The 57671-nt window shown below is 67.8% G+C and carries 33 protein-coding genes (1 of these 33 cut by a window edge); 21 read left to right on the top strand and 12 right to left on the bottom strand.

Annotation, left to right across the window (positions count from 1 at the left end):
• The 4 genes from ACIGII_RS07450 to ACIGII_RS07435 all read right to left on the bottom strand — a co-directional run.
• A protein-coding gene (locus ACIGII_RS07450) for a TonB-dependent siderophore receptor (RefSeq protein WP_399636232.1) crosses the window boundary here: on the bottom strand, positions 1-1112 show its 5' portion. 946 nt of this gene lie to the left of the window's left edge; 1112 of the gene's 2058 nt are visible here — the first part of the coding sequence; the start codon lies at positions 1110-1112; its stop codon lies beyond the left edge, outside the window.
• Positions 1113-1805: 693 nt separating this feature from the next.
• Positions 1806-4928, bottom strand: coding sequence for an efflux RND transporter permease subunit (locus ACIGII_RS07445; RefSeq protein ID WP_399636229.1), 3123 nt, complete (start codon positions 4926-4928; stop codon positions 1806-1808).
• Positions 4925-8155 carry an efflux RND transporter permease subunit gene (locus ACIGII_RS07440; RefSeq protein WP_399636227.1) on the bottom strand — a complete coding sequence of 1077 codons (3231 nt, stop codon included), beginning with the start codon at positions 8153-8155 and terminating at the stop codon, positions 4925-4927. Before ACIGII_RS07440 ends, ACIGII_RS07445 begins: the two co-directional genes overlap by 4 nt.
• 86 nt (positions 8156-8241) lie before the next feature.
• The gene (locus tag ACIGII_RS07435; protein ID WP_399636225.1) at positions 8242-9489 is read right to left on the bottom strand and encodes an efflux RND transporter periplasmic adaptor subunit; all 1248 of its coding nucleotides are present in this window, start codon (positions 9487-9489) and stop codon (positions 8242-8244) included.
• Between the two features lie 267 nt (positions 9490-9756).
• On the opposite strand from ACIGII_RS07435, the gene ACIGII_RS07430 reads away from it, so the two are divergent.
• Positions 9757-11070, top strand: a complete 1314-nt coding sequence (locus tag ACIGII_RS07430; RefSeq protein WP_399636223.1) for a M20 family metallopeptidase — start codon at positions 9757-9759, stop codon at positions 11068-11070.
• Between the two features lie 223 nt (positions 11071-11293).
• Here ACIGII_RS07430 and queF read toward each other — a convergent pair whose 3' ends face one another.
• Positions 11294-12112, bottom strand: coding sequence for an NADPH-dependent 7-cyano-7-deazaguanine reductase QueF (queF, locus tag ACIGII_RS07425; RefSeq protein ID WP_399636221.1), 819 nt, complete (start codon positions 12110-12112; stop codon positions 11294-11296).
• A gap of 144 nt (positions 12113-12256) precedes the next feature.
• Here queF and ACIGII_RS07420 point away from each other — a divergent pair, with 144 nt between their 5' ends.
• The 9 genes from ACIGII_RS07420 to ACIGII_RS07380 all read left to right on the top strand — a co-directional run bounded on the left by ACIGII_RS07420 (position 12257) and on the right by ACIGII_RS07380 (position 20958).
• Positions 12257-12553 (top strand): LysM peptidoglycan-binding domain-containing protein, encoded by a 297-nt coding sequence (locus tag ACIGII_RS07420; RefSeq protein WP_399636219.1) that lies wholly within the window; start codon positions 12257-12259, stop codon positions 12551-12553.
• Positions 12554-12596: 43 nt separating this feature from the next.
• Complete coding sequence (locus ACIGII_RS07415) at positions 12597-13103, top strand: hypothetical protein (RefSeq protein WP_399636216.1); 507 nt, start codon at positions 12597-12599, stop codon at positions 13101-13103.
• Positions 13104-13254: 151 nt separating this feature from the next.
• The gene (locus ACIGII_RS07410) at positions 13255-15480 is read left to right on the top strand and encodes an NADP-dependent isocitrate dehydrogenase (RefSeq protein ID WP_399636214.1); all 2226 of its coding nucleotides are present in this window, start codon (positions 13255-13257) and stop codon (positions 15478-15480) included.
• Positions 15481-15765: 285 nt separating this feature from the next.
• On the top strand, positions 15766-16722 hold the full coding sequence (locus ACIGII_RS07405; RefSeq protein WP_399636212.1) for a hypothetical protein: 957 nt from the start codon (positions 15766-15768) through the stop codon (positions 16720-16722).
• A 2-nt stretch (positions 16723-16724) separates the two neighbouring features.
• Positions 16725-17273, top strand: coding sequence for a GTP-binding protein (locus ACIGII_RS07400; protein WP_399636211.1), 549 nt, complete (start codon positions 16725-16727; stop codon positions 17271-17273).
• Entirely contained in the window at positions 17266-17694 is a 429-nt protein-coding gene (locus ACIGII_RS07395) for a roadblock/LC7 domain-containing protein (protein WP_399636209.1), read from the top strand. The genes ACIGII_RS07400 and ACIGII_RS07395 overlap by 8 nt, the downstream gene beginning before the upstream one ends.
• 36 nt (positions 17695-17730) lie before the next feature.
• Positions 17731-18093 carry a hypothetical protein gene (locus ACIGII_RS07390; RefSeq protein ID WP_399636207.1) on the top strand — a complete coding sequence of 121 codons (363 nt, stop codon included), beginning with the start codon at positions 17731-17733 and terminating at the stop codon, positions 18091-18093.
• A gap of 122 nt (positions 18094-18215) precedes the next feature.
• A complete protein-coding gene (gene aceK / locus ACIGII_RS07385; RefSeq protein WP_399636205.1) occupies positions 18216-19952 on the top strand; it encodes a bifunctional isocitrate dehydrogenase kinase/phosphatase in 1737 nt (578 codons plus the stop codon).
• 136 nt (positions 19953-20088) lie between these two features.
• A complete protein-coding gene (locus ACIGII_RS07380; protein WP_399636204.1) occupies positions 20089-20958 on the top strand; it encodes an energy transducer TonB in 870 nt (289 codons plus the stop codon).
• Positions 20959-20994: 36 nt separating this feature from the next.
• Here the strand turns inward: ACIGII_RS07380 and ACIGII_RS07375 are convergent, their stop codons facing one another.
• The 4 genes from ACIGII_RS07375 to ACIGII_RS07360 form a co-directional block, all read right to left on the bottom strand.
• On the bottom strand, positions 20995-22581 hold the full coding sequence (locus ACIGII_RS07375) for a diguanylate cyclase (protein ID WP_399636202.1): 1587 nt from the start codon (positions 22579-22581) through the stop codon (positions 20995-20997).
• Between the two features lie 231 nt (positions 22582-22812).
• Positions 22813-23829 (bottom strand): cupin-like domain-containing protein, encoded by a 1017-nt coding sequence (locus ACIGII_RS07370; RefSeq protein ID WP_399636199.1) that lies wholly within the window; start codon positions 23827-23829, stop codon positions 22813-22815.
• A 64-nt stretch (positions 23830-23893) separates the two neighbouring features.
• Complete coding sequence (locus ACIGII_RS07365) at positions 23894-26905, bottom strand: TonB-dependent receptor (protein ID WP_399636196.1); 3012 nt, start codon at positions 26903-26905, stop codon at positions 23894-23896.
• 482 nt (positions 26906-27387) lie between these two features.
• Positions 27388-28395, bottom strand: coding sequence for a LacI family DNA-binding transcriptional regulator (locus ACIGII_RS07360; protein WP_399636194.1), 1008 nt, complete (start codon positions 28393-28395; stop codon positions 27388-27390).
• Between the two features lie 329 nt (positions 28396-28724).
• Here ACIGII_RS07360 and ACIGII_RS07355 point away from each other — a divergent pair, with 329 nt between their 5' ends.
• Both ACIGII_RS07355 and ACIGII_RS07350 read left to right on the top strand, forming a co-directional pair.
• Positions 28725-31253 (top strand): glycoside hydrolase family 3 N-terminal domain-containing protein, encoded by a 2529-nt coding sequence (locus ACIGII_RS07355; RefSeq protein ID WP_399636192.1) that lies wholly within the window; start codon positions 28725-28727, stop codon positions 31251-31253.
• Positions 31254-31407: 154 nt separating this feature from the next.
• Positions 31408-31626, top strand: a complete 219-nt coding sequence (locus ACIGII_RS07350) for a hypothetical protein (RefSeq protein ID WP_399636191.1) — start codon at positions 31408-31410, stop codon at positions 31624-31626.
• A 116-nt stretch (positions 31627-31742) separates the two neighbouring features.
• On the opposite strand, the gene rho is transcribed toward ACIGII_RS07350, so the two are convergent.
• Positions 31743-33521, bottom strand: a complete 1779-nt coding sequence (gene rho / locus ACIGII_RS07345) for a transcription termination factor Rho (protein ID WP_399636188.1) — start codon at positions 33519-33521, stop codon at positions 31743-31745.
• Between the two features lie 219 nt (positions 33522-33740).
• Complete coding sequence (gene trxA, locus ACIGII_RS07340; RefSeq protein ID WP_399636187.1) at positions 33741-34070, bottom strand: thioredoxin; 330 nt, start codon at positions 34068-34070, stop codon at positions 33741-33743.
• Positions 34071-34595: 525 nt separating this feature from the next.
• Here trxA and rhlB point away from each other — a divergent pair.
• From rhlB to ung, 5 genes are all read left to right on the top strand, one after another.
• Entirely contained in the window at positions 34596-36290 is a 1695-nt protein-coding gene (gene rhlB, locus ACIGII_RS07335; RefSeq protein WP_399636184.1) for an ATP-dependent RNA helicase RhlB, read from the top strand.
• Positions 36291-36381: 91 nt separating this feature from the next.
• Entirely contained in the window at positions 36382-37068 is a 687-nt protein-coding gene (gene ftsE, locus ACIGII_RS07330; RefSeq protein WP_399636182.1) for a cell division ATP-binding protein FtsE, read from the top strand.
• Entirely contained in the window at positions 37065-38015 is a 951-nt protein-coding gene (gene ftsX / locus ACIGII_RS07325) for a permease-like cell division protein FtsX (protein ID WP_399636179.1), read from the top strand. Before ftsE ends, ftsX begins: the two co-directional genes overlap by 4 nt.
• A 13-nt stretch (positions 38016-38028) precedes the next feature.
• Positions 38029-38871, top strand: a complete 843-nt coding sequence (locus tag ACIGII_RS07320) for a response regulator (protein WP_399636178.1) — start codon at positions 38029-38031, stop codon at positions 38869-38871.
• Positions 38868-39587, top strand: a complete 720-nt coding sequence (ung, locus tag ACIGII_RS07315; RefSeq protein WP_399636176.1) for a uracil-DNA glycosylase — start codon at positions 38868-38870, stop codon at positions 39585-39587. Before ACIGII_RS07320 ends, ung begins: the two co-directional genes overlap by 4 nt.
• A gap of 17 nt (positions 39588-39604) precedes the next feature.
• Here the strand turns inward: ung and ACIGII_RS07310 are convergent, their stop codons facing one another.
• Entirely contained in the window at positions 39605-39967 is a 363-nt protein-coding gene (locus ACIGII_RS07310; protein WP_399636173.1) for a helix-turn-helix domain-containing protein, read from the bottom strand.
• A 499-nt stretch (positions 39968-40466) separates the two neighbouring features.
• Between ACIGII_RS07310 and ACIGII_RS07305 the strand changes: the two genes are divergently transcribed.
• The 4 genes from ACIGII_RS07305 to ACIGII_RS07290 all read left to right on the top strand — a co-directional run bounded on the left by ACIGII_RS07305 (position 40467) and on the right by ACIGII_RS07290 (position 57194).
• Positions 40467-42473 carry a hypothetical protein gene (locus ACIGII_RS07305; protein WP_399636172.1) on the top strand — a complete coding sequence of 669 codons (2007 nt, stop codon included), beginning with the start codon at positions 40467-40469 and terminating at the stop codon, positions 42471-42473.
• Between the two features lie 97 nt (positions 42474-42570).
• Positions 42571-49719, top strand: coding sequence for a beta strand repeat-containing protein (locus ACIGII_RS07300; RefSeq protein ID WP_399636169.1), 7149 nt, complete (start codon positions 42571-42573; stop codon positions 49717-49719).
• Positions 49691-53569 (top strand): Ig-like domain-containing protein, encoded by a 3879-nt coding sequence (locus tag ACIGII_RS07295; protein ID WP_399636167.1) that lies wholly within the window; start codon positions 49691-49693, stop codon positions 53567-53569. The genes ACIGII_RS07300 and ACIGII_RS07295 overlap by 29 nt, the downstream gene beginning before the upstream one ends.
• Before the next feature lie 10 nt (positions 53570-53579).
• Positions 53580-57194: a hypothetical protein gene (locus ACIGII_RS07290; RefSeq protein ID WP_399636164.1), complete on the top strand. Its 3615-nt coding sequence runs from the start codon at positions 53580-53582 to the stop codon at positions 57192-57194.
• Positions 57195-57671 lie beyond the last annotated feature (477 nt).

Below are 57671 nucleotides of genomic sequence, written 5' to 3'. Positions count from 1 at the left end.
GTCTGGTGCGAGACGCCGGCGACGACCTGGTGCGACAGCGGACCGGTCTGGAAGCGGCCCTGCACGATGGCCTGGGCCAGCTTCCACTCGCTCTTGCCGCCGAGCTCGTAGACGTTGACGTCGTAGTCGCCGTTGACGTCGTCGATGTAGGCGAAGATCTTGTTCACGTCGTTCCACGACGAGGTGTAGCCATAGCTCAGGCTGGCCTTCCAGTCGTCGTTGATCTGCCAGTTCAGTGCGGTGGAGAGCAGGCTGGAGCGGGTGTCGTAGAAGGTGCCCGGAATGGCGTTGTTGACATCGCCGGCGATCGGGCGCGGCAGTTCGGTCAGGCCGATGAAGTAGTACTGCGGCGATTCCTCGCTGAGATCGCGCTCCTGGAATACGCCATCGAAGGTCCAGGTGAGCGAATCGCCCAGGCGTGCATCCAGCGACAGTGCGCCGACCTTGCGGTTCACTTCGCCACCATTGAAGGTCTCGCCCTTCTCCTGGTAGGCGTTGAAGCGGTAGCCGAACATGTCTTCGTTGCCGAAGCGGCCGCCGACATCGACCTGGCCACTGACGATGCCCTGTTCGCGCCAGCCGAGCTGCGCGGAGAAGGTGGGGGCATCGGTGGGCTTCTTCGTGACGTAGTTGATGATGCCGCCGGGCTGGCCGAAGCCGTACATGAAGCCGCCCGGGCCCTTGAGCAGTTCCACCTGTTCCATCACTTCCAGCGGCCACTCGGTGCCCCACGAGGACACCTGCAGGCCGTTGACGCGGTAGCTGTCGTAGCTGAGATCGATGCCGCGGTTGCGGATCGGCGAGCTCCAGCCGCTGGCATAGGCGCTGACCTGGGTGACCACCGACGGGTCGGTCAGGAACGCCTCGCCCAGCGAGACCACCTGGCGCTTTTCGATGTCCTCGCGGCCGATCACCGAGATCGCGAACGGGGTATCGCGCACCGGTCGGTCGCCCAGGGCGCCGGTGTCGGTATGGGTGCGTTCGGCGGTGACCTTCACTGCGCCCAGCTCGGTGGCCGAGCGGGACTGGGCGTGAGCCGCGCAGGCCAGCGACAGCGACAGGGCGAGCAGGGCCGGGCGCAGGGCGTGGCGCGGAAGTACGGAAGCAGGCATCAAGTGGGGGTCCTCTGCGGACAGCAGCACACCGTCCGCGATCGGGTGATGGCGGAAGAAGAGGGCGTGGCTGAGTCGGGGCACTGTCCGCGAAAGCGGAGTCAGCGCGGTGCGCGAGGCGCGGCAGGACCGTGGCTGATGCGAATTGTTCTCTTTTGGGCCGCTGCCGTCAATGATCGCCAAGGACACCGCCAAGAGCGTACCGACCAACGGTCGGTACCTACCGGGGATTGCGAGCACCACGGATGCAGGACCACGAAGGCACGGGCCGCGAATGCATGGACCACGAGCGCATGGACCAAGAGCGCATGGACGGCGGATGCATCGGCCACGAACGCATGGGCCACGAACGCATGGACCGCGGATGCATGGACCACGAACGCATGGACCACGAACGCACGGGCCGCGGATGCATGTGCCACGATCGCATGGACCACGCACGCATGGACCACGAACGCATGGACCGCGGATGCATGGACTGCGGATGCATGGGCCACGAACGCATGGACCACGAACGCATGGACCGCGGATGCATGGACCTCGAACGCATGGACCGCGGATGCATGGGCCACGAACGCATGGGCCACGAACGCATGGGCCACGAATGCATGGGCCACGAATGCATGGGCCACGAACGCATGGGCCGAGGTAGCGCACGACCGTTGGTCGTGCGGCGCCGCGCAGCGGCGGGCGTTACGCGCGGGCTGCCCGCCTTGCCAGGGCCTTCTCGCGCCGGCGCGCGCGCCAGCCGCGCCAGTGCTGCTGCAGGCACGAGAAGATCACATACAGCGCCGGGGTGCTCAGCAGGGTCAGGCTCTGCGAGAACAGCAACCCGCCGATCATCGCAATGCCCAGCGGGCGACGCAGCTCGGACCCTTCGCCCAGGCCGATGGCCAGCGGCACCGCCGCCAGGATCGCCACCATGGTGGTCATCATGATCGGGCGGAAGCGCACGATGCTGGCTTCGCGCACCGCTTCCAGCGGGGTCTTGCCGTGCTCACGCTGGGCCACCACGGCGAAGTCGATCATCATGATCGCGTTCTTCTTGACGATGCCGATCAGCAGCACCAGCGCGATCATCGAGATCACCGACAGCTCGGTATTGGTCACGAACAGCGCCAGCAGCGCGCCCACGCCCGCCGCCGGCAGCGTGGACAGGATCGTCACCGGGTGCACCAGGCTTTCGTACAGCATGCCCAGCACCAGGTACACGGTGATGATGGCGGCCAGCACCAGGATCAGCATCGAATTGGGGTTGAGCTGCACGTTGAAGCCGCCGCCGTCGCTGATGCGGATGTCGCCGGGCAGGCGCAGCCCGTCCACGGTGGCCTTGATGATCGCCTCGCCTTCGCCGGTGCTCACGCCCGGGGCCAGGTTGTAGCTCAGGTCCATCGTGGTGTACTGGTTCTGGTGGGTGATCTGCGGCGGCGCCAGCCCGGGGACCTGGCGCGCCACGGCGGTGATCGGGATCATCTCGCCGTTGCCGGCACGCACGTGGATTTCATCCAGCGCGCGCGGGGTGGCCGTCTGCTCCGGCAGCGCGTTGACCACCACGCTGTACTGGTTGATGTCCGAGTAGATCGTCGAGATCTGCCGCTGGCCGAACGCACCATACAGCGCGCCATCGATCGCGCCGACCGACACGCCCAGGCGCGCGGCCTTGGCCCGGTCGATCTCGATGTTCTGGCGCAGCCCGGCCGTATCCACGTCGGTGCCGACGTCGCGCAGCATGGGGTTCTTCTTCAGTGCGGCCTGCACCTTGGGCAGCCATTCCTGCAGCTGGGCCAGGTCGTTGCCCTGCAGCGACACGCGGTACTGCGCGCCCTGGCTGTTGCCGCCGCCGCCATCGCTGGGAAGATCCTGGATCGCGCGCAGGCGCAGCTCCAGGTCGGGGTAGCGGTCGGCCTTGGCGCTCAGTCGGGCCAGGGCCTCGGCGGTGGTTTCGCGGCGACCTTCCTTGCGGGTCTTCAACTCGATGTTGAACTGCGCGCTGGACCCCTGGCGGCCGCTGCCCAGGCGCACGCCCACGGTCTTCACCGCCGGGTCGGCCATCAGCATGTCGGTGATGCGGCGCTGGCGGTTGACCATGTCTTCGAAGGACACCGTCGCGCTGGAGTTGGCGCGGCCCCAGATCAGGCCGGTGTCCTGCGGCGGGAATGAGCCCTTCTTGACCGCGCCGGCCAGCATCACCGTCGCCACGATCAGCAGGATCGGGGTCAGCGACAGCAGCAGCGCATGGCGCAGCGAGAAGTCCAGGCAGACGGTGTACACGCGCAGCATGCGGTCGTGGGTGGCATCCAGGAAGCGGCCGATCCGCGAGGGCGTGTCCGGCTCCGTGTGGGCGCTGAGGAAGCGGCTGCACAGCGCCGGGGTGAGCGTGAGCGAGACGATCATCGAGACCACGATGGCGGCCACCAGGGTCACGGTGAACTCGCGGAAGAACGCGCCGACCATGCCGCTGGCAAACAGCAGCGGAATGAACACCGCCACCAGCGAGGCGGTAATGGAGACGATGGTGAAGCCGATCTCGCGCGCGCCGGTCAGCGCCGCCTGCATGCGCGGCATGCCTTCGTCGAGGTGGCGCATGATGTTCTCGATCACCACGATCGCGTCATCGACCACGAAGCCGATCGCGATCACCAGCGCCAGCAGGCTCAGGTTGTTCAGGGTGAAGCCGAACACGTACATCACCAGTGCCGCACCGGCCAGCGACAGCGGCACGGTAACGGCCGCGATCAGGGTCGGTGCCAGCCGGCGCAGGAACAGCGCCATGGTCAGGATCACCATCGCCAGGCTGATCAGCAGGGTGATCTGCACTTCGTGCAGCGACGAGCGGATGGTCGGGGTGCGATCAAAATACGGGGTGAGCGTGGTGCCCGGCTGCAGGTAGTCGCGCAGCATCGGGATCTGCGCCTTGACCCGGTCCACCGTCTCCACGATGTTGGCCCCGGCGCGGGTGAACACGTACATCACCACCGCCGGCTTGTGGTCGAACCACGCGGCCTGGTAGGCATCCTGCTGGCCGTCGTAGACGTTGGCCACGTCCTTCAGGCGGATCACCCGGCCATCATCCTGGGTCTTGATCACCAGGTTGGCGAAGTCGGCCGCGCGCGCCACCGAGTCGTTGGCGATGATCGCCGTGGTGGTGTTGCCGTCGCTCAGGAAGCCGGTGGGCGAGGTCACATTGGCGGCGCGCACCGCATTGCGCAGGTCATCCGGGGTGAGGTTGAGCGCATTGAGCAGGCGCAGGTTGACGTCCACCCGCACCGCCGGGGTGGAGGCGCCGGCGATGTCCACCGACGACACCCCGCTGATCTGGCGGATGCGCTGGGCCAGCAGCGAATCGGCCACGTTGTACAGCTCATCGGCCGACTGCGTCTGCGAGGTCAACGCGATGGCGATCACCGGATCGTCGTTCGGGTTGGCCTTCTGGAACATCGGCGAACCCAGTCCGGAGGGCAGGTCGGCCTGGGCCGAGTTGATCGCGGTCTGCACGTCCAGCGCTGCCGAATCGATGTCGACCCCGCTCTGGAAGATCATGAACACCAGCGAGCTGCCTTCGGAGCTGGACGAGCGCATCTGGTCCACGCCGGGCAGCTGGCCCAGGTGGCGCTCCAGCGGCGCGGTGACCGTGGAGGCCATGGTGGTGGCGTCCGCGCCGGACTGGCTGGCGTGCACGAAGATCACCGGGATCTGGATGTTCGGCAGCGCCGACACCCCCAGCTTCAGGTAGCACATCAACCCGACCACGAACAGGCCGATGGCCAGCAGCGCGGTGCCGATCGGGCGGCGGATGAACGGGCCGGAGATGTTCACGCGCGGTCCTGTGCGGTGGCGTTGCGCAGCGCGCGCTGTTCACGGCGCTGGCGCAGCCATTCGGAGTAGCGCTCCATGTACAGGTAGATCACTGGCGTGGTGTACAGCGTGACCAGCTGCGAGATCAGCAGGCCGCCGACGATGGCGATGCCCAGCGGGCGGCGCAGCTCCGAACCGATGCCGGTGCCCAGCGCCAGCGGCAACGCGCCCAGCATGGCCGCGGCGGTGGTCATCATGATCGGGCGGAAGCGCAGCAGGCAGGCGCGGCGGATCGCGTCGTGCGCGTTGGCACCGGCGCGGCGCGCCTCGATGGCGAAGTCCACCATCATGATGCCGTTCTTCTTGACGATGCCGATCAGCAGCACGATGCCGACGATGCCATCCACCGACAGGCTCAGCCCGCACACCATCAGCGCCAGCAGCGCGCCTACGCCGGCCGGCGGCAGGGTGGAGATGATCGTGATCGGGTGGATGTAGCTCTCGTACAGCACGCCCAGCACGATGTAGATCACCACCAGCGAGGCCAGCAGCAGCCACACCACGTCGGTCTGGCTGCCGGTGAATTCGGCGGCCTTGCCGATGAACTGCGCGTGCACCTGCGCCGGCATGTCCAGGCTGGCGCGCGTTTCCTCGATTGCCTTGACCGCGTCGGACAGCGAATAGCCCGGGGCGATGTTGAACGAGACCGTCACCGCCGGCAGCTGCTGCTGGTGGCTGACCACCAGCGGGGTGCTGGTGACCTTGCCCTCGGCCAGCGCGGCCAGCGGAATGATGTTGCCCGCACCGACCGGAATACCGGTGTTCTGCGCGCCGATGCCGGTGGCGGTGGAGGAGTTGGACGAGGTGACCTGGCCGAAGTTGGTGGCATTGCTGCCGGTCAGCGCGCCGGCGCCGTTGGAGGCCACCGCCAGCTGGTTCATCAGGGCGGTGCTGGTGCGGAACTCCGGCGCCACTTCCAGCACCACGCGGTACTGGTTGAGCTCGGTGAAGATGGTCGAGATCTGGCGCTGGCCGAAGGCGTCGTACAGCGTGTCATCGATGGTCTGCATCGGCACGCCCAGCACGCTGGCCTTGTCGCGGTCGATGTTCAGCTCCAGCGCGCGGCCCTGGTTGGACAGGTTGTTGTCCACATCCGCCAGTTCCGGGCGCTGGCGCAGCGCCTCGGTCAGGCGGGTGGCCTGCAGCGCGACCTGCGCGCTGTCCACGTCCGACAGCGAGTACTGGTACTCGGTGGCGGCCACGCGGGTGTCCAGGGTCACGTCCTGGACCGGCTTGAGGTACAGCGCCACCCCGGGGATGCCGGCCACCGCTTTCTGCAGGCGCGGCAGGAGGTCTTCCAGCCCGTCGCGGTCGCCGCGCTCCTTCAGCACGATCGACAGCTGGCCCTGGTTGAGCGTGGGGTTCATGCTGCCGGCGCCGATGAAGGCGGCCACGCCGGTCACTGCCGGGTCCCTGCGCAGCGCTTCGGCCACGGCCTGGGTGCGCTGCTCCATCTGCGGGAACGCGATGTTCTGGTCGGCCTGGACCACGCCGGTGATCAGCCCGGTGTCCTGCTCGGGCAGCAGGCCCTTGGGAATGACGATGTACAGCACCACGGTCAGCACCAGCGCGCCGGCGGCCACCGCCAGGGTCATGCGCTGGTGGTCCAGCACCCAGTCCAGGCTGCGTTCGTACAGGCCGACGGTGCGGCTCCACACGGTCTGCTTGCCGGCCGCATGCGCACGCTCATGGGCGTCCTCGCCTTCGGGCAGCGCGTCGGGCTTGAGCAGGTAGGCGCACATCATCGGGGTGAGCGTCAGCGAGATCAGCATCGACAGCACCACCGCGATGCTCAGCACCCACGCGAACTCGTGGAACAGGCGCCCGGTGACGCCGGGCATCAGCAGCAGCGGCAGGAACACCGCCACCAGCGACACGGTGAGCGAGAGCACGGTGAAGCCGATCTGGCGCGCACCGATCTCGGCGGCCTCCGGGCCGCTCTTGCCCTGTTCGATGTAGCGCACGATGTTTTCGATCATCACGATCGCATCGTCGACCACGAAGCCGGTCGCCACCACCAGCGCCATCAGCGACAGGTTGTCCAGCGACATGCCGGCAAAGGCCATCACCCCGAAGGTGCCCGCCAGCGACAGCGGCACCGCCACGGAGGGAATGATCGTGGCCCACAGCCGGCGCAGGAACACGAAGATCACCGCCACCACCAGGCCGATGGTGAGGATCAGGGTGAACTGCACTTCATGCACCGAAGCACGGATGGTTTCGGTACGGTCGGAGAACACGTCCAGGTGCACGTCGGCCGGCAGCACGTTCTGCAGCTGCGGCATCAACGCGCGGATGCGCTCCACCGTCTGCACGATGTTGGCACCGGGCTGGCGGCGGATCTCCAGCAGTACGGCCGGCTTGCCGTCGGCCCAGGCCGCCAGCTGGTCGTTCTCCACGCCGTCGATCACCTCGGCCACGTCCGACAGCCGTACCGGCGCGCCGTTCTTGTAGCTGATGATGGTCTGGCGGTACTCCGCGGCACTGGTCAGCTGGTCATTGGTGCCGATGCTGTAGGACTGGGTCTTGCCGTTGAGCGAGCCTTTGGGGGCGTTGACGTTGGCCTGGGTCAGCGCACTGCGCAGGTCTTCCAGGGTCAGGCCCATGTTGGACAGCTGCGCCGGGTTGACCTGGATGCGCACGGCCGGGCGCACGTTGCCGGCGATGGAGACCAGGCCCACGCCCTGCACCTGCGACAGGCGCTGGGCCAGGATCGAGTCGGCGTAGTTGTTCACATCGCGCAGCGGGCGCGTGTCGGAGGTGAGCTTGAGGGTGATGATCGCCGCGTCGGCCGGGTTCACCCGGTTGTAGACCGGCTGGTAGGGCAGCGATGAGGGCAGGGTGGCCTGGCGGATCGCCGCCTGCACGTCCTGTGCGGCGATGTCGATATCCCGGTCCATCGAGAACTGCAGGATGATCGTGGACAGGCCGGCCGACGAATCGGAGGTCATCAGCTCCAGCCCGGAGATCTGCCCGAACTGGCGCTCCAGCGGCGTGGTGACCAGCGAGGCCATGGTGGTGGCGTTCGCACCCGGGTACTGGGTGGTGACCACCAGGCTGGGCGCGTCGATTTCCGGCAGCGCCGACACCGGCAGCTGGCGGTAGCCGAGGATGCCGAGCAGCAGCAGGCCCGCCATCAGCAGCGAGGTGGCGATGGGGCGGCGGATGAAGATCGTCGAAAAGCCCACGGGCGGATCCTTGCTGTTACGTCAGACGGCAATGCAGGAAGCGAACGCCGGCCAATGGGCCGGCGTCGCGCAGGTGGGGCGCGCGCTCAGCGCGGGCCGCCGCCACGGCGGCCACCGCCACCACCCTGTTTCTGTGCAGCGGCCTTGAGCTCGGCCTCGGTCGGGGCGGCCGGGGTTTCCCCCGGTTTCAGCGCGGTGACCTTGCTGCCCGGCTTCAGCCGGAACTGGCCTTCGCTGACCACGCGCTCACCGCCCTTCAGGCCCTCGGTGATCTGCACCGCGCTGTCGCCCACTTCCACGCCGCTTTTCACGGTCTGCATGGCCACGGTGTTGTCCGGCTTGACGATATACACGTACTCGCCGTCGGGGCCGCGCATCACCGCCTGGGTGGGAATGACCACGCCGCCGGCGATGGTCCGCAACTGCATGCGCACGTTGACGAACTGGCCCGGCCACAGGGTGTTGTCGTTGTTGTCGAACAGGGCGCGGGCGCGGAAGGTGCCGCTGTCGCTGCTGATCTGGTTGTCCACCACGTCCAGCCTGCCGCCGTCGGTGAGCACGTGGGCGTCGTTGCGGTCCAGCGCGGCAATCGTCACCGGGCCGGCCTGCTGGGCCTGGCGCACGTCCGGCAGCTGGCGTTCGGGCAGGTTGAAGACCACGTGGATCGGATGGATCTGTGTCAGCGTGACCAGCGCGGTCCCGGCGCTGACCACGTTGCCGGCGTCCACCGCGCGGATGCCGGCAATGCCGGAAATCGGCGCGGTCACGCGGGTGTACTGCAGCTGCACCTGGGCCGCACGCATGCTGGCCTCGTTGGCCGCCACGGCGCTTTCGTACTGGGCCACCTGGTTGCGCTGGGTGTCCAGGTCGGTCCTGGCCACGTACTGCCGGTACTCGGGGGAATTGGAGCGCTGGTAGTTCGAGCGCGCCGTGGCCAGCAGGGCCTGGTTCTGTTTCTTGGCGGCCGCGGCTTCGTCGAAGCTGGCCTGCAGGGTGCGCGGGTCGATCTGCGCCAGCAGGTCGCCCTGCTTCACTTCCTGGCCTTCCTTGAAGTTCAGGCTGATCAGCTGGCCGCCCACCTGCGGGCTTACGGTCACGGTGTTCATCGCGCTCACCGTGCCCAGCGCGCTGGCGTACACCGGCACGTCCTGGCGCGCCGCATCGATCACGGTCACCGGCACCGGGCCGTTGTCGCGCTCGCCGTCCTTGCCGGCTTCGGCCTGCGGACCGGCCTTGGCGTCCCTGCCCTTGCCGCCGCCGAGCATGCGCATGCCCACCAGCCCCACCACCAGCACTGCAATCACCAGCAGCACGATCTTCCAGAAACGCGACATTCAAAAACTCCTGAGGCTGGCGATGGGCAGGGCCCGGTTGGCAGGGTCAAAGCATACCTGCCGCCCGTGGCCTTTCATGCATGACGGATGGGACGGGCGATCAGACCGGCAGTCGCCCACAAGGTTCAACCCATCCTCCGACGGGGCAGGGCCGACGATACGTCGGCTGCTCAAGCCCACAACGCCCCATGGGCCAGAAAGTTACAGCGAAAACCACCCTGATGCCCTACATTCAGGTTCAAGCCCCGTATGCCCGTGGAGTGTCGAATGCCCCGTCTGTCGCTGTTGTTGTCCGCCCTGCTGCTTGCCTCGCCCGCGCTGGCGGCCACCGTCCCGGCAGAACGCCCGGAAGTCACTGCCGCCGCCGCGCGCCTGCAGGCGCAGGTCGTGACCTGGCGCCGCGACTTCCACCAGCACCCGGAGCTGTCCAACCGTGAGGAGCGGACCTCGGCCAAGGTCGCCGAGCAGCTCCGTGCGATGGGGCTCAAGCCGAAGACCGGCATCGCCCACCATGGCGTGGTGGCCATCATCAAGGGTGGCAAGCCCGGGCCGCGCATCGCCCTGCGCGCGGACATGGACGCGCTGCCGGTAACCGAGCAGACCGGCCTGCCGTTCGCCTCCAAGGCCACCAGCACCTACCGCGGCGAGCCGGTGGGCGTGATGCACGCCTGCGGCCATGACGCCCACACCGCCACCCTGCTGGGCGTGGCCGATGCACTGGTGAAGATGAAGGCCAACCTGCCCGGCGAAGTGATGCTGATCTTCCAGCCCGCAGAGGAAGGCGCGCCGCCGCCGGAAGAAGGCGGTGCGGCGCTGATGCTCAAGGAAGGCCTGTTCGCCGACTTCAAGCCGGATGCCGTGTTCGGCCTGCACGTGTTCTCCAGCGTCCAGGCCGGGCAGATCGCGGTCCGCGGGGGGCCGCTGATGGCGGCTTCGGACCGTTTCGGGATCAAGGTGATCGGCCGCCAGACCCATGGTTCCGCGCCTTGGAACGGGGTCGACCCGATCGTGGCCACCGCCGACCTGGTGGGCACCGCGCAGACCATCGTCAGCCGCCGCTCCAACATCTCCAAGCAGCCAGCGGTGGTGTCCTTCGGCGCGATCAAGGGCGGCATCCGCTACAACATCATTCCCGACGAAGTGGAGATGGTGGGCACCATCAGGACCTTCGACGAGGGCATGCGCCAGCAGATCTTCGCCGACCTGCGCAACGTCGCCGAGCACACCGCTGCCGCGCACGGCGCCAAGGCGGAAACGGAAATCTTCGAAGCCGAGGGCAACCCGGCCACGGTCAACGACCCGGCCTTGACCGCGCGCATGCTGCCCAGCCTGCAGGCCGTGGTCGGCGAAGCCAACGTCTACGAACCGCCGCTGCAGATGGGCGCCGAAGACTTCTCGCTGTACGCCCAGCAGGTGCCGGCGATGTTCTTCTTCGTCGGCTCCACCAGCGAAGGGATCGACCCGGCCAAGGCGCCGGCCAACCACTCCCCGAAGTTCCTGCTGGATGAAAAGGCGCTGGATGTCGGCCTGCGCGCGCTGCTGCAGGTCAGCCTGGATTACCTCAACGCGCCGAAGGGCTGACGCGACACCGGCGCCACGGGCCGCACGACCAACGGTCGTGCGCTACCGGCGGGGTGTGACGGGCCGCACGACCAGCGGTCGTGCGCTACCGGCGGGGGGTACGCGGGGGGCGGGTGGCATCTCGATACCCGTGCGGCGACCGGACGCCAATCGCGCGCCCACGCCCCACCGGTAGGGCCCGACCGTTGGTCGGGCCGCGGCGCATCGCGCCGTGCCGTCGGGTCTACTGGCGCAGGTCGCGCACCGTCCGCGCCGGCGCTTCGATTCCTGCCGTGGCCCGCCACGGGTTGATGTCCAGCCCGCCACGGCGCGTATAACGCGCTTCCACTTCCAGCCATTCCGGCTGGCAGCGCAGGGTGATCTCGTTGAAGATACGCTCCACGCATTGTTCGTGGAACTCGGCATGCTCGCGGTAGCTCACCAGATACCGCAGCAGGCCTTCGCGGTCGATGCGCGGGCCGCGGTAACGCACGCTCACGCTGGCCCAGTCCGGCTGGCCGGTGACCGGGCAGTTGGACTTCAGCAGTGCCGAACTCAGCGTCTCGGTCACCACCTGCCCGGCAGTGGCCGACAGGTAGTCCGGTGCCGGCGGGCCGTAGCGTTCGATCACCACGTCCAGCCCGTCCACGGATTCGCCTTCGGCGTCGTCCACCAGCGGTGGCACTCCGAACACGACCGTGACCCCCGCACCAGCACACGCCGAAAGATCGCCGGCGATGCGCTGGCGTGCCTGTTCGTCATCGTCGAAGCGGGTGCTGTTGAGTGAGTTGAGGTAGAGCTTGAACGACTTGGATTCGATCAGGTTCGGCGAGGTGCACGGCACGCTGATGGTCGCCACGGCCACCTTCGGCTTGCCGCGTCGGTCCAGCCAGCTCAGCTCGTAGGCCTGCCAGCGGTCATGGCCGACGAAGGGCAGATTGGCCTCGTCCACGCCGATCTCCTCGCGCGCAGCGCGGCGCGGGATGGGGAACAGCAGGGTGGGGTCGTACTGGGAGGGGTAAGCAACCTCGCGACCGAGGCTGGAGTCCTGGGGGGTATTCATGCGGGCATTTTAGCGCGTGGCGCAGGTCCACCACTGCCCTGTTCAGAAACCCTCCCGAATCCTTCACGCCCGCGCCATGCCCTATTAACAAGGCCTGTGACACCGTGCGATCCAGGTTGTCATATCCAGAAAGGGAGCGCGTGGATGAGTACCGATAAGAAAGCCGATTTCTCCGGTGTCAAAGCCAGCGTCGATACCACTGCACAACAGGTGGAAAAGGCCGATTTTTCCGGCGTGACCGCGTCCGTGGACAGCACCGCCGACGTGGTGGGCGGTGGCAGCTACACCGTCAAGAGTGGCGACTCGCTGTCGAAAATCGCAAAGAACGAGCTGGGCGACGCCAACGCCTGGAAGAAGATCTTCGAGGCCAACCGCGATGTGCTGGACGACCCCGACAAGATTTTCCCCGGGCAGGTCCTGAAGTTGCCGCCCAAGGCCTGATCCCACCCGAACCGCACGTCAATCACTCCCACGGAGAAACTCCATGAAGCATACGTCCATCAGTACTGCCGTCCTTGCCGCCCTGCTCGCCACTGCTGCACTGGCCGGCTGCAAGAATGATGACACCACCGACAACAACGCCCAGCCGGCAGCAACCGCGCCGGCGCCGATGACCCCCGCCACCCCGGCCGAACCGGCGCCGCAGCCGATGACGGCCGCGTCCCCGGTCAACGTGTCTGCCGTCACCGTCGGCAAGACCGCCGCCGCCGACAAGACCGTGGCGCCGGTCGCCCTGTTCGGTCCAAAGGACGTGATCATCATTTCGGTGCGCACCGATGGCAGCGCCAGCAATGCCAACGTCGGCGCAAAGCTGACGTACCAGGATGGCCAGGTGGCGGGCGAGCAGACCGCGACGCTCAACACCACCGGTGCCGAGACCACCAACATCACGTTCAACAACCCCAATGGCTGGCCGACCGGCAAGTACCGTGCGGAAGTCATGGTAGATGGCAAGGCGGCTGGAACGCCGCAGGAGTTCGAGGTCAAGTAAGTCCCGCCGACTCTCTCCCGGCACGGACTCACATAGGCGCAGCCGCGAGGCTGCGTCTTTTTTGTTCCAGTACCGCTGCGTATGGCCCGGCTTTGCTCCCGGGGTCTGAAACCGCGACAATGCGGGGGTTACCCGGAGAGCACTGTCCCCCATGTCGAACACGCCCAAGATTCTGTACACGCTTACCGATGAAGCCCCGTTCCTGGCCACCCAGTCGCTGCTGCCGATCGTCGAGGCTTATACCGCCACCGCCGGCATCGCCGTCGAAACCCGTGACATCTCGCTGTCCGGGCGCATACTGGCCCTGTTCCCCGATTTCCTGAAAGACGACCAGAAAGAGGCCGACCACCTGGCCGAACTGGGTCAGCTGGCGACCACCCCGGACGCCAACATCATCAAGCTGCCCAACATCAGCGCCTCGGTGCCGCAGCTCAAGGCGGCCATCAAGGAACTGCAGGACCAGGGCTATGCCCTGCCCAACTACCCGGACGTGCCCACTGACGACGTCTCGCGCGACATCAAGGCGCGCTACGACAAGGTCAAGGGCAGCGCGGTGAATCCGGTGCTGCGCGAAGGCAATTCGGACCGCCGCGCGCCGCTGTCGGTCAAGAACTACGCGCGCAAGCACCCGCACCGCATGGGCAAGTGGTCGAAGGAATCCAGGTCGCACGTGGCCCATATGGACGGCGGCGATTTCTACGGCAGCGAAAAGTCGGCCACGCTGGCCGCTGCGGGTAGCCTGAAGATCGAACTGCAGCAGGCGGACGGCAAGACCGTCGTGCTGAAGGAAAAGACCGCCGTCAAGGCCGGCGAGATCGTCGATGCCGCCGTGATGAGCCGCAATGCCCTGGCGTCGTTCGTGCAGGCGCAGATCGCCGATGCCAAGGCCAAGGGCGTGCTGTTCTCGCTGCACCTGAAGGCCACCATGATGAAGGTCTCCGACCCGATCATGTTCGGCGTGGTGGTGGAAGAGTTCTACAAGGACGTGCTGGCCAAGCATGCCGACGTGCTCAAGCAGGCCGGCTTCGATCCCAACAATGGCATCGGCGACCTGTACGCGCGCCTGCCGCAGCTGCCGGAAGCCACCCAGGAAGCCATCAAGGCCGACCTGGCTGCCGAATACGGCAAGCGCCCGGGCCTGGCCATGGTCAATTCCGACAAGGGCATCACCAACCTGCACGTGCCCAGCGACGTCATCGTCGACGCGTCGATGCCGGCGATGATCCGCGACTCCGGCGGCATGTGGAATGCCGACGGCAAGCTGCAGGACACCAAGGCCGTCATCCCCGATCGTTGCTATGCGGGCGTGTACCAGGCCGTCATTGATGACTGCATCGCCCACGGCGCGTTCGACCCGGCGACCATGGGCTCGGTGCCGAACGTCGGCCTGATGGCGCAGAAGGCCGAAGAGTACGGCTCGCACGACAAGACCTTCCAGATTCCGGCCGACGGCACCGTGCGCGTCACCGACGACGCCGGCAACGTGGTGTTCGAACACGCCGTGCAGACCGGCGACATCTGGCGCATGTGCCAGACCAAGGACGCCCCGATCCAGGACTGGGTCAAGCTGGCCGTCAACCGCGCCCGCCTGAGCAGCACCCCGGCCGTGTTCTGGCTGGATGCCTCGCGCGCGCACGACGCGCAGGTCATTGCCAAGGTCGAAACCTACCTCAAGGACCACGACACCGACGGCCTGGACATCCGCATCCTGGCCCCGGTGGACGCCACCGCGTTCTCGCTGGACCGCATCCGCAAGGGTGAAGACACCATTTCGGTGACCGGCAACGTGCTGCGCGACTACCTCACCGACCTGTTCCCGATCATGGAACTGGGCACCAGCGCCAAGATGCTCTCCATCGTGCCGCTGATGGCCGGTGGCGGCCTGTTCGAAACCGGTGCCGGTGGTTCGGCCCCGAAGCACGTGCAGCAGTTCGTCGAAGAGGATTACCTGCGCTGGGATTCGCTGGGTGAATTCCTGGCCCTGGCCGCCTCGCTCGAACACCTGGGCAATCGCTACGACAACGCCGGTGCCACGGTGCTGGCCAGGACCCTGGACCAGGCCAACGGCCAGTTCCTCGACAACGACAAGTCGCCCTCGCGCAAGCTCGGTGGCATCGACAATCGCGGCAGCCACTTCTACATCGCGCTGTACTGGGCCCAGGCCCTGGCCGCGCAGGACGACGATGCCGCGCTGAAGGCCCGCTTCGCACCGCTGGCCAAGGCGCTGTCGGACAACGAAGCGGCCATCGTCGGTGAGCTGATCGCCGCGCAGGGCAAGCCGGTCGACATCGGCGGCTACTACCGCCCGGACGTGGCCAAGGCCAGCAAGTCGATGCGCCCGAGCAGCACCTTCAACGACGCACTGGCGGCGCTGTAAGCCTCAGCCGTAGCAACCGGGGAACCCGCGCCTGGCGCGGGTTCCTTTTTTTTTGGCCGCAAATACGTGACGCGGGTCGGGCTGGTTCTGGCACTCTCTCGCCAGCCGCAACAGGGAAGGAAGGCATGAATCCTGCCTGCAACAAGGCGTCGCGCAACGGGAGAACCTGCCTGCTTCGCCAACGCGAAGTGAGCAATCCGTCACCGATCCGCACGAGATCCTTGGCATAGGCTATCGGCGAGCGTTCCGCAGTAACTGAGATCTCTCACAAGCCAGGGGAAGGGCATGGCCAGGGTGCTGGTGGTCGGATCGGATGTCCAGGGAGAGCGGGCGTTGCTGCAGCGCCTGCGCATGGCCGCCTCATTGCCGGCCGAAACGGTACGCAGCTGCCGCGACCTCGACGAGTGCGACCTGCTGGTGATCAAGGACACGCCCGCCCTGCGCAATGCCGCGCTGCGCATGGTCCGCGAGCGCCCACGCATCCAGTTCTGGGTGGAAGACCAGCAGGGCCGGTTGCGCCCGGGCCAGGGCGACAATCCCGGTGTACTGGACGACACCGCGATCGAACACGCATTGCGGCAGATGCCGGACACGGCCGCGCGCATCGACGAACCGTGCACCGCGCAGGGCGCCAAGGCGATCACCCGCGCGCTGCGTGAGCGACTGCCGGCGCGCGAAGGCCACGCCGTGCTGGTGCTGCAGGGCCAGCCGAAGCTGCTGCTGGATTTCGCCCAGGACCAGATGGTGGTGCCCGCGGGCGTGGCGGTGGCGTGCCTTGCGCAGGATCTTTCCGATGCCTTCGATGCGCTGTCGCTGCACGGGCTTTCCCAACGTCGCTACCAGCAACTGGGCGGCGCGCTGCCCCGCCAGCCGCTGCGCCCGTTGCTGTGGCAGTGGGGGCAGCGCCCGGCGCACTGGCGCGACCTGGATGCCCGCCTGCAACGCAACGCGCGGGTCAAACTGCTGCGGTGGCCGGACTTCCGCGTACTCGGGCACCAGCACGACAGTTTCCGGCTGTGTTCGCTGCTGCTCAAGCGCGCGTGCAGCGTGGACGAATGCGCCACGCTGCTGGACATGCCGGCCGACGCGGTGCGCAGCGTCGTGCACCCGGCCTACCTGTGCGGCTACGCCGCGATCGAAGACAGCGGGAGCGGCGCACCGCCGCTGCGTGCCGGCGGCAGCGGCGGCGGCACCCTGCTGGCCCGGATGTGGCGCAGCGTGCGCCAGCGTGGCGGGGGCTGAGCGTGCGCGAACACAAGATCGTGGTGCTGGGCAGCATGGGATGTGGCAAATCGACGCTGGTGCGCGCGATCGCGGCCGGTGCCGTGGTCGATACCGACGTGCCCAACAGCGACCGCCAGGGGGCTGACAAGGTATCGACCACCGTGGCCATGGACTACGCCGACATCGACCTGCCCAACGGTGACCGCCTGCGCCTGTATGGCACGCCGGGACAGCAGCGCTTCGATTTCATCTGGCCGATCCTGCTGCAGGGCGCCAGCGGCGTGGTGCTGCTGCTGGACGCCACCCGCAGTGCGGCCGTCGACGAACTGCGGACCTATCTGGAGGTACTGCGTGAACACGCCGCGCAGGTGCCGGCCGTGATCGGCATTTCGCGCATGGACCTCGCCCATGGGTTCGACCTGGAGTCGTGCGCGTCGCTGGCCGGCTGGGACGAGCGCGTACTGCCGGTGCTGCCGGTGGACGCACGTGACCGCGATCAGGGCCTGCTGCTGATGGATGTGCTGATGAGCGAGATGGAAACCCGCGACCTGGTGATGAGCGATGGCTGACGGACACGATGCGCGCCAGCTGGCGCCTGCGGCCCGGGAGCGCGTGATGCAGCACCTGCAGACGTTCGCTGACACCCTCAACGGCGTGCGCAGCGTGGTGCTGGCCAGCGTGGACGGGTTTGCGCTGGTGCCTGCCGCCGGCACCCATGGCAATGGCGAGCGCCTCGCGGCGATGACCAGCGCGATGCTGGCGCTGGCCGCGGCGGTGGGCCGCGAGCTGTCGCTGGGCGAACTGGAAGTGCTGATGCTGGAAGCCGGGGAGGGCAAGGTACTGATGCTGGCACTGCCGTGCGCGCCGGCGCCGCTGCTGCTGATGACCGCCTGCGATACCCGCTGCGTGACCGGCAAGGTGCTTTGGAGTGCGAAGGAATGTGGCCGCAACATCATGGCCGAACTCAGCGGACCACGAGCCGGTCCGTAGGGGAACCTGGGGCTCGACAACCAAATGGGGTGCAACATGGCAACTGGACTCAGCGATACGTTGAAAGCGTTGATGGAGATCGATGGCGCGCAGGCCGTGGCATTGGTGGACTATGAAAGCGGCATGCTGCTGGGCGAAGCCGGCTCGGGCATGGACATGGAAGTGGCGGCAGCAGGCAATACCGAGGTGATCCGCGCCAAGATGAAGACCGCCGCCTCGTTGAACCTCAACGACACCATCGAGGACATCCTGATCTCGCTGGGCAAGGCGTACCACATCATGCGCCCGGTCGCTGCAAAGAAAGGGCTCTTCCTGTACCTCGTGCTGGATCGCAACAAGTCCAACCTGGCGCTCGCCCGCCGCCGGGTGCAGGACGTGGAGGCGCAGCTGGCGCTGTAACCGCCCGGCGGCCGCCGGCCATCCTCCGGGATGGTCGGAGGCGGCGGATTCGCCTGGCCCAGGCTTGCCGCCCAAGGGTCGGCACTACTATGGTGGGGGCCAGTCCCTACGGGTCGTGCGGCATGGCGGTTGGCAATTCTCCCGATGACGATGCGCTGGCGGCGCGCCTGGCGACGCGGGTCCGCGATGGGTTCGAGGACTACCACGCGCGCTTTGCCGGGGTGACCCGACGGGCGCGACTGCGCTTCGAGACCCGCGACTGGGCCGGCGCTCGACAGGATGCGGTGGAACGCATCGGGCTGTACGACCGCTGCATCGCGCAGGCCGTGGACGTGCTGCGGCGCGCGGCCGGTGAGGGCATCGGCCGGCGCAGCCTGTGGCTGAAGGTGCGCACGGCCTATGCCGCGCAGGTGGCCGGCCTGATCGACGCCGAGCTGTACAAAACGTTCTACAACACGTTGGCCCGGCGCCTGTTCGCCACCGAGGGCGTGGATGCGGAGGTGGAGTTCATGGCGCTGGACGTGGAGCCGTCCGACGCCATCACCCATCCCGTCGCGCGGCATGCCTACGCCTTGTCCGCCACGCGGCCAGCCGAAGCCTTCATGCGGGTGCTGGGGGATTATCGCTTCGGGGTGCCATATGCCCATCAGCTGCGCTGTGCAGCGGCGATCGCGGTACGCCTGCAGGACGACCTGCAGCACTGGGGCGCCCAGCCGGTGCGCAGCATCGAGCTGCTGGACACGGTGTTCTACCGTGAACGCCGTGCCTATCTGGTAGGGCGGGTATTCGGCGAACATCGCTTCTCACCGTGCGTGATCGCGCTGGTGAATGATGCCGATGGGCTGCGTGCCGAAGCCGTACTGACCCGGCGTCGCGACGTGGCACACCTGTTCGGCGTGTCACGCAGCTATTTCCAGGCCGACCTGGCCACGGTCGGCGATGCGGTGGTGTTCCTGCGCAGCCTGCTGCCCGCCAAGCCCATCGATGAGATCTACACCGTGCTGGGCCGCGCCAAGCAGGGCAAGACCGAGCGCTACCGGACCTTCTTCCGGCACTTCCAGGACCATCCCGACGAACAGCTGGTGCATGCCGATGGCACGCCCGGCATGGTCATGGCGGTATTCACCCTGCCCAGCTATCCGCTGGTGTTCAAGCTGATCCGCGACCGCTTTGCCTGGCCCAAGACCATGACCCGGCACCAGGTCGAAGAAAAGTACGCCCTGGTATTCAACCTGGACCGCGTCGGCCGCCTGCTCGATGCGCAGCCGTACCGTCACCTGCGTTTTCCGAAGGCGCGCTTCTCGGCGGCGCTGCGCGACGAGCTGCTCACCCAGTGCGCGGCCAGCGTGCGCGAAGAGGGCGACAGCCTGGTGATCGCGCTGTGCTATGTGCAGCGTCGTTTCCGCCCATTGAACCTGTATTTGCGCGAACAGACGGTGGAAGCGCGCCGCGCGGCGGCGCTGGACTATGCGCAGGCGATCACCGACATGGCGCGCAACAACATTTTTCCGGGCGACATGCTGCCGAAGAACTTCGGCGTCTCGCGGCACGGGCGCGCGGTGTTCTACGACTATGACGAGCTGTGCCTGGTGAGTGACTGCGTGTTCCGCGCCTGGCCGACACCGCGCAATGCCGACGAAGCCCTGTCCGACGAGCCCTGGTTCCATGTCGGCCCACGCGATGTGTTCCCGGAACGCTTCGCACCGTTCATGGGGTTGCCCGCCCAGGAGCTCGCAGCGGTGCGCGAGCAGCAGGCACATCTGTTCGATCCCGCGTGGTGGCAGGCGCTGCAGGCACGGTTCGCGGCGGGCGACTACCCCGATACGCCACCCTATGCGCCTGTTCATCGGCTGGCGTGATGTGTCCATGCCCCAGCGCCGGGGTATCCTCGGCGTCATCGAGGCATGGCGTCTGGTGTCGCGATAGGTCGATTGGATTGGCAGGAGACCGGGTCTGCATGTCAGGCTCGCGTATCCGCTCACAAGGAGTCGTGCAATGCGTAGTTCCCTTTACCTCGCACTGGCGGTGGCGCTCGCTGGCAGCATCGTCATCACCGCACCGCAGGCTGCCGCGCAGTCACGCAGCGAGGTCCGCAGGACCGCCGAAGGCAGCATGGTGCTGACCGGTCAGATCAACATCGGCCTGGCAGGACAGGTGGAGGGCTTCGTGCTGGACCAGCGCGAGAAGGTGCCGGTCGACATGGCCGACTTCGTCGACCGTGCCGTGCAGACGTGGCGCTTCGAGCCGATCGTGCGCGACGGCAAGCCCGTGCATGCCCGCACCCGGGTCTCGATCCGCCTGCTGGCCAGGCCGGAAACCGACGGCAAAAGCACGGTGACATTGGATGCGGCCAATTTCGGCGAGTACGACCCGACCAGCACCGGGCAGGTCACCAGCCTGAAGCTGACGCCGCCCCTGTTTCCCCAGGCCGCGATGGACATGGGCGGCAGCGGCGACGTGATGTTGCTGGTCCAGGTGAACCGGGACGGCACGGTCAAGGACGTGATGGCCGAGCAGGTCAACCTTCGCGTGGTGGCCGACGAGCGCCGCATGCAGAAGCTGCGCGACACCTTCGCGCGGCAGAGCGTGAATACCGCGCGGCGCTGGACCTTCCGCGTGCCCAGCACCGGCGAGGAGGCGGGCAAGGCCTCCTGGACCGTCCGCGTCCCGGTGAGCTTCGACTACGGCGAGGTCACGCGGGCGTACGGAAAATGGACGGTCTACATTCCGGGTCCGCGTGCCAAGGCGTCGTGGCGCAGCGGCGGAGGGCACGACGACAACCTGGTCGGCCTGCTGCCGGCAGGCGGCGTGTACATGGCCGACGCCCCCGGTGGCCCGCGCCTGCTGACCCCGCTGGGGGGCTGACCCGCGCGTGGCGCCGGGCGCTGCCCGGCTGCCCCATCAGCCCGCGCCGGGCCCGTCCGGCGCCGGGTATACCACGGTGCGATTGCGGCCCTGTTCCTTGGCCATGTACAGGGCCTTGTCGGCCAGCCGCAACGCCTGGTGCGGGTCGTGATGGTAAGACGGGTAATGGGCAACGCCCAGCGACACCGTGACCGTGCCCACGTCATCGAACACTTCCGCCGCCACCTGCATGCGCAGGCGCTCGGCGATGGCGGCACTGGCCTTCACATCGATGCCTGGCAGCAGGATCAGGAATTCCTCGCCGCCGTTGCGGCACAGCAGGTCGGTGTCACGCGAATCGTCGCGCATGATCTGCGCGATGCGCAGGATCACCGCGTCGCCTGCCGCATGCCCGAAGCGGTCGTTGATGCTCTTGAAGCGGTCGATGTCCAGCGCGACGATGCCGAACGGCTGTCCGCGCGCCTGCCAGTCTTCCAGCCCTTCCTGCAGCCCGCGCCGATTCTGCAGGCCGGTGAGCGGGTCGGTCATGCTGGCGCGGCTGAGCTTGCCGATCCGGTCCTGCAGCAGGTTGAAGCTGTACAGCAGCGCCTGCTTCAGGTGGGCCGCCTCGTAGTACCAGGCGCGGATCCCGCTGACATGACGGATGGCAATGCCGGTGTCGCGGTTCTGTACGTTGCGCGCCAGCTGCCACAGCGGCAGCGAGATGCGCCGCGCGAACCACCAGGTGACCAGCAGCGACAGCACGCCCAGCGGAATGGCATTCCAGATCACCGCCTGCATCAGTCGCGACAGCGGTGCCAGCGTGGCCGCGGTGGGACGCTGCGCCACCACGCCCCAGCCGACGCTGGCGACCGGGGCATAGCCGGCCAGCATCAGCACGCCATGGCTGTTGCGCACTTCCTGCGCCCCCGAATGACCCTGGCTGACCGCCTTCACCGCGGGATTGTCCAGCGCGAACTGGCCCACCCGGCCGGGTTCGATGTGGTACAGGATGCGGCCGTTGCGGTCGACCACGTACAGATACGAGCCGTCCCGGTAGTAGTGCTTGCCCAGCAGGCTCTGCAGGATGCTGCGCTGGCGCAGGTAGATGGTGCCGCTCACGTAGCCCTGGTAGTCGCCCCGGGCATTGAAGATCGGATGCGAGATGGCGACCAGCAGGCGGCCCGTGGCCGACTGGTAAGGATCGCTGATGTAGGGCTCGCGGCGCTTGAGCGCCTCGCTGTTGCCCTGGCTGTTGAGCACCACGCCCTGCAGGGCAAGGCTCAGCGGCGAGGTGGCCAGCACGGTGCCGGCCGGATCGACGATCAGCACGGAATTGAAGCTGTTGGTCTGCAGCTGCAGGCGCGCGGCCTCGGCCTCCAGTTCGGCGCGGCTGTGCGCCCGTTGGCCCAGGCCGGTGGCGGCGTAGGCCAGCTGCTGCTGGGCCGAGAGCACGAAGTTCTGCGTGCTTTCGGCCAGCTTGCTGGCATACACGCGGTTGGACTCCAGCGTGGTGCCGATCAGCTGCTCGCGTTGTACGCGGTAGCTGGCGTGCAGCGTGTTGGCCAGGGCGACGAGCGCGCTGAGCAGCGCCAGCGCCAGGATCAGCTTGCCCAGGTTCAGGCGGGACGAAAGCAGGGGCATGAACGAACAACCGGCAAGGTGCTGCGCCAACCGGTCCTACCGATGAGGCTGCAACGAAGGAGCGGTCAGAGGCGAACTGCATGGCGCCGGGCCGGTACGCCGTACAGCGCCCGTGCCATGGCCACCCTGCCCCCGGGCGAACGATGGATCTCGGCGCGGATTATCACGGATTCGCCGGCGCCGTGGGTAAAACACTGTGGGCCGTGGCGGCCCGGGGGCGGGCGCCCCGGCTCAGCGCTCCAGCCGCGTGCGCAGCACGCTGCGCACGCTGGCCACGCGGTCCTCATCCAGGGTCCCCAGCACCCCGCGCGCGGCATCGGGGATGTGTGCGTTGGATTCCGCGCCGGCGGTGAATACATAGTGGTCGAACAGCGCCTGCCAATGCCTGCGCTGCGCAGGGGGCAGGCCGCGCAGCGCGAGCAGTGACAGCATCAAGGCATTCATCGGCGCGTCGGTCCAGGCCGGCACCGGCCGCCACCAGTAATTGACCAGCACGTTGAAGTCCTCCAGCCCCTCCATGTGGTGCCACCACAGGGAGGGAATGAACACCGCATCGCCCGGACCCAGTTCGGCTACCTGCGCGCTGGCCATGGCCCGCTCGAAGCGCGGGAAGCGCTCCAGGTCGGGCGCGGCAAAATCCACCAGGCTTACCGCCTGGCCGGCGGGGGTGAAGTCCAGCGGCCCCACGTACAGGTTGCCGACCTGGTCCGGTGGAAACAGGGTGACCCGGCGGCGGCCGGCCGCCACGCAGGCCAGGTTGTCCGGGACGTCGTGGTGGGCGGCGATGCGCGAGCGGTTGCCGATCCAGATGCTGGCCAACGGATCGTCCACGCCCAGCTGCAGCGGGTTGTCGCGGCGGAAACCGGGCAGGAAGCTGTCCAGCGTGGTCGAGGCCACGTAGATGGTGGGCGCGGCATCGGCGCTGCGGTACTTGAGCAGGGTGTCCAGCACGACCTTCAGGGGGATCTGCTCGCGGCGGAAGTTGAAACCGCTCATGTCCGCGTTGTAGAAGATCCGGCCCTGCGCGTCGGGAGGCGCGGTGGTCGCGGTGACCGGCAGGGTGCCGTGGTCGAACTGTTTGAGATGGGCCACGGCCGCGTCGGCCGAGACGCGCGCGGCGTTGACCAACGGCCAGTCGCCGACCAGCCCGCGGATCACCTTCGGGGTGGTCCAGCCGGGCAGGAGGTGCGGCAGCCGGCTGCGGTCGAGGTCGCGGACTTCGTCGATCGGGCCGGGCGTTGCAGGCATGGCAGGGTCGCTTGCAGGGCAGGGACGGTCTGGCGAGTGTAGACCCGCCAGACCGTCAACGGACTCAGAACTTGTAGCGCACGCCGAACATGTAGCGCGGGCCGGTCTGGGTGGCGTAACGCAGCATGTTGGTGTGGCGCGCGTAGGTACGCATGGTCTCGTCGGTCAGGTTGATCGCCTCCAGGCTCAGCGACAGCTGGTCGCTGACTGCATAGCTGATGTTGAGGTCGAGCTGGCCATAGTCGTCGGTGTAGTTGGGGTTCGGACCCTGGCCGCCGATGCCGTTGAGGAACTTGTCGCGCCAGTTGTAGGCCGCACGGATCTGCCACTGGTTCTTGTCGTAGAACGCCACCAGGTTGGCCGAATCGCTCAGCCCGATCATCGGGTACTGGTCGCCCAGGCTCAGGTTGTCGAAGGTCAGCCCGGACTTCACCTTGGTGTAGTTCGCCGCCAGGCCGAAGCCGGACTGCCCGAACAGGTGCTGCACCGCGACTTCCCAGCCATCGAGATGGTCCGAACGCTGGTTGGCCGGCAGGGTGATGTCGGATCCGGCGACCGGGTCGCCGGGCTGGCCGACGATGGTGCCGGTGAGCTGGCCGGCCGAGTTCGTGCCGGTGGCGGTCACGCCCGGCTGGCCGTTGAAGTTGGTGAAGATGTAGTCGCGGATGCACGGCATGTCCGACACGCCGCAGCCACCGGCGGCCAGTGCTGCGTTCCAGTACGCACCACCGACCGGTGTGTGCAGGTTGCCGGTGTTTTCGCGCACGATGGTGTCGCTGATGAAGTTCTTGATGTTCTTGCGGAAGAACCCGACCGAGGCGTAGCTCGCCTCCCCGTAGTACCACTCCAGCGACAGGTCGAAGTTGTCCGACAGCAGTGGCTCCAGCGCCGGGTTGCCGCGCGAGCCGCTGCCCCCCTGGGTACGCACGATGTCGGCGAGGGTCTGTCCACTCTGGATCTGGGTCCAGCCCGGGCGGCCCAGGCTGCGGCTGTAACTGCCGCGCAGGGCCAGCGTATCGCTGATGTCGAGCTTCAGGTCGAGGTTGGGCAGCACGTAGTCGTACTTGCCGCTGTCGCTGATGAAGCCGCTTTCGCTGGCGTAATCGATGTTCAGCTCGTTGGCCGAGCTCCAGCTGATGCCGTTGGGCACGCGCACCATTGCGGTGGAATCCACGTCGGTCTGCTCGTAGCGCACGCCCACGGCCACGTTCAGCGGCATCGACCAGTCGAACGTGGTGCGGTACTGCAGGAACGCACTCTTGGACTTCTCGTTGGTGCGGATGTCTTCGGAGTACTCGGTGGGGGCCACGTAGCAGGTCGGGCAGGCCGGGTCGGACGCGGTGCCGACCTGCGCGGCGCGATTGATCAGCCGATCGAAGTCGAACACCAGGAACTGGCCGGTCAGGCGCGGATCGTCGTGCCCGGAGAAGGCATCGAAGTACCGGCCCATGTCGTCGGCGTACCAGATGCTGTCGTCGTAGTCGGCCGGGGTGCCCAGGCCGCCCCAGGTATTGCGCTGCATGATCGCCGAGGCCGAACGGTTCTTCACGTCGGTGTAGCCGACGCCGAAGTCCAGCGCCGAGTAGTTCTCGAAGGTGAACGTGCCGCGGCCCTGGTACTGCTCCACCTCGGACTTGTTGTAGCTGTTCTGGAACACCGAGCCGGTGACCAGCGCGTCGGCCGCCTGCACGCCACCGGGCGGCAGCGCGATGTTGATGATCGGCAGCTCGCCGCTGTAGTCCACCGTGGTCGTGCCGCGCACGAACGCGGCCACGCCGAGTACGCCGGCCGAACCGTACGGGCTGTCCGGCTGCGATTCGCCGGTGGAGTGGTGCGCATCGAAGGACAGGGTCAACGCATCATTGACTTCCCATTCCACGTTGAAGCCGAGTGAGTCCATGGTGTTTTTGGTGGCCAGCTGCGCGCCGCCCATCGACACGTCGGAGTTCACCATGTCTTCGCTGTAGATGATCGGCGCGGCGACCGGCCCATTGGTCCAGATGCTGTCGCCCGGACCGTAGTTGAACCACACCGACAGTTCGCTGCGCTGCTGCTGCACCTTGTTTTCCACGTAGGTGTAGTCCAGCGTGGTGGTGACGTTGTCCACCGGCTTCCACTGCAGGGTGGCCTGGCCATTGGTGCGCTGGCGCTGCACGCCGTTGACGTTGTAGGCGGTGTTCTGCGGGCGGCCATAGACATCATCCGGGCCGGGGCGGTTCTGGATGCGGTCGGCGTACCCCTGGCCGGGCTGGGGCAGTACGCGCCAGTCGGTGGTGTTGTCGCCTTCGAAGGTGGCCCAGCCCTCCGCGACGGTGGCCTGGTTGAAGCCCGAGTCACGCTCCTGGTAGCTGCCGCTGAGCATCAGGCCGACCCGCCCATCGGCGAAGGTGTCGCTGAAAATGCCTGACAGCTCCCCGGTGAAGTCCGAGCCCTGCAGGGTGCGCGGCAGGTTGTCGTTGGAGGTGTCGTTGACCGCCTTGACGCCCACGCTGACCACCGGTGCCGATTCCAGCGGGCGCAGGGTCTTGACGTTGATGGTGGCGCCGATGCCGCCGGTCGGGTTGTCGGCGCGGGTGGTCTTGAACACTTCCACCGCCGAGATCGACTCGGAGGCAATGTTGGCGAAGTCGAACGAGCGCGAGCTGGAGAGCCCGCCGCCGCCGTTGCCCAGGTTGGACGCCGGCATCTGGCGGCCGTTGAGCAGCACCAGGTTGAAGTCCGGCCCGATGCCGCGCACGGTCACCTTGGACCCCTCGCCACTGGAGGTACGGTCGATCGACACGCCGCTGATGCGCTGCAGCGATTCGGCCAGGTTGGTGTCCGGGAACTTGCCGATGTCCTCGGCCACGATACCGTCGACCACGCCCTGGCTGTCGCGCTTGAGGTTCATGGACGAGGTAAGGCTGCCGCGGATACCGGTGACCTGCACCGTATCGAGGGTGGACGGGTCCAGCCCCTGCGACGACGACGCGGCGCCGTCGCGGCTCGGATCCTGGGCCCACGCCGGCCCGGCCAAAACGGCGAGCAGCGCGGAAGTGAGCATTGCCTTGCGGGGTACGGCCTTGTACGTCTTCATCAACACTCCCTCCCCAGGGAAATCGGTAATGGCAGTCCTACGGCGTCTGGAACGTTCGACAACGATGTGGGCGGATTGGGCCCACGCCTGACAGCGTTGTCAACAAACTGCCATGGGGCCGACCCGCCGGAGCTCCCAATGCATGCGCCGGTTGCGCGTGGTCAGCGATTGCAGATGGCAACCGAAAGCACTGCGTTGCGGGGCTTTCCAGCGTTTTTGCAGGGGGCGTGGCGGTCCCGGTCCGCTGCGTGCTGCATGTTGTGCAGTGCAGTACGGAACTGCGCGAAACGCAGTCAGGCGTCCGCGGCGGAGGCTGTCATGTGATCTGACCGGTTGTCTGACAGCGCAGGACAAGAACGGCCCGCGCAGGGTGCATGTGTGGCCGCCGAATGGCTGCCGCATCCCTCACCAGGACAGGCAGCGGACACGTTCCGGTGAGGGCGGTCATGGGGCGGCGCGGTCGCGCCGCTCCGCCGTGCTCCTCACCGACGTCTTGGTGCGTGGGTGGATTCACGCACCAGCACGGCGTGCTCCACCGTCACCATCCGCCCCGCCTTCGAGGAGCGGATGCGGTCGATCAGCTGCTCGGTGGCCAGTCGTCCCATGGTGTCGGTGGGCTGGCCTACGGTGGTCAGGGCCGGGTAGATGTGCCCGGCGATAGGCGTGTCATCGAAGCCGCACACGGAAAGATCGCGCGGCACGCGCAGGCCGCGCTGGCCGGCCACGCGGAACACCGCGGCGGCCATGTCGTCGTTGGCCGCGAAGATCGCGGTCGGCGGCTCGGGCAGGTCCAGCAGCACGTTGGCCGCGTCGATGCCCGACTCGAACGAGAACTGGCCACTCGCCACCAGCGCCGGGTCATAGTCGATACCGGCCTCGCGCAGTGCCTGGCGGTACCCGGCCAGGCGCCACTGGCACGCGCCATGCGCGCGCGGGCCCTTGATGTGTCCGATGCGCCGGTGGCCCTGTGCCACCAGGTGCCCGATCAGCTCCACCACCGCCGTGGTCTCGTCCATGCGCACCCCGATACGGCCTTCAGGGTGGCGCGGGGCGATGCTCGAAAAGGGAATGCCGTTGTCTTCCAGGTACGCCAGCACCACGGCATCGTCGGTCAGCGGCGGAATCAATACCACGCCGTCGGGGCGCGAGTTCTCGAACAGCGCGGCCAGGTCGGGCAGGGTGCGCCGACCGATACCGACCGGCCCGAGGATCAGGTTGTAGTGGTGCGCATGACAGGCCTCCAGCATGCCGTTCTGGATTTCCATCAGGTAATTGCGCGACGGGTTGTTGTAGACCAGGGCCAGCGCGTACGAGCGCTGCCCGGCCAGGCTGCGCGCGGACAGGTTCGGCTTGTATCCCAGCCGGGTGACCGCGGCGAGCACGCGGTCGCGCGTCTCCGCCCGCACGTTGGGCTCATTGTTGAGCACGCGCGATACGGTCTTGATCGAAACGCCTGCAACGGCGGCCACATCCTCGATACGACTACGCATGGTGCGATGGATCCTCCTGGAGAGCCCGGCCGGCCGCTGCCGATGGTAATGCGCCTGTGTCGTTTCGGGATTACCGAAGCAGGCGGATGGTGCCATGTCGCGGGGCGTTCGTGCACGGCCTGGAATCCATGCGGCATTGCAACAGCCAGCGTGGGTTCCCGCCCTTGTCAAAACGAGCCCGCCCAACAACCACGGGGACGCCAGGACATGCCGCCTCCCGAACGGTTGACAGCGCCACGCGCGGCTTATATGACAGCGCTGTCACCGACCGCGCTGAAGCAGCCCGCGCCCGGTCCATCATCCGCACATCCCGTTGGAGGTAGATGCACGTGAGCAGCGCCCGGAAGACCCTTCTTACCGCCTGTGTCCTGACGGCATTGGCCGCCCAGGCGCATGCCGCACCCGCCGCCGGGCGCCTGCAGGACTGGCCGCAGGTGACCAGTGTGATCGCCTCCGACCCGGCCATCGAAGCCCGCGTGCGCAGCATCCTGGCGCAGATGACCCTGGCGCAGAAGGTCGGGCAGATGACCCAGCCGGAGATCAAGCAGATCACCCCGGAGCAGGTGCGTACCTACTACATCGGCTCGGTGCTCAATGGCGGTGGCTCGTGGCCGGGCATGGACAAGCACGCCAGCGTGGCCGACTGGGTGAAGCTGGCCGATGCCTATCACGCTGCGTCGCTGGCCACCGACGCGCGCACGCCGGTGCCGGTGATCTGGGGCACAGACGCCGTGCACGGTCACAGCAACGTGTTCGGCGCCACGCTGTTCCCGCACAACATCGGCCTGGGCGCCACCCGCGATGCCGGGTTGATCGAGCGCATCGGTGCCGCCACCGGCAGCGCCACCCGTGCCACCGGCATCGGCTGGGTGTTCGCGCCGACGCTGGCGGTCGCGCATGACCCGCGCTGGGGCCGCACCTACGAAAGCTTCTCGTCCGACCCGTCCATCGTGCGCGAGTACGCCGCTGCCTACGTCAAGGGCGCGCAGGGCCGCTTCACCGGCGACGGCAACGTGGTGGCCACGGCCAAGCACTACATCGGCGATGGGGCCACCGACAACGGCCGCGACCAGGGCGAGGCCACGGTGGACAAGGCCACCATGATCAACGTGCACGGCCAGGGTTACTTCGGTGCGCTGGGCGAGGGCGTGCAGACGGTGATGGCCTCGTTCAACAGCTGGAACGACCGCGCCGGCGGCGTGGACTACGGCAAGATGCACGGCAGCCAGGCGCTGCTGACCGGCGCGCTGAAGGAAAAGATGGGCTTCGACGGCTTCATCGTCTCCGACTGGAACGGCATTGCCCAGGTGCCCGGCTGCCGCAACGACAGCTGCGCCCAGGCGATCAACGCCGGTATCGACATGGTGATGGTGCCCGACGACTGGAAGGCCTTCATCGCCAACACCATCGCCCAGGTGGAGAGCGGCGAGATTCCGATGGCGCGCATCGACGATGCGGTGACCCGCATCCTGCGCGTGAAGCTGCGTGCGGGCCTGTTCGAGCACAAGCCGTCCGACAGCCGCTACGCAGGTGACGCCAACGCCGTGCAGCACCGCGAACTGGCACGCGAAGCCGTGCGCGAATCGCTGGTGCTGCTGAAGAACCAGGACAAGGTGCTGCCGCTCAAGCGCGATGCGCGCGTGCTGGTGGTGGGCAAAAGTGCCGACAGCCTGTCCGACCAGGCCGGGGGTTGGTCGCTGACCTGGCAGGGCACCGAGAACACGAACGCCGATTTCCCCAATGCCGATTCGGTGCTGGGCGCGCTGCGCGCCGAACTGGGCACGCAGCAGGTGACCTACAGCGCCGATGCCAAGGGCATCGATGCGTCGGCGTTCGACGTGGTGGTCGCGGTGATCGGCGAAACGCCGTACGCCGAAACCAACGGCGACATCCTCGCCTCGGACACGGTCAGCCACAGCCGTGCGCAGCCGCAGGACCTGGCCGTGCTCAAGGCCGCCGCCGCCACCGGCAAGCCGCTGGTCACCGTGTACTTCTCCGGCCGCCCGATGTACACCAACGACCTGCTCAACCTGTCGCAGGCATTCGTTGCCGCGTGGTTGCCGGGCACCGAAGGCAAGGGCATCACCGACGTGCTGGTGGCAGGCAAAGACGGCAGGCCCGTGCATGACTTCCATGGCCGGCTCAGCTTCCCGTGGCCGGGCGTGCCGTGCCCGGCACCGATCGACCGCCCGGACCCGAAGCGACCGGACCTGTTCAAATTCGGCTATGGCCTGAGCTATGCCAAGCCCGCGCAGGTCGCGCGGCTGCCCGAAACCAACCCGGATCATTGTGGCGAAGTGACCACGCTGCCGATCTTCAACCGCGTGGACACGGCGCCGTTCTCGCTGCACATCGCCGCCGGCGGTGCCACCCAGCCGCTCGGCAATGATCTCAACGCCACCCTGCGCTGGCCGAAGGAGCGGCCGGTGGCCGAGGTGCGTACCGTGCAGATCAACACGCAGCAGGACGCCCGCGAAGTGACCTGGCTGGCCCCGGCGCAGCTGATCGCGCGCAGCACGTCGCGGCGCAACCTGGGCGCGCTGGCGCGCAGCAACGGCGCGTTGCAGTTTGACGTGATGGTGCAGCACCCGCCCGCGTCGCCGGTCACGGTGACCATGCAGTGCGGCACCGGTTGCGAGGGCGGCGTGGATATCGCCCCGGCGCTGGCAACGCTCACCCCGGGCCAGAAGCGCACGGTGACCCTTCCGCTTGCCTGCTTCGCCAGCAAAGGCGTGGACCTGGGCGCGGTGGAAGCCCCGTTCGTGGTGAGCGCGGACAGGCCGTTCGCCGCGGCCTTCACCCAGGTGCGGGTGGCGACGAAGGCGGACAAGGCCGAGGGGGTGGTGGAGTGCCGCTGAAGCAGTAGGTGATGCTTGGGCCGGCCAACGGCCGGCGCTACCACGCCAGGATGTGTCGGGTTTGCCGCGACAATGGGAGTTGTTGCAGGGGATTCCCGCCGGCTGACGGGTAGCGTGTGAGCTACACGGGCGCGGGGGAATCGATGTGACGCTGATGCATGTTCTGGGTGGGCTGTCGCTGCTGATCCTGGTCGGGGTGGCGACCATGGTGCGGGCAGGGATCGGGTTCGAACACGCGGATGGGACGGCGGTGCAGGAGGGGGCCGCCGAGGTCGATGCAGTGGAGGTGGTGGTGGAGCCGCCACTGGAAGCGACGGCCACGGCCACGGGGCCGCTGCATTTCGGGCCGCTGCTGGATCGCATGCGGCCGTGAGGCGTGCCGACCAACGGTCGGCACCTACCGTCAGCCAGCGCTGATCGGTTGGGGCCCCCAACCATGAAAAAGGCCCCGAAGTGCGGGGCCTCTTTCTGTTTCGATGTGGGCGCCGATCAGCGCTTCATCGAACCGAAGAACTCGTCGTTGGACTTGGTGTTCTTCATCTTGTCGAGCAGGAACTCCATCGCGGCGATTTCGTCCATCGGGTGCAGCAGCTTGCGCAGGATCCAGATCTTCTGCAGCAGCTCCGGTTCGATCAACAGGTCTTCGCGGCGGGTGCCCGAACGGTTGATATCGATGGCCGGGTACACGCGCTTTTCGGCGATACGGCGGTTCAGGTGCACTTCGCTGTTGCCGGTGCCCTTGAACTCTTCGTAGATCACCTCGTCCATCTTGCTGCCGGTGTCGACCAGCGCGGTGGCGATGATGGTCAGGCTGCCGCCTTCTTCCACGTTGCGCGCGGCACCGAAGAAGCGCTTCGGACGGTGCAGGGCGTTGGCGTCCACACCACCGGTGAGCACCTTGCCGGAGCTGGGCACCACATTGTTGTAGGCGCGTGCCAGGCGGGTGATCGAGTCGAGCAGGATCACCACGTCCTTCTTGTGTTCCACCAGGCGCTTGGCGCGCTCGATCACCATTTCGGCAACCTGCACGTGGCGCGCGGCCGGTTCGTCGAAGGTGGAGCTGATGACTTCGCCGCGCACGGTGCGCTGCATTTCGGTCACTTCTTCCGGACGCTCGTCGATGAGCAGCACGATCATGTGCACGTCCGGGTGGTTGGTGGTGATCGCCGTCGCCACCTGCTGCATCAGCATGGTCTTACCGGCCTTGGGCGGGGAGACGATCAGCGCACGCTGACCCTTACCCTGCGGTGCCATCAGATCCATGATGCGGCCGGTGATGTCTTCGGACGAACCGTTGCCACGTTCCAGGGTGAAGCGCTTGCGCGGGAACAGCGGGGTGAGGTTCTCGAACAGCACCTTGTTCTTGGACGCTTCCAGCGGCTCACCGTTGATGGTGTCCACGATCGACAGCGCGAAGTAGCGCTCGCCGTCCTTCGGGAAGCGGATGCGGCCGGAGAGGTGGTCGCCGGTGCGCAGGTTGAAGCGGCGGATCTGGCTGGGCGAAATGTAGGTATCGTCCGGGCCGGCCAGGTAGCTGGCTTCAGCCGCGCGCAGGAAGCCGAAGCCGTCCGGCAGGATTTCCAGCACACCGTCGGCGGCCACGCCGTCGCCATGGCGGGTGAGCACCTTGAGCAGGGCGAAGATCACGTCCTGCTTGCGGGCGCGGGCCACGCCTTCGGAGATCTGCAGCTGCTCGGCGATTTCCAGCAGCTTCTGCGCCGGCATGCGCTTGAGGTCGCTCAGCGAATAGACCGGGAAGCCCTCGGGCACGTTGGCCTGCTGGCTGCGCACGAACGGCTGCTGTTCGCCGTTGTCCTGCGGCATGCCGTCGTCGCGGTAGCCACCGCCGCCGCCACCGCGGTTGCGATCACGGTCACGGCGATTGCGGAAGCGGTCGCGGCGGTTGCCCTGGCCCTGGCCCTGGTTCTGGCCGCCCTGGTTCTGGCCCTGCTGGTACGGGTTCTGGCCGCCCTGGGGGTTGTTGTTGTTATTGCGCTGGCCGCCGTCGCCGGCCTCCTGGCCGCCGCCCTGTGGGGCCGGGGCATCGCCGCCGGACGAGGCCGGGGCCTGGGGTGCCTGCTGCGGTGCTGCGGGTGCGGCAGCCGGCGCCGGCGCGACAGGCGCGGCAGCCAGGGGCAGGGCATTCTGTTCGGGGGACGGCCCGGTGTCGGCGCTGCTGGCAGCGGCCTTGGCGACGCGCGGCTTGCGCACGCGCTTCTCGGCGGGCGCGTCGGCGCTCCCGGGTTCGGTCGTAGTGATATCGGACAAGTGCTGAATTCCTCGCTGGAAGGTGCGAGCGCCCTGCAGGGGCGGCGAACGTTGGGAAGGGATTCTGGAAACGAACGTCATCCAGAAGATGCGGCGCGCGAATGCGGCCGGATGTGCCGACACTAACACCGGCTCGCGGCGGCGCGCAAGCCGGGTGGGGCAGGGTCATTCATGCGGGCGTGGGCCCGCGGGGCAGCCGGGGGCCGGCTGCCGGGTCGCTCAGGCCAGGGCCTTGTCGATCAGGCCGGCCAGCTGTTGCTTGCCAACGGCGCCGACCTGCTCGCCGACCTTCTCGCCGCCCTTGAACACCACCAGGTACGGGATCGAACGAACGTGGTACTTCGAGGCCAGTGCACGGTTGTTGTCCACATTGACCTTCACGACCTTGGCGCGACCCTGGTAGGTATCGGCCAACTCGTCCAGGGCAGGGGCGATCATCTTGCAGGGGCCACACCATTCGGCCCAGAAGTCGACCAGGACCGGTTCCTTGGAGTTCAGTACGATGCTTTCGAAGTCGGTATCGCCGACATGTACAACCTTGTCGCTCATCTTGGTCTCTCGTGTTGGAGTGCACCCGGCAGGGCCGGAGGGGTTGAACCTGGACAGGGCTGGGGGCCTGGTCCGCGTCTGCTGCCTCGTGGCCGCGGCATGCGGCCAGCGGTGCGTCCGATGGATGCCTGGACGCTCACGGCCGGCAGTGTACCCCTATCGTCGCGGGCTGGCAGGCACAGGGTGGAAAGAATCGTCCTGTGACCGTCATCGCGCTTTGCCGGGGCTGGCGGGAACGATATGGGGCGGGCACCGGGCGGGTTCCAGCGTGCCGCGAGCCGGTGTTCAACTGCGGGTTGGGGCAGTGAAGGGGCAGCCACGGAGGGCGGGGCGCCACGTCTCACCAAGGGTTGCGACAGGTGCGGCGCGCCTTTGCGCTAAACTGGGGAATTGTGCGGCGCCCCGGGACCGGTTCGGTCCGGCCGCCGCGCTTCCCGGCGCAGGGCCCGCAGTGGCGACGGTGCCCCCCAAGATTGCAAGCCAGCCACCCGCGCTTCCGTCGGCTGGCCTTACCAAGACGGACTCATGAGCGACAAACCGCTGACCGATTTGACTTTCTCCTCCTTCGAGCTGCATCCGGCCCTGCAGGCGGGCCTTGAAGGCGCTGGTTTCACCCGCTGCACCCCGATCCAGGCATTGACCCTGCCGGTGGCATTGCCCGGCGGCGACGTGGCCGGGCAGGCCCAGACCGGTACCGGCAAGACGCTGGCGTTCCTGGTCGCGGTGGTGAACCGCCTGCTGACCCGTCCGGCGCTGGCCGACCGCAAACCGGAAGATCCGCGCGCGCTGATCCTGGCGCCGACCCGCGAACTGGCCATCCAGATCCACAAGGATGCGGTGAAGTTCGGCTCGGACCTTGGGCTGCGCTTCGCGCTGGTGTACGGCGGCGTGGATTACGACAAGCAGCGCGAGCTGCTGCAGCAGGGCGTGGATGTGATCATCGCCACGCCCGGCCGCCTGATCGATTACGTCAAGCAGCACAAGGTCGTTTCGCTGCATGCCTGCGAGATCTGCGTGCTCGACGAAGCCGACCGCATGTTCGACCTGGGCTTCATCAAGGACATCCGTTTCCTGCTGCGCCGCATGCCCGAGCGCACCACCCGGCAGACCCTGCTGTTCAGCGCCACGCTCAGCCACCGCGTGCTGGAGCTCGCGTATGAGCACATGAACGAGCCGCAGAAGCTGGTGGTGGAAAGCGAGTCGATTACCGCCGCACGGGTGCGCCAGCGCATCTACTTCCCCGCCGACGAAGAAAAGATTCCGCTGCTGCTGGGCCTGCTGTCGCGCAGCGAAGGCGCGCGCACCATGGTGTTCGTCAACACCAAGGTATTCGTCGAGCGCGTCGCGCGTTCGCTGGAGAAGGCCGGTTACCGCGTCGGCGTGCTGTCCGGCGACGTGCCGCAGAAGAAGCGCGAGAGCCTGCTCAACCGCTTCCAGAAGGGCCAGCTGGAGATCCTGGTGGCCACCGACGTGGCCGCGCGCGGCCTGCACATCGACGGCATCAAGTACGTTTACAACTACGACCTGCCGTTCGATGCCGAAGACTACGTGCACCGCATCGGCCGTACCGCCCGCCTGGGCGAGGAAGGCGATGCGATCAGCTTTGCCTGCGAGCGCTATGCGATGGGCCTGCCGGACATCGAAGCCTATATCGAACAGAAGATCCCGGTGGAGGCGGTCACCAGCGAACTGCTGACCGCGCTGCCGCGCCCCGAGCGCGCACCGGCCGCGCCGGGCGAAGAAGGCGACGAGAACGAAAGCGTCGGCCAGATCTTCCGCGAAGCCCGCGAAGCGCGTGCCGCTGAAGAAGAGCGCCGCGGTGGCGGTCGCTCCAGCGGGAGCCGTTCCGGTGGTGGCCGCGGCGAGCGCAGCGGCGAACGGCGTCCGCGCGGCCCGCGCAAGCCGCGCGTGGACGCTGCAACGCCGGCCGTTGTCGCCGACGGTGCCGCACCGGTGGTTGCGCCGGCCCAGCCGCCGCGTCCGCCGCGTGCCGAAAGCGCACCCGAGGGAGCGGTGGAAGGCGAGCGCGCACCGCGCAAGCGCCGTCGCCGTCGTCACGGGCGTCCGCTTGAAGGGGGTGCAGAGGGCGCCCCGCAGCAGGTGACGCCGGTGCAGGTCACCGCCAAGCCGATGCGCTCCCCGGCGCCGGCTGCCGACCCGGGCGCAGGTTTCCTCACCCGCATCGGCCGCAAGATCCGCCGGATGCTGTCGGGCTCGTAAGGCCTGCCACCCGATCAACGGTAGCGCCCGACCGTTGGTCGGGCGACACACCATCCCCACGTCGCCATCCTCCTCCTGCATAATCGGAGGAATGAGCGTCCTGCGTTTTGACAATGTCAGCAAACACTATGCGGGCGGCCACCAGGCACTGGTGGACGTCAGCTTCGATGTCGCACCGGGCGAAATGCTGTTCGTCACCGGGCACTCCGGCGCCGGCAAAAGCACCCTGCTGAAGTTGATCCACCTCGACGAACGGCCCAGCCGGGGCGCGGTGGTGTTCGACGAGCGCAACCTGCTGAAGGTGCGGGGGGGCGACATTCCGCACCACCGTCGCGCGGTCGGCGCGGTCTACCAGGACCACCGCCTGCTGATGGATCGCAGCATCGCCGAAAACGTCGCGCTGCCGCTGATCCTGCGCGGCACCCGGCGTGGCGAGATCGGCAAGCGGGTACGTTCGGTGCTGGAACGCATGGGTCTGGGGCACCGCGAAAAGGCCCTGCCTTCGCAGTTGTCGGCGGGTGAGCAGCAACGCGTCGGGATTGCCCGTGCGATCGTGGGCGAACCCAAGCTGCTGGTCGCCGACGAACCCACGGGCAACCTCGACCCGACCCTGGCCGCGGAGATCATGGCGCTGTTCGCCGAGCTGCCCGAGCGTGGCACCAGCGTGCTGGTGGTCAGCCATGACCTGGCGCTGCTGCGCGCCATGCGCAAGCGCGTGCTGATCCTGGACCACGGCAAACTGATCGACGACATCTCGCCGCAGGACCTGGCCGAATGAGTACCGCCACCAACAAGGAAACCGCGGCACCGTCGCGCCTGGGCGTGTGGCTGCACCACCACGGCCACAGCGTGGTGTTCAGCCTGGGCCGCGCCTGGCGCAAGCCGTGGGCCACCCTGCTGACCGTGATGGTCATGGCGCTTGCGCTGGCCCTGCCGCTGGGGCTGTCGATCGCGCTGGACAACCTCAAGCACTTCGCCGGCAGCGTGCAGCAGTCGCGCGACATCAACCTGTTCCTGAAGACCGATGTGGACGCCGCCGCGGCCGGGCAGGTTGCCGATACGCTGCGTGGCCGCGCCGACGTGGCCGGGGTGACCCTGCGTTCGCCGGACGAGGGCCTGGCCGAGCTGCGCGACAGCGCCGGCCTGGGCGAGGCGATCGACGCACTGCATGACAATCCGCTGCCTTCGCTGTTGATCATCACCCCGGCCAACGGCAGCGACGATGCCCGCCTGGCACAGTCGCTGGAAGGGTTGCCGCAGGCCGATCTGGTGCAGCACGACGCCCTGTGGCGCAAGCGCCTGGATGCCTGGCTGGGTTTCGGCACGCGCCTGGTGCAGGTGCTGTCGGTGCTGCTGGGCCTGGGCGCGGCGCTGGTGGTAGGCAACACGGTGCGGCTGGACATCCAGTCGCGCCGCGATGAAATCGGCGTGCTGCAGCTGCTCGGCGCCAGCGATGGTTTCATCCGCCGCCCGTTCCTGTACCTGGGCGCGTGGTACGGCCTGGCCGCCGGCGCGCTGGCGCTGGCACTGGTCGGCGGTGCCGGGCTGGCCCTGCGCCCGCCGCTGGCGGCGTTGTCGCAAAGTTACGCCAGCCCGTTCGTGCTGCAGGGGCTGGACCTGCTGCATACCTCGCTCGTGCTGGTCGGCACTGTCGTGCTGGGCTGGCTGGGCGCGTGGCTGGTAACGGGGCATTTCCTGCGCCAGACCCGTCCGACCGAAACCTGAAGGCCCCTCCTGCATGCGCCCGCAAGTATTGAAGCACCTGGTCGACGACGCGCCGCGCGTCATGGTGGTCGACGGTTCGAAACTGGTCCGCAAGCTCATCGCCGACGTGCTTCAGCGCGAACTGCCGGCGGTCGAGGTGGTGGGCTGCGCCAGCATCGAGGATGCACGCATGGCGCTGGAGGCCGGTCCGGTCAACCTGGTCACCACCTCGCTGACGCTCAGCGACGGCGACGGCCTGGCGCTGGCGCGGCTGGTCCGCGAAACCGCCGGGCAGGCCTATGTGCCGGTGATCGTGGTCTCCGGCGATGCGCAGCAGCATCTGGAACAGCGTCGTTTCACCGAGTACGTGACCGACTACTTCGACAAGGCGCTGGGGCATGAGGCGCTGGCGACCTTCATCCGCGGGTACGTGCAACCGGAAAGCATTCCCGGCGCCACCATCCTGTACGTGGAAGACAGCCGCGTAGTGGCCGAGGCCACCAAGCGCATGCTCGAACGGCAGAGCCTGAACGTGATGCACGTGATGACGGCCGAAGAAGCCTTCGCCCTGCTCACCGCCGAATCGCTGGGCCGCAGCAACCATCGCATCGACCTGGTGCTGACCGACGTGACCCTGAAGGGCGAACTCAGCGGCCTGGACGTGGTCGAGCGGGTACGCGTGGATTTCGGCTACGGCAAGCGCCGCCTGCCGGTGCTGGTGATGACCGGTGACGGCAACCCGCTCAACCAGTCCAGCCTGCTGCAGGCCGGCGCCAACGACCTGGTGCAGAAGCCGATCGAAGAACGGCTGCTGGTCACCAAGGTGCTGTTCCAGCTGCGTCTGGCCCGGCTCAACGACAAACCCGTCGTGCGATGAACGACGAGGCACACCCGGGCATCCAGCTGGAACCCAGCTGGAAGGCCCGTATCGGCGACTACCTGCTGCGCCCGGAGATGCGTGCCCTGGCGGCATTCCTGCGCGAACGCAAGGCGGCCGGCGCGCACGTGTTCCCACCCGGCCCGCAGATCTTCGCCGCCTTCAATGCCACCCCGTTCGACCAGGTCAAGGTGGTCATCCTGGGCCAGGATCCGTACCACGGCGCCGGCCAGGCCCACGGCCTGAGTTTCTCGGTGATGCCCGGCGTGCCGGTGCCCCCGTCGCTGCTGAACATCTACAAGGAACTGGAGGCTGACCTGGGCCTGCCGCGACCGGACCACGGTTGCCTGCTGCCGTGGGCGCAGCGCGGTGTGCTGCTGCTCAACGCGGTGCTGAGCGTGGAGGAAGGGCAGGCCGGGGCGCACCAGAAGCGCGGTTGGGAAGGCTTCACCGACCACGTGGTGGACACTCTCAACCGCGAGCGTGAGGGGCTGGTGTTCCTGCTCTGGGGCAGCTATGCACAGCAGAAGGGCAAGGTGATCGACACCCGGCGTCATCGCGTGCTCAAGGCACCGCACCCGTCGCCGCTCTCGGCGCATCGCGGGTTCCTGGGGTGCGGACACTTCTCCGCCACCAACGACTACCTGCAGCGGCATGGCCAGGGCGGCATCGACTGGTCGTTGCCGCCACGCGCGGCGCTGCACCTCCCCGGGTAACCACCCGCGGTCGTCAGCTACCCGCCCAGCATCAGGATGATGTCGTGGGCCACCTTGCGCTTGCGCGGCGGCAGGCGCCGTACCAGCGACAGGATGTTGCCCTCCAGGTCCTTCTGCACGTAATCGGCGTTGGGCTGCACGGTGCCGTGCAGCGTGTCGCCGTCCGGTTTGGCACACCCCCTCCCGGTCGCCAGCCATTCGAATCGCACGCGGGTGACCACGGCGACTTGTGCCAGATGCGACACGCTTGGGGTAGTGCCCTCCTTACGCTCCCATTGCGCGACCGCACTGCGTTTAACTCCGGTTTCCAGGGCCAGTTGCGTCTGAGAAAGCCCTGCCGTGGTCCTCGCTGCTCGAATTCGATCCGACATCGACAGCATTGGAATCTCCCTTTGCCTGTCCATTTTCACGATGGGTAGTTATCGATACTGCCCGGGCAGTGATTCTTTTCCGCGGATGTACAGAATCACTACACGTACCTGTCGCCCAAGGGTTTCCCATCTGCTCCCCCGTGAACGTCAGCGCTGCTAACTGCCGTCTTCACCTCGCCTTGTTTGCGTCTATCCGATTGCCGACGTAATTAAAGCATTAACCGGCCAACGATGGCCGGCAATTCAAAAAACGCCGAAAAAGCAGGTCCCGCATGCTGCTCATGGTTGGTTCGCCGGCCGTGCTGGAGCAATTCGGCTTGGCGCAGGGGGACGGAAGATGGATAAAGTCTGCGATGTGAATGTCGCGTCAGGGCGATTCAGCTTGGTGAGAATATGGGTCCTGATTGTGATGGCGCTCTCATTAATGGGCGCAGTTTCCAATGTGAAGGCGCAGGATGCCTGTACCGCGAACGGCGCGTGCGTCTCCGCGGGGCCGCGGTTGGTGCAGGTGACCAGCGCCGAGAGTCCGGTGCTGAATCTGCTGTTTTCCACGCTGCTTCCGGGAACCAATATCAATCTCACGGCGTTGGACTGGAACAGCCTGGCCGGGGCCGACGTAAATCTGAATGCGCTGCTGACCCGACTTAATGGCGGTGTTGTCGTAAGTGACCCCAGCCAGGTGCTGAATGCGAACATCACCTTGGGCCAGTTGCAGGCCGCGCTGGTCTCGGTACTGCAGGCGGACGGCCAGACGGCCGCAGCCAATGCGCTGAATCTGCTGACCCCCGCCATCAGCGGCCTGACCGGCACCATCCGCCTTGCCGATCTGCTCCAGGTGAGCCTGCCACCCGGCTCCCTGGCCAACGTCAACCTGGACGTGCTCGACCTGATCACCGGCGGCGTGCAGCTGTACAACTTCCGCAACGTGGTCACCACGCCCACCCCGGTCACCCTCACCACCGCGCAGCTCGCGCCCCTGGGCCTCGGTGGCCTGGCCAACGTGCGCGTCTGGGCGCAGGTGGTCGAGCCGCCCACCTACAACTGCGGCCCGGTCGGTACCGGGTTCCACAGTGCCGCGATCCGACTGAAGTTCGACTTCGACATCGCCCAGGGCCTGACCATCGCACCGCTGGTGAACGCACTCAACGGGTTGAATGTTGCCGGCCTGGTGTCGCTGTCCGGCACCACCATCACCGCCTCGCTGCTGCACCTGTCGGTGTACGCCGACATCGCCCGCGCCGAAGGCACGATCAACGCCGTCAACCTGGCCAGCAGTGCGGTCACCCTGCAGGCGCGTCCGGGCCTGGTGAACCTGTACATCGGCACCATCAGCGATGCCGTGTTCTTCAACCGCACCGCAGTGCTGACCCCCGCCAGCGTCACCCCGATCAACGCGACCACGCTCAACGTGACCGTTGCGGTAAGCCTGCTTTCCGCGCTGAAGGTGGCCGACGTCGACGTGCCGCTGACGGTGTCGCTGCGGGCGGTTGCCACGGGGACGCCGTCGACGCAGTCGGTCGTTTTCAACGGACACTACCCACAGACGCGCACGCTTTCGGCCGGCACCGTCAGTGCCACCGCCCTGGTCACCAGCCTGGTCAACAGCCTGGACATCAGCATCACCAGTGGCACACCGGTGGTGCGGCTGGTCAACAACTTCGTGCAGCTGCCGCTGCCGGTGAACAGCATCGTCAATGCGGTGGTACAGACCCTGCTGCCGGTCCTGCGGCCGGTGGTCAACACGGTGGTGGCGCCGGTCCTGAGCGCGGTGCTCGGCGGTGTCGTGGACAACCTGCTGGGCCTGCTCGGCATCCGCATCGGCCAGGCCGTGTTCACCGTCGAAAGCATCTCGCAGAGCTGCGCGGCCACCGTCCAGCTGGTCAAGACGCTGGCGCCGACCACCGACCCGGGGCTGTTCAATCTGAGCGTGGCGCAAGGTGCCACGGTGCTGGCCAGCGTGGCCAACGTCGGCAACAACGGCGCCACCACTGCGGTGGTCACCACGCCCGGCACGGTCTACACCCTGGCTGAAACCGCCGGCACCGCCACGGTGCTTGCGCGTTACGCCAGTACCTGGGAGTGCAAGGACCAGGCAGGGACCACGCTGACCAGCGGTACCGGGCAGAACTTCAACTTCACCTCACCGGCGCTGTCGGCGCAGCCACTCAACGTGGTGTGCCGCATCACCAACCGCACGCGCCAGGCCGATCTGTCGATCACCAAGTCCGATGGCAGCGGTTCCTACACCCCCGGTGGAACCGCCAGCTACGTGATCACCGTCAGCAACGCCGGGCCCGATCCGGTCACGGCCGCACAGGTGACCGACACCTTGCCAGCGGGCGCCACGCTGAGCGCGCCATGGAGCTGTACCGCATCGGCGGGGAGCGTGTGCAGCGCGGCCAGTGGCGGTGCGGCGGGAACCAATGGGGTGAGCCTGGGTGTGGACCTGATCAACGGCGGGCAGGCAACGATCACCGTGCCGGTGATCTTCAGCGCCGACCCTGCCGCGTACTAGCCGTATCCACCCGGCGCGCCCGGTGGCGCGCCGACAGCAACGTCGCAACACGTGGTGCGCGGCCGAACGCCTGCGCGCTGCTTTCGAGGATTCCTGCATGTCGACCGCCAGCGCCCGACGCTTCCTTCCCCAGCTCGCTGCAAGCTGCCTGCGCGCCCGCGCGCTGCCGCTGGCCGGCCTCCTGCTGACGACCCTGGCCGCGGGTGGAGCGCAGGCGCAGGCCTACCGCAACCCGCTGGTGAATACCGCCACGGTCGCCGCACCGGCCGACATCTCCGATCCCACCCCGGGCAACAACACCAGCAGCGACAGCAACACGCTGGCCGCCAGCGCGCAGCTGAGCGTGTCCAAGACCATCACCACGCCCACGCCGGTCGCCGCCGGCGGCGCGGTGCAGTACCGCATCGAGCTGCGCAACCAGGGGCCGTCGCAGGCGGTGGGGGCCACGCTGGTCGACAGCGTGCCGGCGCAGCTGACCGCGGTGAGCTGGACCTGCGCGGTGGTCTCGCCCAGCACGCAGTGTGCGGCGGCATCGGGCACCGGCAGCGTCAACATCGGCGTCAACGTCGGCGTCGGTGAAGTCCTGGTGGTGCTGGTCAACGGCACCGCGCCGACCACCACGCCGGCCACCATCGCCGCCAACGTGGCCACCATCACCCCGCCGCTGGGCACCACCGACCCGACCCCGGGCGACAACACCGCCACCACCCCCACCATTCCCGTGCAGGCCGCAGCGCTGCTTGCCAACGATGACGACTTCCGCGCCGCGCCGTTGCCGCCGGGTGCCGGTGGCACCACCGCCAGCGTGTTGACCAACGACACCCTCAACGGCGTCCCGGTAGTGGCCGCCAACATGGTGCTGTCGCTGACCAGTGCGCCGTCGGGTTACAGCATTGCCCCCGATGGCACCGTCAACGTGCCGGCCACCGCCGCCGCCGGCCCGGTGACCTTGACCTACCAGCTGTGCGAACAGGCATCACCGGCCAACTGCGATACCGCCAACGTGCTGCTGGTGGTCGGCCCCAATGCCGTGGACGACAGCTACGCCGTGCAGGCTGGCGCGCAGCTGGTCGCCAACGTGCGCGACAACGACAACTACGTGGTCGACTCCAGCTTCACCCAGACCGGCACCGCGCCCACCCAGGGCACCCTGCAGCTGCTCGGCGATGGCAGCTTCACCTACACCGCCAATGCAGGCGCGACCGGCACCGACACCTTCAGCTACCAGTTGTGCCTGCCCGCGCCCAATGGCGCCGCGTGCGATACCGCCACGGTCACGCTGAACATCAATGCCAGCGTCATCGACGCGGTGGCCGATGACTTCACCGCAACTCCGGTGCCGGCACAGAGTGGCGGCACGCTGGCCACCAGCGTGCTGGCCAATGACACCTTCGACGGCAATCCGGTCGTGGCAGCCACTCTGACCACCACCCTGATCACCGCTCCGGCCGGCTACGTGATGGACGCCGGTGGCTTCATCACCGTGCCTGCAGGCACCGCCGCCGGCGCGGTGACCCTGGCCTACCGCATCTGCCTCACCAGCGCGCCCACGCTCTGCGATACCGCCAACGTGCAGCTGGTGGTCGGGCCCGATGCGGTGGACGATGCCGTGACCACGCCCGGTGCAGGGCAGCCGGCGCTGGGTAACGTGGGTACCAACGACATCGCCGCGCCCGGCGCAGCGTTCTCGCTGGTCACCCCGGCCACCCAGGGCACGGCGGTCATCGGCGGCGATGGCGCCTTCACGTACACCCCCAACGCGGGCGCTGCCGGCACCGACACCTTCAGCTACCAGGTCTGCCTGCCGGCGCCCAATGGCACTGTCTGCGATACCGCGATCGTTACCGTGACGCTCGGCGCGAACGCGCTGCTGGCCAACGACGACACCTTCGCCACCGCCGTCCCGGGCGCCGGCGGCACCACGCCCAGCGTGCTGGGCAATGACACCCTCAATGGCAGCGCCGTGGTGCCGGGGACGGTGACCGCGACCCTGCTCTCGACCACGCCGGGATACACCCTGGACCCGACCAGCGGCACCATCGCCGTGGCCGCCAACATTCCGGCCGGCCTGGTCACGCTCAGCTACCGCCTGTGCGAAGTCGCGGTGCCGGCCAACTGCGACGACGCCGACGTCCAGCTGCTGGTGGCGCCCACTGCAGTGGCTGACACCTTCAACGTGCAGGCCGGGCAGTCGGTGAACGGTTCGATCGCGACCAATGACAATGCACCGACCGGTTCGGAGTACTTCGCCATTACCGCGCCCACGCTGGGCACCATCGATCTTGCCGGCAACGGCACGCTCACCTACACCGCCAACCCGGGGACCAGCGGTACCGACACCTTCGACTACCGGGTCTGCCTGCCAGCGCCGAACGGTGCCACCTGCGCGACGGCGACGGTGAGCGTGACCATCGCGGCCAATACGATCGATGCGGTCGACGATGTGTTCACCGCCCCGGTGATTTCGCCGGTCACCGGCGGAAGCACCGCCAGCGTGCTGGGCAACGACACCTTCAATGCCGCCCCGGTCACCGCCGCCCAGGTCACCCTGAGCCTGGTCAACGCGCCGCCACCGGGCTTCACCATCACCAGCGCCGGGGTCATCAACGTGCCCGCCGGCGCCGCCGCCGGTGCAGTCAGCCTCACCTACGAGCTGTGCGAAGCCGGCGCGGGCAGCAACTGCGATACCGCGCAGGTCGCCCTGCTGATCGCCCCCGCGGCTGCCGACGACACCTACACCACGCCGGCCGGGCAACCGCTGGTGGGCGACGTCAGCATCAACGACAACGCACCGGCCGATGCGGGCTATACGCTGCTCACGCCGCCCGCCGCAGGCACCTTCACCCTGCAGCCCAACGGCAGCTTCACTTACACGCCGGCTGCCGCCGGCCCGCAGACCGCGCAGTACCAGGTATGCCTGCCGGCGCCGGACGCCACCACCTGCGCCACCGGCACGGTGAACATCACCGTGGTCGCCAACACCCTCAACGCGCTGGACGACAACTTCCGCGCACCGGTGTTCGCGCCGGGCGTGGGCGGCACCACGCCCAGCGTGCTGGGCAACGACACCTTCAACGGCGCCGCGGCCAATCCGCTGCAGGTCACGGTGAATCTGGTGGGCGCACCGGCCGGCTTCAGCATCGATGGTGCCGGTGTCATCACCGTGGCCGGGTTCGCCCCGGCCGGTGCCACCACGCTCAGCTATGCCCTGTGCGAACTCGGCTCCACGACCAACTGCGACACGGCCGACGTACAGGTGCTGATCGCGCCGGATGCGGCCGATGACACGGCCACCGTCACCGGCACCCAGCCGGGCAGCTTCAACCTGGCCGCCAATGACAATGTGCCCGCCGGTGCCACCTTCACGGTGACCCAGCTGCCGACCAAGGGCGTTGCCGTGCTCGCGGCCGATGGCACCCTGCAGTACACCGCCAACGCCGGGCAGAGCGGCGCCGACACGCTCACCTACCAGGTGTGCCTGCCCGCACCGGACGGCGCCACCTGCGATACCGCACAGGTCGCGATCACCATCGCCGCAGGCGCCCTGGTCGCGGTCAACGACGACTACAGCGCCAGCCCGATCCCGCCCACCGGCGGCAGCACGCCCAGCGTGCTGCTCAACGACACCTTCAACGGCGTGGCCATCGTGCCCGGCACCACCCCGGTCACCGCCTCGCTCACCACGCTGGCTTCGGGCTACAGCATGGCCGCCAACGGCGTGATCTCCGTGGCCGCCGGCACGCTGCCCGGTTCCATCGCCCTGGACTACCAGGTCTGCGAAACCGCGCTGCCCAGCAACTGCGCCACGGCCACCGCCGTGGTCGTGATGAGCCCCGACGCGGTCAATGACGTGCTGCCGGCGGCCGCCGGCGCCACCACCGTGCTCAACGTGCTGGCCAACGACGTGGCGCCGCTAACGCCGGTGCTCAGCGTGACCACCGCCCCGACCGGCGGCAACGTGGTCGTCAACGGCGACGGTACGCTCAGCTATACGCCCACCGGTGCGTTTGTCGGACCCGATACTTTCACCTACCAGCTGTGCCTGCCGGCCCCGCATGGCAGCGTGTGCGATACCGCCACGGTGGCGCTCACGGTGACGGCGACAACGGTGACCGCGACGAACGACGACTTCACCGCGTCGCCGATCCCGCCGGCGGCGGGCGGCAGCACCGCCAGCGTGCTGCTCAACGACACGTTCAATGGCGCGCCGATCGTGCCGGGCACCACCCCGGTGACCGCCACGCTGATCAGTCCGGTTACCGGCTACACGATGGCCGCCAACGGCGTGGTCAGCGTGGCGCCAGGCACCACGCCTGCCGCGGTGACCCTGAGTTACCAGGTGTGCGAGACCGCCCTGCCGACCAACTGCGCAGCCGCCACCGCGCTCGTTGCGGTCAGCCCGGACGCGACCGATGACACGCTGCCGGCTACCGCCGGCACCGCCAACGTGCTCAACGTGCTTGCCAATGACAGCGCACCGCTGAACCCGGTGGTCACCATCGTCGGCGCCCCCGCGAACGGCACGGCCGTGGCCAACGGCGACGGCAGCATCACTTACACCCCGACCGGCGCCTACACCGGTCCTGACAGCTTCACCTACCGGGTGTGCCTCCCGGCGCCGGGCGCCGGGGTGTGTGACACCGCCACGGTGTCGCTGACCGTGAGCGCCACCACGCTCACCGCGACCAACGATGACTTCACCGCCACGCCCATCGCGCCGGCCACCGGTGGCAGCACCACCAGCGTGCTGCTGAACGACACCTTCAACGGTGCACCGATCATTCCCGGTACCACGGCGGTGACCGCCTCGCTGTCCTCGCCGGTCACCGGCTACAGCATGGCGGCCAATGGCGTGATCACCGTGGCCGCCGGTACCACGCCGGCGGCGGTAACGCTGAATTACCAGGTCTGCGAGAACGCGGTGCCGACCAACTGCGCCGGAGCCACGGCCGTGGTCGCGGTCAGCCCCGACGCGGTGGACGACGCGCTGCCGGCCACTGCCGGCGCCACCACCGTGCTCAACGTGCTGGCCAACGACACCGCCCCGCTCGCACCGACCGTCACTGTCGTTGCCGCGCCGACCAACGGCACGGCGCTCGTCAACGGCGACGGCACCGTCAGCTACACGCCCACGGCCGGCTTCACCGGCGCGGACAGCTTCACCTACCAGGTCTGCCTGCCGGCCCCGGGTGCCGGTGTCTGTGACACCGCCACGGTCGCCGTCACGGTGGGGGTGACCTCGCTCACCGCTGCGGCCGATGACTTCACGGCCACGCCGATCGCACCGGCCGCCGGTGGAAGCACCGCCAGCGTGCTGCTCAACGACACCTTCAATGGCGCGCCCATCGTGCCGGGCACCACCGCGGTGACCGCCACCCTGCTGACCACGGAAACCGGCTACAGCATGGCCGCCGACGGCGTGATCAGCGTGGCCCCGGGCACCACGCCTGCCGCGGTGACCCTGAACTACCAGGTCTGCGAGACCGCCGTCCCGACCAACTGCGCCGCCGCATCCGCCGTGGTGGCGGTCAGCCCGGACGCGGTGGACGACACCCTGCCGGCCACGGCGGGGACCGCCACCGTGCTCAATGTCGGCGCCAATGACACGCTGCCGGCCAACCCGTCGATCACGATCGCGGTTGCGCCCGCCAACGGCGTCGCGGTGGTCAATGGCGACGGCACCATCACCTACACGCCCACGGCCGGCTTCACCGGCGCGGACACCTTCTCCTACCAGGTGTGCCTGCCTGCGCCGGGTGCGTCCGTCTGCGATACCGCTGCAGTGGCGGTCACCGTCAGCCTGACCGGCCTTGCTGCGGTCAACGACGACTTCACCAACGCGCCCATCGCGCCGGCGCCCGGCGGCAGTACCGCCAGCGTGCTGCTCAACGACACCTTCAACGGTGCGCCGATCGTGCCGGGTACCACCCCGGTGACCGCCACCCTGCTCACCGTCGAGCCCGGTTACAGCATGGCCGCCGACGGTGTCGTCACCGTTGCGGCCGGCACCACGCCCGCCGCGGTGACGCTGAACTACCAGGTGTGCGAGAACGCGGTGCCGACCAACTGCGCCGGCGCCACCGTCGTGGTCGCGGTCAGCCCCGATGCGGTGGCCGATGCACTGCCGGCCACCGCCGGCACCACCACCGTGCTCAACGTCCTGGCCAACGATGCGGCGCCGCTGAACCCGGTGGTCACCCTTCCGGTCGCACCGAGCAACGGCAGCGCCGTGGTCAATGGCGACGGCACCATCAGCTACACCCCGACCGCCGGCTACACCGGCCCGGACAGCTTCACCTACCAGCTGTGCCTGCCCGCACCGGGCGGCAGTGTCTGCGATACCGCCACGGTGACCCTCACTGTCAGCGCGACCACGCTCACCGCGGTGGCCGATGACTTCACCGCGGCACCGATCGCACCGGCGACCGGCGGCAGCACCGCCAGCGTGCTGCTCAACGACACCTTCAATGGTGCGGCCATCGTGCCCGGGACCACGGCGGTGACCGCATCGCTGCTCACCACGGCGCCCGGCTACACCATGGCCGGCAACGGCGTCGTCACCGTTGCGGCCGGCACCACGCCCGCCGCGGTGACGCTCAACTACCAGGTGTGCGAGAACGCGGTGCCGACCAACTGCGCGGCCACGACCGTGCTGGTGGCGGTGAGCCCGGATGCGGTGGCAGACGCCCTGCCGGCCACCGCCGGCACCACCACCGTACTCAACGTCCTGGCCAACGATGCGGCGCCGCTGAACCCGGTGGTCACCCTTCCGGTCGCACCGACCAACGGCACCGCCGTGGTCAATGGCGACGGCACCATCAGCTACACCCCGACCGCCGGCTACACCGGCCCGGACAGCTTCACCTACCAGCTGTGCCTGCCGGCACCGGGCGGCAGTGTCTGCGATACCGCCACGGTGACCCTCACCGTCAGCGCGACCACGCTCACTGCGGTGGCCGATGACTTCACCGCGGCACCGATCGCACCGGCGACCGGTGGCAGCACCGCCAGCGTGCTGCTCAACGACACCTTCAACGGCGCGGCCATCGTGCCCGGGACCACTCCGGTCGCGGCATCGCTGGTGACCCCGGTGACCGGGTACAGCATGGCCACCAACGGTGTGGTCAGCGTGGCCCCCGGCACCACGCCGGCGGCGGTGACGCTCAGCTACCAGGTGTGCGAAGTGGCCGTGCCGACCAACTGCGCAGTCCACCGCCGTGGTCGCGGTCAGCCCGGTCGTGGTTGATGACACGCTGACCGCAGCGGCGGGTACCACCACGGTGCTCAACGTCATCGCCAACGACACCCTGCCGGTCAATCCGACCCTCACCGTATCGGCCGGCCCGGCCAACGGCAGCGTCATCGTCAACGGCGACGGCACCATCAGCTACACGCCCAACCCCGGCTACACCGGCCCGGACAGCTTCACCTACCAGGCCTGCCTGCCCGCCCCGGGTGCCGGTGTGTGCGACACCGCGACGGTCTCGATCACCGTCGCCGTCACCACGGTCACCGCCGTGGCCGACGACTTCAGCAGCACCCCGATCGCACCGGCTGCCGGTGGCAGCACGCCCAGCGTGCTGCTCAACGACACGTTCAATGGCACCCCGATCGTGCCCGGCACGACCCCGGTGACCGCGTCGTTGCTGGGCCCGGTGCCGGGCTACAGCATGGCCGCCAACGGTGTCGTCACCGTTGCGGCCGGCACCACGCCCGCTGCAGTGACGCTGACCTACCAGGTCTGCGAGACCGCGGTGCCGACCAACTGCGCGCAGTCCACCGCGCTTGTGGCGGTCAGCCCGGCCGCTGCGGACGACACGCTGTCGGCCACGGCGGGCGCGACCACGGTGCTTGCGGTGACCGCCAACGACACGCTGCCGCTCAACCCGACGATCACCATTCCGGTCGCGCCGGCCAACGGCACCGCCGTGGTCAATCCCGATGGCAGCATCAGCTACACGCCAACCGCAGGCTTCACCGGCGCGGACAGCTTCACCTACCAGGTGTGCCTGCCCGCACCGAATGGCAGCGTGTGCGATACCGCGTCGGTAAGCCTGACGGTGACGGCCAGCGCGCTGGTCGCGCAGGCCGATGACTTCAGCAGCGCGCCGGTTGCACCGACCGGTGGCACCACCGCCAGCGTGCTGCTTAACGACACCTTCAACGGCGCCCCGATCGTTCCGGGGACCACGCCGGTGACCGCCTCGCTGGTCGGCGCGGTGCCGGGTTACAGCATGGCCGCCAACGGCGTGGTGACCGTGGCACCGGGCACGCTGCCGGCAGCGACCACGCTCACCTACCAGGTGTGCGAGAACGCACAGCCGGGCAACTGCGCCCAGGCCACCGCGCTGGTCGCGGTGCGCCCGGATGCGGCCGACGACGCGCTGCCCGCCGGTACCGGCACCACGGTACTGGCCGTGGCCGCCAACGATACGTTGCCGGTCGGTGCGGTGTTCACCGTGCCGGTGCCGCCGTCCAACGGCACCGCCGTGGTCAACGGCGACAACACCATCAGCTACACCCCCAACGCAGGCTTCACCGGTACCGACACCTTCACCTACCAGGTGTGCCTGCCCGCGCCCAACCTCAACGTGTGCGACACGGCCACGGTCAGCGTGACCGTCACGGCCTCGCTGCTGGACGCGGTGGACGACACCGCCAGCAACGTGCCGGCAACCGGTGCGCTCGGCGTGCTCAATGTGTTCGCCAACGACACCTTCAACGGCGCCGCGCTCGACCCGTCCACGGTGGTGCTGACCCCGAACAACACCACCGCGCTGACCATCCAGCCCAACGGCAGCCTGGACGTGGCGGCCGGTACTCCGGGTGCCACCTACACCACCACCTACCGCCTGTGCCTGGTGGCACAGCCGACGGTGTGCGACATCGGCACGGTGTCGGTCACCCTGGCCACCACGCCGGGCCTGCTCGACGCGGTGGACGACACGGTGGCCAATGTGCCGGCCGCCGGCGCCAACGGTGTGGCCAACGTGTTGACCAACGACACCTACAACAGTGCCGCGCTGGACCCGGCCACCGTGGTGCTGACCCCGGTCAACACCGCCGCCATCACCATCCAGCCCAACGGCAGTGTCAACGTCGCGGCGGGCACGCCCGGCACCACCTACACCACCACCTACCAGATCTGCCTGGTGGCCCAGCCGGCGGTGTGCGATATCGGCACGGTGTCGGTCACGCTGGCCAGTGCGGGTGTCCTGGTGGCCAACGACGACAGCGTGCCGGGCGTGCCCCCGGGCGGCGCCACCGGCGTGACCAACGTGCTGACCAACGACACGTTGAACGGCACGCCCGTGGACCCGACCACGGTGGTGCTGACCCCGACCAACACCCCGACGCTGACCATCCAGCCCGACGGCAGCGTCGATGTCACTGCCGGTACGCCCGGGACGACCTACACCACCACCTACCAGATCTGCCTGGTGGCGCAGCCCACGGTATGCGCGGTGGGTACGGTGTCGGTCACCCTGGCGGCAGCACCCAACAGCGTCCCGGTGGCAAACAACGACCAGGCCAGCACGCCGCAGGACACGGCCGTCGATGTGCCGGTGCTGGCCAACGACCTGGCCAATGGCACGCCGGTCGATCCGGGCACGGTGGCGGTGACCATCACCACCGCGCCGACCATGGGCACGGCGGTGGTGCTGCCGGACGGCAGCGTGCGCTACACCCCGATGACCAACTTCAGCGGTGCCGACAGCTTCACCTACAGCCTCTGCAACCAGGACTCGCCGGCGGTCTGCAGCAATGCCACGGTGACCGTGCAGACCCAGGTCAATGACGTGGACGTGGTGGACGAGAACATCACCGTGCTCAGTGGGACCACCACCACCGTACTGCTGCTGGACAACCTCACCACCAGCGGCGCGCGGATCAACCCGGCGTCGATGCGGCTGGGCCGGGCGGCGGGCAACGGACGCGCAACCTGCGGCAATGGCGAATGCATCTACACCGCCTTCGTGGGCTACAGCGGCCTGGACAACTTCAGCTACAACATCTGCGATGCCTCGATGCCCACCCCGGTGTGCGTGGAAGGCTGGGTCAACGTGGTGGTCACCGCCGACGCGGTGGTGCTGCGCCTGACCAAGCAGGCCACCCAGCGCAGCGTGAAGGTGGGTGACGTGGTGCGCTATGTGGTCACCGTGGAGAACATGGGCGACTTCGACGCGCTGGGCGTCACCCTGTTCGATACCCTGCCCAGCGGCTTCACCTTCATCCCGGGCGGGTTCGAAGCGCAGGACATCGACAATTCCGCACGTGCCAGCGGCGTGGCACCGCTGCGCATCGACGGCCTGGACATCCGCGCCGGTGGATCGGCCACGCTGGTGTACTACCTGCGGGTGGGGGCGGGCGTGGGACTGGGTGTACATACCAACCGCATCACCGCCAATGACGTGCTGGGCACCACCATCAGCAACGTCGCCTCGGCCGACGTGGAGGTGATCGGCGACCCGCTGCTGGACGAAAGCCTGGTCATCGGCAGCGTGTTCAATGACCGCAATGGCAACGGCGTGCAGGATGCAGGCGAACGTGGCATCCCGGGTGTCCGCGTGGCATCGGTGGAAGGCCTGGTGATCGAAACCGATGCGTACGGCCGCTACCACCTGGTCGGCATCAACGGTGGCCAGGCGCGCGGACGCAACTTCATCCTCAAGGTCGATCCGACCACGTTGCCGGCCGACGCGCGCTTCACGACCCGCAATCCGCTGCTGCGCCGGATCACCCCGGGGTTGCCGGTGCGCTTCGACTTCGGCGTGGCATTGCCCGAAGGCAGGTTCAACGCCGGGCCACCGCAATCGGTGCTGGAGGTCGGGGAAGGGCTGTTCGTTCCCGGCCAGGCCACGTTGGGCGCCGCCGCTGAGACGGTGCTGGCGCATGCAGCACGCACGCTGGAGGCGCAGGGCGGGGGACAGGTCAACGTAGCCGCCGGGCAGGCCACGCCCGCACTGGCCGGGCAGCGCGCCGAGGTGCTGCGCAAGGCCCTGCTGCCACGGCTGCCTGCCGATGTTGCCGCCCGTGTGCAGGTCCAGGTGCAGCCCGCTGCGCCGGCCCGCCCCGCCGACCGTGCGGACCGCTGAGGAGATGACCATGAACCGCAAGACCTCACTCAGCTCCCTGATGCTCCTGTTGGCGGTGTGGTCGCCGATGACCCACGCGCAGGCGCCGCAACCGCTGCCCGACGTGCCCACTACCCTGTGCGGGGTGGACGGCTGCCGGCAGGGCAACGACCTGCTGCTGCAGGTGCGTCCGGCGGCGGATGCTCCCGTCGGTCCTGCGGAACCCGGCGCGGGGGTGCCGGCACCCAATGGTGCGTCGGCCACCGAGCTCCCCGATGGCGCCGTGGTCTGGGCCACCGAAGATCCGGCGCTGTCGGCGCCGGTGCTCAATGTGCAGACCGGCTCCATGGCCCCGTTCGAGAACGGCCGGCTGACCAAGCCGCTGCGCTTCCACGGCTACAACAACTACGCCTCGTTCATCGAGCGCCTGGAAGTGGTGATCTACCGCGGCAGCGACACCGATCTGGTCACGCCGCTGGCGCGCATCGAGATGCCGGTGGACTACGTCGGCAACATCGAGTGGGACGGGCAGCTGCCGGACAACCTCAACCTGCGCGTTGGCGACGACCTGCAGTACATCGCCCGGGCCTACGGCCGGGATGGTTCCTTCGATGAAACCAACGCGCAGCGCTTCCAGCTGGTACTGCCCACCGACTACGAACGCGGCACCCAGCTGGTGCGGGACAACGTGCAGCGCACCCTGGGTCGCGTGCTCGATGGCGACGATGCGCAGGCCCAGCAGCTGAGCAATGCCATCTACGGGCAGAACGCGCTGCGCCAGCAGAACATTCCGATCTATGGCTCGCGGGTGCGGATCTACGGGCGTGGGTTGAGCCCCAATGCACGGGTGATGATCAACGGGCAGAGCTTCCCGGTGGACCTGGAGCAGAAGTTCGCCGCCGAGTTCCTGGAGCCGATCGGCGAGCACCGGTACACCGTGCAGGTGGAGGCCATGGATGCGCCGACGCTGACCCGCACGCTCGACGTGGAAGTGACCGGCAGCTACCGCTTCCTGGTGGCGCTGGCCGATGTGACGCTGTCGCGCAATACCGCCAGCGGCAACCTGGATCCACTCGCCGCCGACCGCGACCAGGACGACAGCTTCCTCAGCGAAGGCCGGCTGGCGTTCTACCTGAAGAGCAAGCTGCGCGGGAAGTACCTGGTCACCGCGCAGGCCGACACCTACGACCGCGAGCTGAAGCGGCTGTTCGACGGCTTCCTGGATGCCGACGCCCGGGACGTGTTCCGCCGCCTGGATCCGGACCAGTACTACCCGGTATACGGTGACGACTCCACCACGTATCGCGACATCGACACGCAGGGCAAGCTGTACGTGCGCGTGGACTGGGACCAGAACCAGGCGCTGTGGGGCAACTTCGCCACCGGCTTCACCGGCACCGAGTACGGCCAGTACGTGCGTTCGCTGTACGGCGCGGCGGTGAGCTGGCGTTCGCGCGCGACCACCCCGCTGGGCGACCCGCGTTCGCTGCTCAAGGCCTTCGGTTCCGAGGCGCAGTCCGCGCTTGGCCATACCGAGTTCCTCGGCACCGGCGGCAGCCTCTACTACCTGCGTCACACCGACCTGCTGCCCGGCTCGGAGCAGGTGGTACTGGAGGTGCGCGACCGTACCACCGGCCGCACCGAAGTGCGCACCACCCTGCAGCGCGGCGTGGACTACGAGATCAATGAAATCCAGGGCCGCCTGTTCCTGACCCGCGCGCTGTCGCAGATCACGCGCGAGAACGTACGCACGCTGACCCGTGATACGCCGCTGGATGGCTATGACCAGCTGCTGCTGGTGGACTACGAGTACATCCCGCTGGGCTTCAGCACCGACGACGTGAGCGCCGGCCTGCGCGGCAAGCAGTGGTTCGGCGACCACGTGGCGGTGGGTGGCACCTACGTCGACGAGAACCGCAGTGGCGACGACTACAGCCTGATGGGCGCCGACCTGACCCTGCAGGCCGGGCGTGGTACCTACCTCAAGCTGGAGCAGACCCATACCGAAGCCACCGCAGCGCCGATCTTCTACTCCGACAACGGCGGCCTGAGCTTCATCCAGCGCAATCCGGTCAGCGGCGACCGCAAGGGCGATGCCCGCGCGGTGGAAGCGCGGGCCAACCTGCGTGAGCTGGGCTGGACAAAACAGGATTGGAGCATGGGCGCCTGGTGGCGCGACGTGGACGCTGGCTTCTCGGTCTCGCGCATGGACAGTGGGCTGGCGCTGGAGGAATACGGTGCCGAGTTCCTGGGCTACTTCACCGACAACCTGAGCCTGTATGGCCGGCACAGTCGCGCCGAGCGTGGTGAGGTGGCGGTGGAGCAGTCGCAGCTCACGATGGATTGGCGGCTGGGCAACGACGGCCAGCTCGGCGCCGAGCTGCGCCGGGTGCGCGAAGAGAACGCCGGCACCGACGTGGACGGGACGCTGGCGGCAGTGAGCTACCGGCAGCGCTTCGGCGCCAAGTGGGAGCTGTACGGGGTAGGGCAGCTGACCGTGGATGACGACGGCGGCGCGTACGAGAAGAACGACCTGGCCACGCTCGGTGCGCGCTACCTGTTCGGCGACCGCTCCAGCCTGGGGGCGGAAGTGAGCAGCGGCAGCCGCGGGGATGGCGCCAAGCTCGAAGGCGAGTACTGGATGACCCCCGAGCACAGCTTCTATGGCAACTACAGCTACAGCACCGACCGGACCACCACCGACCCGCTCTACGACACCGGGCTGCAGTCGGGCTGGACGCTGGGCCAGCGCTGGCGGCTGAGCAACCAGGTCAACGTGTTCAACGAAAGCCAGTACCTGAAGGACCGTCGCGACGACAGCGCCGGCCTGGTGCATACCTTCGGCATGGACTTCTACCCCGCGCAGGGCTGGACGCTGGGCTTCAGCGTGATGGACGGCGAACTGGACGCGACGACCGGGCGCGTCGATCGCCGCGCCTACAGCGTCAGCGGTGGCCGCACCGATGCCGATACGCAGTGGACGAGCAAGCTCGAATACCGCCGCGACGAAGGCGCTGAAGATCGTCGGCAGTGGGTGACCACCAACCGGCTGCTGTACAAGGTCAACGAGGACTGGCGCATCGCGCTGCGCGCCAACTACGCCGACACCGATGACAAGCGCAATCCGCTGGCCGATGCCAAGCTGGTGGAGTCCAACCTGGGCTTTGCCTGGCGTCCGCACGACAACACGCGCTGGGCGGCCTTCGGCAAGTACACATATCTCTACGACGTGGCGTCGCTGGGCCAGGAAGGTGGCAACGTGTACGACCAGAAGTCGCAGATCGTCTCGTTTGAAGGGGTGATGCAGCTCAGCGACCGGTGGGAGCTGGCCGGGAAGCTGGCCGGGCGCTGGGGCGATTACCGCACCGGGCGCGGCGAGGGTGCGTGGCTGGACAGCCGGGTCAACTTCTCCGCGTTGCAGCTGCGCTACCGGTTGTTCGCGCAGTGGGAGGCGATGGGCGAGTACCGCTGGCTGGACGTGCGCGAGGGCGGCGACAGGAAGGGCTGGCTGGTGGGCGTGGACCGCCAGGTGGGGCAGAACTTCAAGATTGGTGCGGGGTACAACTTCACCGAGTTCAGTGATGACCTGACCGAGTTGCGGTATGAGGCTAAGGGGTTCTTCCTGAATTTGTCCGGGTATTACTAGGGTTCGACATTGTCTGGGCTGCCACCCATGGGGTCTCCACCGCTTCGGAATTGTCTGGCCTGCCACCCATGGGGTGGCACTACCGGGCATTGCGGCTTCGGGGGTCGGCTTCGGTGGACTTACCGGGTGTGGGGGGAGGGGCGGCGTAGAGCCAGGCCATGCCTGGCTGGCACCGTCCGACGCCGGTATTTCGGGCCGCCGTTCATCTCCTTCGGGCGCTTCGGCTGAATACCTGGCAACGTTTTCATCCTGAATGGGCTGATCTTTGTGGGATTGTCCTGCCCAAAACGACGTGACGGTGACGTTTTTCTCCGTATCGCATTGATTTATATTGGGATTACGCTGAAGGGCGGCCGCTCGCAACTGTCACCATTTCGCGGTACGTTAGGGGCCTGATCTGCGTCAGCGTTTCACCTGCGGAACGCTGGAACTTTTTGAACTGTCAGCAGTCCAAATACAGGACTGATAAGATGACCC

The organism is Stenotrophomonas sp. NPDC077420 (genome assembly GCF_044543385.1).
Classification (GTDB): Bacteria; Pseudomonadota; Gammaproteobacteria; order Xanthomonadales; family Xanthomonadaceae; genus Stenotrophomonas.
The sequence above is the reverse complement of the archived record's forward strand: the minus strand, read 5'-3'. Positions and strand labels throughout refer to the sequence as shown.

Excerpts from the sequence above, each read along its gene's own strand:
- ACIGII_RS07435 (WP_399636225.1), bottom strand. The coding sequence starts at position 9,489 with ATGTCGCGTTTCTGGAAGATCGTGCTGCTGGTGATTGCAGTGCTGGTG.
- ACIGII_RS07430 (WP_399636223.1), top strand. The coding sequence starts at position 9,757 with ATGCCCCGTCTGTCGCTGTTGTTGTCCGCCCTGCTGCTTGCCTCGCCC.
- queF (WP_399636221.1), bottom strand. The coding sequence starts at position 12,112 with ATGAATACCCCCCAGGACTCCAGCCTCGGTCGCGAGGTTGCTTACCCC.
- ACIGII_RS07420 (WP_399636219.1), top strand. The coding sequence starts at position 12,257 with ATGAGTACCGATAAGAAAGCCGATTTCTCCGGTGTCAAAGCCAGCGTC.
- ACIGII_RS07415 (WP_399636216.1), top strand. The coding sequence starts at position 12,597 with ATGAAGCATACGTCCATCAGTACTGCCGTCCTTGCCGCCCTGCTCGCC.
- ACIGII_RS07410 (WP_399636214.1), top strand. The coding sequence starts at position 13,255 with ATGTCGAACACGCCCAAGATTCTGTACACGCTTACCGATGAAGCCCCG.
- ACIGII_RS07405 (WP_399636212.1), top strand. The coding sequence starts at position 15,766 with ATGGCCAGGGTGCTGGTGGTCGGATCGGATGTCCAGGGAGAGCGGGCG.
- ACIGII_RS07395 (WP_399636209.1), top strand. The coding sequence starts at position 17,266 with ATGGCTGACGGACACGATGCGCGCCAGCTGGCGCCTGCGGCCCGGGAG.
- ACIGII_RS07390 (WP_399636207.1), top strand. The coding sequence starts at position 17,731 with ATGGCAACTGGACTCAGCGATACGTTGAAAGCGTTGATGGAGATCGAT.
- aceK (WP_399636205.1), top strand. The coding sequence starts at position 18,216 with ATGGCGGTTGGCAATTCTCCCGATGACGATGCGCTGGCGGCGCGCCTG.
- ACIGII_RS07380 (WP_399636204.1), top strand. The coding sequence starts at position 20,089 with ATGCGTAGTTCCCTTTACCTCGCACTGGCGGTGGCGCTCGCTGGCAGC.
- ACIGII_RS07375 (WP_399636202.1), bottom strand. The coding sequence starts at position 22,581 with ATGCCCCTGCTTTCGTCCCGCCTGAACCTGGGCAAGCTGATCCTGGCG.
- ACIGII_RS07370 (WP_399636199.1), bottom strand. The coding sequence starts at position 23,829 with ATGCCTGCAACGCCCGGCCCGATCGACGAAGTCCGCGACCTCGACCGC.
- ACIGII_RS07365 (WP_399636196.1), bottom strand. The coding sequence starts at position 26,905 with ATGAAGACGTACAAGGCCGTACCCCGCAAGGCAATGCTCACTTCCGCG.
- ACIGII_RS07360 (WP_399636194.1), bottom strand. The coding sequence starts at position 28,395 with ATGCGTAGTCGTATCGAGGATGTGGCCGCCGTTGCAGGCGTTTCGATC.
- ACIGII_RS07350 (WP_399636191.1), top strand. The coding sequence starts at position 31,408 with ATGCATGTTCTGGGTGGGCTGTCGCTGCTGATCCTGGTCGGGGTGGCG.
- trxA (WP_399636187.1), bottom strand. The coding sequence starts at position 34,070 with ATGAGCGACAAGGTTGTACATGTCGGCGATACCGACTTCGAAAGCATC.
- rhlB (WP_399636184.1), top strand. The coding sequence starts at position 34,596 with ATGAGCGACAAACCGCTGACCGATTTGACTTTCTCCTCCTTCGAGCTG.
- ftsE (WP_399636182.1), top strand. The coding sequence starts at position 36,382 with ATGAGCGTCCTGCGTTTTGACAATGTCAGCAAACACTATGCGGGCGGC.
- ftsX (WP_399636179.1), top strand. The coding sequence starts at position 37,065 with ATGAGTACCGCCACCAACAAGGAAACCGCGGCACCGTCGCGCCTGGGC.
- ACIGII_RS07320 (WP_399636178.1), top strand. The coding sequence starts at position 38,029 with ATGCGCCCGCAAGTATTGAAGCACCTGGTCGACGACGCGCCGCGCGTC.
- ung (WP_399636176.1), top strand. The coding sequence starts at position 38,868 with ATGAACGACGAGGCACACCCGGGCATCCAGCTGGAACCCAGCTGGAAG.
- ACIGII_RS07310 (WP_399636173.1), bottom strand. The coding sequence starts at position 39,967 with ATGCTGTCGATGTCGGATCGAATTCGAGCAGCGAGGACCACGGCAGGG.
- ACIGII_RS07300 (WP_399636169.1), top strand. The coding sequence starts at position 42,571 with ATGTCGACCGCCAGCGCCCGACGCTTCCTTCCCCAGCTCGCTGCAAGC.
- ACIGII_RS07290 (WP_399636164.1), top strand. The coding sequence starts at position 53,580 with ATGAACCGCAAGACCTCACTCAGCTCCCTGATGCTCCTGTTGGCGGTG.